We start from the raw sequence: 56,784 nt of genomic DNA on the forward strand, positions 1-56,784 counted from the left end.
GCTCATCAGGACGATGCGCGCGGGCGGCGGACCGTCCGCGCCGCCAACCACCGCGGAGAAGCTCTGGATCGACTGCATCGCCGCGAAGATGCCCTCGCCGGTGGCGGTGGACTGGGCGAGCTTCAGGTTGTCGATCGCCTTCGACACACCCGCGCGGTCCGTCGTCGGGTTGACGAGCACGGTCGCGGTTCCGGCGAACGAGATCAGGCCCAGGTTGACACCCGGCGTCATGTTCTGCGCGAACTGTTTCGCCGCGTCCTGGGCCGCCTTCAGCCGCGTCGGGGCCACGTCGGTGGCTTCCATCGACAGCGACACGTCGATCACCAGCATGACCGTCGCCCGGTTGCGCGGCACCTTCTGCTCCGCCGTCGGGCCGGCCAGCGAGACCGTCAGGAACAGCAGCGACAGCACGATCAGCACCGCGGGCACGTGCCGGATCCAGCCCTGCGCCTTGGGCGCGACCTTCTCCAGCAGCTCGAGATTCGCGAACCGCATCACCCGGCGGCGCCGCTGCCGCTGCGCCAGCACGTACGCGGCCGCCACCGCGGCGACCGCGATCAGCAGCAGGAACCACCACGGCGAACTGAATCCGGCGAGGCTCATGCCGTCGCCTCCTTACGGGTTGCCCGGGCGGTGGTCGCGTGCCTCGTGCTCATGCGGCACCTCCCGACCAGCGGCGCTTGCGGGCGACCACGAACCGCACCATGTCCGCGATCCAGTCGGAATCGGTGCGCAGCACCAGATGCGCGGCCCCGGCCCGGCGCAGACCGGCCGCCACCGCCTGCCGGTGCGCGTTCGCCGCCGCGCCGAATTCCTTGCGCAGCAACGCTGAAGCGTGCACCTCGCGTTGCCGTCCGGTCTCCGGGTCGGCCAGCACGACGGTGCCGACATCCGGCAGATCCACGTCGCGCGGGTCCACGATCTCGATCGCGATCAGCTCGTGCCTGCCGCCGAGCGCGCGCAACGGACGCTCCCAGTCCAGCGGGCCGAGGAAGTCGGAGATCGCCACCGCCAGGCCTCGCCGCCGCGGCGGACGGCGCAGCTGCTCCAGCGCACCGGCGAAATCGCCGCGGACGCCCTCGGCGGCGCGAGGCGTCTCCGCCAGCCGCCGCACGAGACCGCGTGCGTGCGGAAGTCCGCCGCGCGCCGGGAGCCGGGTGGTGGCTTCGCCGTTCGACACGAGCGCGCCGATCCGGTTTCCGCCGCCGCCGGTCAGGTGCGCGACAGCCGCGGTCGCGCAGACGACCAGGTCCCGCTTCTCGCACAGCGCGGTGCCGAAGTCGAGGCTCGCCGACATGTCCGCGACCACCCACGTCTCCAGCTCGCGGTCCGCGACCGTCTCGCGGATGTGCGGCGTCGTCGTGCGCGCGGTGACCGCCCAGTCCATCCGGCGCACGTCGTCGCCGGGCTGGTACGGCCGCGCTTCGCCGGGCTCGGAACCCGGCCCCGGGACAAGGCCGAGATGGTTGCCCTGGAGCAGTCCGTCGAGGCGGCGGCGCACTTCGAGTTCGAGGGTGCGCAGTCCCGCTTCCATCCGGTCGCCGCGCAGGATCGGCGGGGCCCAGCCGGGCCGTCCGCCCGGTTCTTTCGAGGAGGTGCCTGCCACGCCGCTACCTGACGGGCGCGCCCGCCGGCACGGGGCCGGCGCCGCCCTGCGGCCGGGCCGAAACCTGCGGCAGCGGCACTGTCTGCAGCACGCGGGTGACGATGTGGTCTACCGGGACGCCGTCGGCCAGCGCGTCGTAGGACAGCACGAGCCGGTGCCGCAGCACGTCCGGAACGACGTCGACGACGTCCTGCGGGAGCACGTAGTCGCGGCCGCGCACGAGCGCCAGCGCCCGCGCCGCGGCGATGATGCCGAGGCTCGCGCGCGGCGACGCGCCATAGGACACCCAGCCCGCGACGTCGGACAGCCCGTGGTCGTTCGGGGTGCGCGTGGTGAGCACCAGCCGCACGACGTAGTCGACCAGCGCGTGGTGCACGAACACCTGCGACGCGACGCCCTGCAGCCGCACCAGCTCCGCCGGGCTCAGCACCTCGTTCGGCTCCGGGGGCGTGACGCCCATCCGGTAGATGATCTCGCGCTCCTCCTCGGCGGAGGGGTACTCGACCAGGATCTTGAACAGGAACCGGTCGCGCTGGGCTTCCGGCAGCGGGTACACGCCCTCGTTCTCGATCGGGTTCTGCGTGGCCAGCACGAGGAACGGATCGGGCATCGGGAAGGTCTTGCCGCCGATCGACACGTGCCGCTCGGCCATCACCTCCAGCATCGCCGACTGCACCTTCGCCGGGGCGCGGTTGATCTCGTCGGCGAGCACGAAGTTCGCGACGACCGGGCCCAGTTCGACGTCGAAGCGCTCGGCGCCCTGGCGGTAGATGCGCGTGCCGAGGATGTCGGCGGGCACCAGGTCGGGGGTGAACTGCACGCGGGAGAACGAACCGCCCACCACGCGCGCGAACGTCTCGACCGCCAGCGTCTTCGCGACCCCGGGCACGCCTTCGAGCAGCAGGTGCCCCTTCGCCAGCAGCCCGACGAGCATGCGCTCCACCAGCCGGTCCTGTCCGACGATGACGCGCTTCACCTCGAACACGGTGCGTTCCAGCAACTGGGCGTCCCGCGCCGGGGTGCCGGGCTGCTGCCCGTTCGCTCCCTCGGCGAAGCCGGGCTCGGTCACTCTTCCTCCAGGGGTTTCCGCGTCTGCGTGCTCGCCCAAGACCCTAATGGGTCGAGAACTTCCCGCGACGGCAGCCAATCGCATCGCCGGTGTGACAGCTGTGAAGCCCCTGTCAGCGGTGCTTTTCCAGGTCCTCCGGCGTGTCGATGTCCTCGCTCTCGCCGGGTTCGGCGGCGACCTCGGCGATCCGCAACCCGGCGAGCGTCCGGCGCAGCGACGCGTTTTCCGGATGCTCCGGCATCGCTGCGCGCAAGGCCGCGGCGTGCCAGGCGCTCACCAGCCATTGCCGCGCCCCTGCCGCGTCCACGAGCACGGCTCCGTCGGTGTTCTCCACAGTGGACCGCAGCCGGTCCACTGTGGAGCGCCGGATGCCGGGGAGATCAGCGGCGAGCAGCACGACGATTTCCGCGTCGACCGCCTCCAGTCCGGCGGCCAGCGCCGCGACCGGCCCCGCGCCGGGAAGGTCCTCGCGGGTCCAGACGACGGTGTCGTATCCCGGCCGCCGCGGCCCGCACACGACGACCGGCTCCGCCCCGGTCAGCGCCTCGACCGCCCGGCCCAGCAAGGAGATCCCGCCGACCCGCAGCTCCGGCTTGTCCACTCCGGACAGCCGGCGCGCGGACCCGCCGGCCAGCACGATCCCCGCGAACCGGGGGCGGTGAGTCATGGCTCCAGGGTGCCCGGTGCGGAAAGCCCGGCGCGCTGGGGGTGTCGTGGGTGGCCCACGACACCCCGCGCGCACTCCGGGGCCGCCCGGGTTAAGTTGCCGACGTGCCCGACGCCGCGCGGCTGCTCGCCGCCTACGACCGCGAAGTCCGCCGAGCCGAGCTGACGCAGGCCGAACCCGGACAGCAACTCACCGTCGACGGCCCGCTCGCGCGCCTCACCGGCGGCCGCCGCGGGTTCGTCTCCGGACCGCCGGACCTCGGCGTGACCGGCGGCCCGCTCGACGAGCTGATCGCCCGCCAGCGCGCCTTCTTCGCCGCCCGCGGCGAGGAGTTCGAGTGGAAGACCCGCAGCCACGACCGTCCCGCCGAGCTGCCGGAGCGGCTGCTCGCCGCCGGATTCGCGCCGGAGGAAACCGAGACCGTGCTGGTCGCGCCGCTGGACGCGGTCGCCGCCTCGGCGCCGCCGTCGACCGACGTGGTCGTACGAGAAGCCGACAGCTGCGACGACCTGCTGCGCATCGCGACGCTGTCGGCCTCGGTGTTCGGCCACGACGAAGCCGCGGTCGCCGCGGATCTGCTCGCCCGGGCCCGCGCCGACGCCGGGACCACCACGCACGTCGTCGCCGAAGCGGACGGCCGGTTCGTCGCCGCGTCCCGCCTGGAACTCGTGCCCGGCACGCGATTCGCCGGGCTGTGGGGCGGCGCGACACTGCCCGAATGGCGCGGCCGCGGCCTCTACCGCGCGCTCGTGGCACACCGGGCCGACGCGGCACGGGCCCGCGGCGTCGCCTACCTCCAGGTCGACGCGCTGCCCACGAGCCGGCCGATCCTCGAACGGCTCGGCTTCACCGCGGTGACCGAAACGACGCCCTACGTGTGGAGCCCGCTCAGCCGATGAGGCGCGTCGCGTACGGCATGATGCCGCCGTAGCGGACCGACGTCACGCGGACGTACGAGCCCGACTGCGGGGCCTCGACCATCTGCCCGTTGCCCAGGTACAGGGCGACGTGGTGGATGCCGCCCGAACCGCCCCAGAAGAGCATGTCGCCGCGGCGCATCTGCGACAGCGGGACCCGGCGGCCGGAGGTGTACTGGTAGCCGCTGAAGTGCGGCAGGCCCTGCACGCCGGCGAAGGCGTAGATCATCAGGCCGGAGCAGTCGAAGCCGATCTTGCGGTAGTCGCCGTACCGGTCGGCCACGCCGCCGTCGCGGATGCCGCGGGTCGGGCCGCTGCCGTTGCCGCCGCCCCACGCGTACGGCATGCCCACCTTGGACAGCGCCCGCGCGATCACAGCCTCGATCGAACTGCCCGCCGCCGGGGACGGCCGGCCGCGGCTTCCGCCGCCGTTGTCGCCGCCGCCGTCGTTGTTCGCCGCGGCTGCCCGCAGGGCCGCCTGCCGCGCGCGCTCCTCGTCCTCGCGCTGCTTCTGCGCGAGCCAGTCCTGGTAGCGCTGGCGCTGCCCCTGCAGCCCGTTGACCTTCGCCTGCGCGGCGTACAGCTGCTGCTCGACGGAGTTCTTGCTGGCTTCCAGCTGCGTGTTCTGCGCGGCCTGGGCCTGCTGCGCGGACACGGCGGCCGACTGCGCGGCGTCCGCGGTGCCCTTCGCCCGGGTCGCCGCGTCCTGCTTCTGCTGCGCCAGTTCCAGCGCCTTGCGCGCGGCGGAGTCCTTGTTGGCCTTCTCCGTCTGCGCCTGCTGGAGCCGGTCCATCGCGTTGAGCCGCGAGCCGCCGATGGCGTCGAGCAGCTGGGCGCGGGCGAGCAGGTCCTTCGGGCTGTCCGAGGTCAGGTACGCCGAGATCGACCCGATCGTGCTGCCCTGCTCGAAGCTCGCGGCGGCAAACTTCTTCGCGTCCGCGCGGGCCTTTTCGATCGCGCCGACCGCCGCGTCCGCCTCCTGGCGCGCGGACTTCGCGTCGTTGTGCGCCTGGGTCGCCTCGTCCTGCGCGGTCTGCAGGTCGACCAGGGCCTTCATGGCCTGTTCCTGCTTCAGCTCGACGTCGTCCTGCAGCGCGCTGAGCTTCTGCTCGGCCTGCGCGAGCTGGTTCGTGAGCTTGCCGACCTCGCCGGCCTTCGCGTTCGCGTCGCCCTTGGCCGAGTCGATCGAGGAGTCGCTCGGGTTCGGCGGCGGCGGGGGCGCCGCGAGCCCGGTGCTCGTCGCGCCGAGCAGCGCCGCCAGGGTGACCGTCGCGATCGCCAGCCCGCGCCGGGCTCCGGCTCCGCGCACCAGCGCGCCCGCCGTCCCGGACCGTCCACGCCGGACCCTCACGCCCGCCACCTCCGCTCGCCCGCTGCCGTCCCGCGGGCACACCGCGTACCTCTGCAGTCACACCACTATCACAAGCCTCAGGAAGAACTTACACACCGCGGAGATCATTTCCCCTGTTCGGGGGACGTGGCGGGGTGGCGTGTCCGGATGGCGCACGTCACTCCGCGTGTCGTCTTGAACGAAATACAGGACACGCGTACTGTTTGGGTCGAGAAGACGAGGTGTGCCCTCCCGGTTCCGGTTCTACGGTGGGGGTGCGCAAGACTCGCCCGGGTCGGCCCGACGACCCGGATCCGACACCGAACTGACCCGGGAGGACACGCCGGTCGCGGCGTGGAATCCATGCCACTGGAGTTAGACGTGACTGCACCTAGCAAGGACAGCTTCGGCGCCAAGGACACCTTGCAGGTGGAAGAGAACTCGTACGAGATCTTCCGCCTGGACAAGGTCGACGGCTCCGCCCGGCTGCCCTACAGCCTGAAGATCCTCCTCGAGAACCTGCTGCGCACCGAGGACGGCGCGAACATCACCGCCGACCACATCCGCGCGCTCGGCGGCTGGGATCCGAACGCGGACCCGTCGATCGAGATCCAGTTCACGCCCGCCCGGGTGATCATGCAGGACTTCACCGGCGTGCCCTGCGTGGTCGACCTGGCCACCATGCGCGAGGCCGTGACCGCGCTCGGCGGCGACCCGGACAAGGTCAACCCGCTGGCCCCGGCCGAGATGGTCATCGACCACTCGGTGATCATCGACGTGTTCGGTCGCGCGGACGCCTTCGAGCGCAACGTGGAGATCGAGTACGAGCGCAACCGCGAGCGCTACCAGTTCCTGCGCTGGGGGCAGGGCGCCTTCGACGAGTTCAAGGTCGTCCCGCCGGGCACCGGCATCGTGCACCAGGTCAACATCGAGCACCTGGCCCGCACGGTCATGGCCCGGGGCGGCCAGGCCTACCCCGACTCCTGCGTCGGCACCGACTCGCACACCACCATGGTCAACGGCCTGGGCGTGCTGGGCTGGGGCGTCGGCGGCATCGAGGCCGAGGCGGCCATGCTGGGCCAGCCGGTCTCCATGCTGATCCCGCGCGTCGTCGGCTTCAAGCTGACCGGCGAGATCCCGGCGGGCGTGACCGCGACCGACGTCGTGCTCACGATCACCGAGATGCTGCGCCGCCACGGCGTGGTCGGCAAGTTCGTCGAGTTCTACGGCGAGAGCGTCGCCCAGGTGCCGCTGGCCAACCGCGCCACCATCGGCAACATGAGCCCGGAGTTCGGCTCCACCGCGGCGATCTTCCCGATCGACGACGAGACCGTCCGCTACCTCAAGCTGACCGGCCGTTCGGCCGAGCAGGTCGCGCTGGTCGAGGCGTACGCCAAGGAGCAGGGCCTCTGGCACGACCCGGCGCACGAGGCGCAGTACTCCGAGTACATCGAGCTGGACCTGTCGACGGTCGTCCCGTCGATCGCCGGCCCGAAGCGCCCGCAGGACCGCATCGAGCTGACCGACGCGAAGTCGTCGTTCCGCAAGTCGGTGCACGACTACGCCGAGGACGAGCAGCCCACCCCGCACACCAACGTCGACGAGACCGTGGAGGAGACCTTCCCGGCCTCCGACCCGGCCGCGCTGTCGTTCGCGGACGAGACCGCCGTTCCGGTGCAGTCGGCGGCCAACGGGGCCACCGGGCGGCCGAGCAAGCCGGTCAAGGTGTCCACCGCCGACCGCGGCGAGTTCGTGCTCGACCACGGCGCCGTGGTGATCGCCTCGATCACCTCGTGCACCAACACCTCCAACCCGTCGGTCATGCTGGGCGCGGCGCTGCTCGCGCGCAACGCGGTCGACAAGGGCCTCTCGGTCAAGCCGTGGGTCAAGACGTCGATGGCCCCGGGCTCGCAGGTCGTCACCGACTACTACGACAAGGCCGGCCTCTGGCCGTACCTGGAGAAGCTGGGCTACCACCTGGTCGGCTACGGCTGCACCACCTGCATCGGCAACTCGGGCCCGCTCTCGGACGAGATCTCCGCCGCGATCCAGGAGAACGACCTCACCGCGGTCTCGGTGCTCTCGGGCAACCGGAACTTCGAGGGCCGGATCAACCCGGACGTCAAGATGAACTACCTGGCGTCCCCGCCGCTGGTCATCGCCTACGCCCTGGCCGGAACGATGGACTTCGACTTCGCGACGCAGCCGCTCGGCCAGGACACCGGCGGCAACGACGTGTTCCTGAAGGACATCTGGCCGTCGCCGCAGGAGATCCAGGAGACCATCGACTCCGCGATCACCCAGGAGATGTTCACCAAGGACTACGCCGACGTGTTCGACGGCGGCGAGCGCTGGAAGTCGCTGCCGACGCCGACCGGCAAGACCTTCGAATGGGACGCCGAGTCCACCTACGTCCGGAAGCCCCCGTACTTCGACGGCATGACCGCCGAACCGGCCCCGGTGCGGGACATCTCCGGCGCCCGGGTGCTGGCTAAGCTGGGCGACTCGGTCACCACCGACCACATCTCCCCCGCCGGCGCGATCAAGGCCGACACTCCCGCCGGCCGCTACCTGACCGAGCACGGCATCGAGCGCAAGGACTTCAACTCCTACGGCTCGCGCCGCGGCAACCACGAGGTCATGATCCGCGGCACCTTCGCGAACATCCGGCTGCGCAACCAGCTGCTGGACGACGTGCAGGGCGGCTACACCCGCGACTTCACGGTCGAGGGAGCCCCGCAGGCGTTCATCTACGACGCGGCGCAGAACTACGCGGCGGCAGGCACCCCGCTGGTCGTGCTGGGCGGCAAGGAGTACGGCTCCGGTTCGTCCCGCGACTGGGCGGCCAAGGGCACCAGCCTGCTGGGCGTGCGCGCGGTGATCACCGAGTCGTTCGAGCGCATCCACCGCTCCAACCTGATCGGCATGGGCGTCATCCCGCTGCAGTTCCCGGAGGGCGAGTCGGCGTCGTCGCTGAAGCTCGACGGCACCGAGACGTTCGACATCGAGGGCATCACGAAGCTGAACGACGGCGAAACGCCGCGGACGGTCCACGTGACGGCCACGAAGGAAGACGGCTCGAAGGTCGAGTTCGACGCGGTCGTCCGCATCGACACCCCCGGCGAGGCGGACTACTACCGCAACGGCGGCATCCTGCAGTACGTGCTGCGGAAGATGACCCAGTCCTGACGGTCTGACCCCAGTTCGTGGCCCGCTCCGGTTCTTCCGGAGCGGGCCACGCCCGGTTTCCGCCCCCGCCACCCGTTCGCGAGGGAAACCTTCACGACCCGCCGCCCGCAGCAGCCAGCGACGCGGCGCCACATTGGCCCGCTACCCCACCTCTCCACCAGCGGCGAAGCACCCAACCAGCCGAGGCGCCCAGCCCCTCCCCCGCACCCCGATACGAAGCCCCCCTGCGGTTCGGGGGTGCTTGTCAAGGCATCTTTGGTCAAGTTCGGACTGACGCACCCAAAGCTCTACCGGACGTTTTTGCAGGTCAGGGCCTTAATGAGTTCAGAAAGTCGCCGCATTCACACAGTCCGTCGACCAGCAATGTCACTGTTTGTTAGTGAATGATTGCAGTATGAGACCGCGCAGTAGGGCACTCTGCTCTATGGCCTGGGCACAGCGCGATCAGACGACAGAGCCCCCTCTCCCAGCTTCGCGGCCAGGGAGGGGGCTCTCTCGTTCCAGGACTACATCGACAACCGATACCGGGCATACTCGCGTGCAGCCACGCTAAGCCGCGTCGCGCCGGGGAACGGGGTCGATGCGGCCCTATAGCTCCACAACCCGGCGACGTAACTGGCGAACGCGGTGACGCCCTTGTCCGTCCGAGCGCGCCAGGCCGGCACTGTGGCGGCCCACTCCTCGGCCGCCTCAGGTGTGTGCCCTGCCGCAACGAGCCGGATCACCAGAAACGCCGTATCGACCCACGCGGCACCGGAGGCAGGCCGACCCCAGTCGACTACTCGCACAGTCGAGCTGGCGTCGTCGATCATGAATTGGTGTTCGTGGAGGTCTGTGTGGAGCAGGCTGCTCCCGTCCACCAAATCGGCGGCCGAGCCGCTCCATTCGGTCATCTCCACAAGGTCCCAGCCTCGGACTTCGTCGGGGCGCTCGTCAGCAAACTTGGTCCACCAGTCCGCCAGGGCCCAACGCTTGGCGAGCGGCTGCAAAGGCCCGCCGGAGAACGCGCTGAGGTTGGCCACTGTCGAGCCGACGACCGGTAGGTCATCCGAGTCTGGTGTCAGGTCCGCGGGGCGGCCGTTGACGTACTCGAACCCGACGATGAACCACAACTCGTCGGCATCCGTGTCAACGACGTTCGTGCTGAACCTTTTCGCGGGCGCGAGCCCAGGGGCGAGATCCACCGCTTCGGCTTCATTCCGGAGCCACCGCATTTGCGGGCTGCGGCCCCGGACGCCCTTGAGGAAGACCGGCCCCAGGTCAGTGCGAAGCACAACCGCCAGGCTGCTGTTCTGACCTTGTTCCACGTCTCGGACTACCTCGACTGGCCCAAGGTTCTGTAGGACTTCGCTGTGCACTGCGGTTGGCAGGGCATCCCAGGAGAAACGCTCCATCACGCCGGGACCGTATCAATGCGCTCGGGGTGGTGGTGGCATCCTGTGTCGCCGTTGGAACTGGTGCACCCCTGAGAACACTGATGACAGTCATTCGTGCGGCATTTCGTGGACGCCACCCACAGAGGTAGATCGACAGCAAACCCGGCGGACCGCAGCGCCTCCACCGTTGCGGTCATCGAGTCGGCCGGAGACCGAGTGACCGGAATGGCCCCGGTGTCGGACGGCTCGTGGTGCATGAACCGGCCCGCGATGCGGTCGCAAAAAGCGGCGTACTCGCGCGTGTAGAGGATGAACGTGTGCCACCCGATATCGACGGTTTCGCTGGGCGACAGCGGCTCGGTTGCGTGAGCGCACGCGGCCAAGAACGCCAGCGCCTGGTCCATAATCCGCGCGGCGAGTTCGCGGGGCTTGCCGTGCTCCTTGGCGATCCTGTTCACCAGCCGATCAAACAGCTCCTCCCGCACCAGACCCTGGCCGGTGAGATCTTCGACAGCAACAGTCATCCCCTTGCTCCTTTCATCGGTTCCACCTGGACGACGTCATGGCGAAAACTGCGAGTTAGGCCGCTATCCCATTCTTTGCAGTCCTCTCTGAATGGAGATTAGCGCTTCGCGCATTTCCTGCCCCGCCGCAGCTGCCGCTGCGGCGCTCACTTGCATTGCCTCAATTGGGGCCTTCGCGGCTTCATACAGCGCGGTTTCCCCGACAGCCGCGCCGACTTTCTGCTTAATTTCCTCGGCAAGATTCGTGGCGTGAAGCATGACGGCTTGATAGTCTCCGCATTTCGGAAGGGCCGAGTTGATAGCCGCCAGGGTTTCTTGATGGGACGACACTGCGGTCTCCTGACGACGTTACTCGCTGATGCCTTCTGCGGAATCCTGCGAGTCGACCCTATCCTTTGTATGCTTCCAGGCCATCAAGGCGAGTCGAGCGTTGCCGCCTTCGACGCCGAAGTCTTCGGAGTGCCGATGCAGGAACTCCTCTGCTCCGGCGTGGCCCTCCTTCAGGAGAAGGCAGCTAGCTGCCTGGATTCCCGCCGGAACATCTCCCTCAGAAATCAGCGGCTCCAGGGTTGTCGTCAGCGTGCCCTTCGCCTTCATTGCATTAATGAACACGGCAAGCTCGTAAGGGAGACCCGTCTCAAGCTTTGCCTCGGGGTTCTCGCCGTCAAAAAACTCGTCTGTTTCCCTAACGAGGTCCAAGAACCTCTTCTGGTCTGCCAGCGTCGATTCGCTCGCGGCCTCTTGCTCGTCTGACAAGGCCGTTATCTCACTTTCGGGTACGGGTTTGTGTCGGACTCTCCAGGCGCACATGCAGCCCGCCGGACAGCGCTGCCTAATCCAGTCTTCGCAGGCCGCCCGCATTTCCCTTATCTCACGAGCTTCACGCGGGCTTATCGTTCTAATCGTTGTGCTCATCAGGCCATCCCGGTACTGGTAGCGCTAGTCGGCTATTGGCGTACTCCTCGAAATACAAGGACTGTCTTGCCAGGGCCACCGCGAACCCCTGTGCGACAATTGCGTCTTGCCGCTTCGGGCCGAACGTGAACACGAGTTCTTCGCCTGTTCCGTCGGTGAACCACAAGGCGGGTATTGCTCCCCGGTACGCCGGGTACGCGTGTACTCGGCATTGTGGGTTGAGCATTATTTCTACCCGGTTGTCGTTGAGTTCCATGGTTCCCTGTTCTTTCCTGGAAACCGGCAGAGCCGGGGCTCTCATGGCATCCGGCTCTGCCGGTGCTAGTGGGGCGGTACCGGGGCTTGGGGGGCGTCAGCGAGAAAGGCACCCCGGTACCGCCAGCGTGACGGGGCCCCACGGCACCCCTTGGACTTGTCGTTAGGGCTTGTCACGCTCCGTCCGACAGGATCGGCGAGAGCCGTCTGTCGGCCGGTTGATGGCTCGGCGGTCGGGCAGATGTCGGGGAATCCGCCCGGCCGCCGAGCTGTCTGAGTGCGGATTCCCACCGGGAGCCCGCAGAGACCGCCCACCGCCCGATACGGGTAGGAACAAGCCATCAGGCACCTTCTCCTGGGTTCGAGTGGGGCTATCCGCGCTGGTTACTCGCTGTGTCGCGCCCTACACACTCCCTGGGTGCGCCTGCCATCGGAACGTCGCGAGCCCTGCCTTCTCCTGCCTTCTTCTGCCTTCTTCCGTTCTCACTCGCCCGGCAACTGCCATCCGCCCTAATGTGAATGCAACCCGGCGAGGGAGAACGCATGGTTGACAGTGAGTTGCCGAGGACGCGACTGGCGCAGCTAATGGAGCAGCGTCGGATGACACAGCGTGACCTACGCGACTTGTTCCAGGAGAAAACTGGTACGGAGCTGTCCGAACGCCAGGCGTACCGATGGGTCAACGGCGAGGTCAAAAGCCTGCCTTACGCCCATGCGCAGGGCGCTCTCGAACGGATATTCGATGAACCGGCAAGCCAGTTGCTCGGCCCGCCACACGGTAGCGGCCTGGTCCGACAGCATCGTTCACTCACGCTAGGCGGCGGTGTGCTCGACCGTGAGCAGCCGGATTGGCAGCAGGTGATCGCAGTGAGCGCGCGACGAGCGCGCGATTTCCTGAGCAGGATGGAGGTATCGAACGTGGGGTCAGAGACACTGGACCAGCTCGGCGACGACGTTCGCCGCTTGGCGGTCGCCTATCAACAGGAGCCGCTGGAAGACCTACTGGAAGACATGAGCGAAACGCAGGCAGAGATCTTCCGATTGCTTGATGGTCGTCAGAAGGTAGCTCAGACGCGAGAACTCCACCTCCTGGCGGGTGTCGCGTCTGGGTTGATGGCGCGAGCGTGCCACGATAACGGCGCCTCCGATGAAGCATTGACCCATGCCCGAGTCGTGTTCTCCTCTGCTGACCATGCAGGTCACGACGGCCTCAAAGCCTGGGCACGAGGTTTGCAATCCCTCATTGCGTACTGGGCCGGGCGATATGACGCGGCGGTGGATTACGCCCGCCGGGGCGCTGAGTTCGCTGCCCTCAGCCGGAATACCTCGGCGGTATGGCTCGCGGCAGGTGAAGCACGGTCACTGGCAGCTTTGGGCAGGCAGGATGAGGCTCGGCACGCTGTTGAACGGGCCGTTGACGCCAGGGACCGCGTGCGTCGTGACGATCTTGACGAACTCGGCGGATTCTGCACCTTCAACAGTCCGCGTCAGCTCTACTACGCGGCAGAGGCCCTTTCATGGGGTGGCGAGGACGCCGCAGAAGACGCCGAACGTTATGCCGTCGAGGCGATAGAAGCCTATGGAACCGCGGACGAGACCGATCGGGCGTTCGGCGACGAGGCAGGCACTCGTTGTGCACTCGCCATCTCGCGCATCAACCGCGGAGAGATCGAGGGTGCCGCCGAGGCGCTGCAAGAAGTCGTGGCCCTGCCGATCGGACGGCGGACACACGGCGTCGTGACTGCGGTGCAGCACGTCGAACGGCACCTGGGGCTGGTGGCCGCCGAGAGCAGAGCCGCCAACGAACTGGAAGACTTGATGAACCACTTCACCGCAGAACGATTGGCCCTCCCTCAGTGACCATGAATCAGAACGGCGCAGGTACTTCTGTCTCCCTCTCCGGCGCGCTGACGAGCCTGCGAGAGTTCCGTTCTTCTGACGGCGCAGCTGCGTTCGAGATCGTTGGCGACGACCGGGTCACCCGGTTCCTTTCTTTCGACAGCAGAAGTAGAGACGCCGCTCAGGCGATGATTGACGGTGCGGTCGGTCGAGCGACGGTCCAGCCACGGAACGAGTACTACCTAGGCATGACGAGACTCGGCGACGATCAACTGATTGGGTTCTGTCGTCTCGGTCTGACCGGCGTCCGGGCCGCAAAGCTCGGATACGCTGTTGCAGCCGAATACTGGGGGCGCGGCTACGCGACTGACGCAGTGCGGACGGTGCTCGAATTCGCGTTCGGACCGCTTGACCTCCACCGCGTCACAGCGGCGATAGGTCCCGACAACGCAGCATCACAGGCGGTCGTGGAACGACTGGGGTTCGTTCGTGAGGGAGTCCTGCGCGATCACGTATTCACGAACGACGATTGGCGAGACTCCGTCCTGTACTCGGCGCTGTCGGACGAATGGCCTGCTCAGGTGCGCAGCTGAGCAGGCAGGGCCTCAAGCGAGGAGGGCGACAAGCGCGAGGTAGCCACCCCCGCCGACGACGATTCCAGCTGCCGCACCGACCGTCACCTGTGCTGCTGTGTGGTCTTTCAGTTCGACGCGCGACCAGCAAACCCACACCACAGCAAGGAAAAGCAGAGCGAGCCACGGGCCGTAGACCTTGATCAGCATCACGGTTGCGCCCGCCGCGACGATCGCGTGCATCGAGATCTTGAATTTCAGGCCGAAGGTCACTGCCAGCGCGACGACAAGGCAGGCCAGTTCGGCGGCCGCGAGCGCGATCATCTCGTTGGGTGCGTTGCCGACGAGCAGTACGACGAATCCGAGGGCGAGTGAGCCGATGCACGCGGCGAACGGCACGAGCCGACCGGCGCGGTTGGTGACGTGGTGGCCGTCCCATTTCCCACGTTTCGCGCCGCGCACGATGACTGCCATGGGGATAAGGGAGCCGGTGATTCCGACGACCAGGCCCCACAGCACGGCTTCGCCGAGGTGGTGGCCGGTGACTTGCCAGGCGACCGCGAGCGGCAGGCCGAGCACCCACACCCAGGGCGCAAGCACCTCTGTCGCGATTCGCGCGAAGCGTTGACGGGCGGTGCGCGGAGCCGCGATTTCGTCAGGCGGGGCGGATGACACGGCGGTGGGGCTCCTCATGGTTGGGTGCGATTCTGGTCAGCCGGGCGTAAGCGTTCGCGACCTGCGCGACCCAGGCCGATTCCTGGCGGTAGTCGGCCGTGTCGGCGCTGGGGAATGGTACCCGCCTGTCCGAAACGACTGGGTTCGTGCTGGTCAGCGCGGCGGCGATGGTGACGGCCTGGGCGACGGCAGGGGCAGGGATCTCGCCGTGGCCGGCGTCGTGCTCCGCCGAGGCGAGCGCCGCCTGATAGACCGCCGGGTCAAGGTAGGGCTGGAGCGGGCCGACAAGAACGTCATTGATCTCGGTCAGGCGCTGCCGGATCCGGTCGGTGATGTCGGCTCGCCGGGTGGGCTTGGCGTCGAACTTCGCCTCCGGCGCATACGTGATCAGGTCCTGCCAGAGGGGCTCAAGGTCCCGGTGGTTGCGCCGCAACTGGTTGCGCGGGCCGATCGCGGGGACGGTCACGCCAGCCATGAGCAGCAGGATTCCTGCAGTCGTCAGCGCCCTGCTGACACCGGCGTTGCCCATCTCGGCCCACGGCGGGTTGAGACCGAAGCTGACGGCGAGCGAGTAGAGAGCCTTGTGCACGACGAATGCCAGTCCGCAGATGCCTCCCCAGCGCAGCAGCCGCAGGCCGGTCCGGAGGTAGCCGCGCGGCAGATCCTTGGCGTGGCGACCGACCCAGACCACATCGAACATCGCCAGGCCGAGGTACAGCTCGAACACGGCGAGGTACGCGACGACGAACGAGTGGTCACCCTCGCTGGCGGTGATGCCCGGCAGACTGCCGCGCACCGGCCCGAGCAGGTACAGAACACCGAGCGCGAGCTGGGCGACGACGAGAATCCGCCGCCGCGATCGGATCTTTACCGGAACGGTGTCCGCCGGGTGGGCGAGGTAGAGCACGAACAGTTGCAGGAAGTACGCCGCACCCAGGGTTAGTGCGTGGACCAGGTAGTTCGGCAGCGTGGGAATGCCGAACAGCCAATCAGGCGAGCCGTAGTCCGTGCCGAGGACCAGGGCCGCGTCCAGGGCCGCCAGCGCTTTGACCATGGCGAGCAGGCCGGGAGTGCGGGAACGTTGCCAGGATCGCGCCCAGTAGAGCAGGGCCGCGGTGACGGCGAGCCAGGTCAGCAGTTGCTGCACCTCGGCTGACGAGAAGTGCACTTAGTCCTCCAGCAGGCGGTAGCGCGCCACGGCGGTATCGCCGGTCGCGGACAGGTTGGGGCGTGTCTGGCGCTCGACCAGGTACGCAAAAGTCTCGGCGGCCTGTTCCTGGTCTTCTCCGAAACCGCTGGCGCGCTTGAGAACGCCGACCGCTGCGTCCGACGCGGACCGTTCTCCGTCTGCGAGGCCCGGCGGGATCTGCTCGCCGACGTGCCTGCACGAGATGTGCCCAAGCTCGTGCAGGATGATGTGTTGTTGGTGAGACGGCGTCGTGTCTGTTCGGTAGAACACGTAATCGGCCCTCTCGTCGGCGATCCAAACCCCGTAGGGCAGCGGTTCGTCTCCGTTCAGGAACTCCGCGACGATGAAAGCCGGGTAAGGCAGGATCTTGATCGGTCGGCCGCGCAGCTCCGCCAGCTTCGTTGTCAGATGCTGCAGGGCCAGGGCTGCGGGTAGATCCATTGCGCCGACCAGTTTCCGCACCTCGTCGGGCTGCGTCACGGGATGCGTTCCGCTTGTCGGGTTCTCCGGCGGCTTCCTGCGGAACAGGTGCAGCAGGCAGCGCCGCTTGACGCGCTTGGTCATCAGTGCTTGAACCCCTTGTGTTCGAGTTCGCTCACATGCTCGGCCAGCGCCTCGATGAGAGTGCGCGCCTGGTCGGAGATGCCGGGCAAACCGGCGCGCAGGAGGACCGCTTGCCCCTGACCCTGGCGCTGTGCGGGAACCTCCGGGGGGCGGGTGCGCCGGTCGATCCGGTCGGTCCACTCGGCGTGCACTGCGGGATCGAGGAAAAAGCCCGCTGGGACACCGAAAAAGCGTGCAAGTGCACCGATCACGCTGGCGCGCGGATCGGTCTTCTTCCCGTTCCGCAGCATCCACAGGTAGCTGTGAGACGAGTCCGCCGCACCGGCCTCTTTCAACACTTGCGCGACGTCGCGGTCGCTGTACGGCTTTCCGTTCTCCCGCTTGCACCTGTCGTACAGAAAGCTGAGCGCTTCCGCGAACGACACTTCGTTTGCCCCGGCCATGGTAGGCCCCCTTGTTTACGCACGTAAGCATTTTCAATGGTGTTCTACGTTTTTGGTTGACAAACGTTGACAGATCCACGTTATTGTCAGCCTGTCAGGCTGTCAACCAGCGGGAACACTCTCGAAAATCTGTTTACGCTCATTAACATTTGCTCGATCGGACCCGGGTTCAGCGTTGAATCCTGCCCGCTCGTACTGCGCTGCCAAAGATCCACATCGGATGGACTTTGCCAGGCGTTAACCCCCACTTGGGAGCACCTACGGTGAAAGAGAACACACCTAATTCGCTTGCGCTTGCCTCTGAACAGGACATAAGGGAGCCGCTCGACTCCTTCGCGCGGTTCGTCGGGACCCTGCGCCGGATCAAGGGCAAGCAGGCGAAGCTGACCCAGCAGCGCAAGGACGTCGAGACCGTCCTGAAGGCGGCGCTTCTCAGTGCCGGTGCCACGATCGGCACCGTGAACGGCGTGCCGGTCGTCTCCTACTCCAGCTCGACGCGGATCGCGCTCGACCAGACCCGCCTGAAGCGGGAGCACCCGGACGTGGTCGAGGAGTTCAGCGACATTTCGGAGGTGTGGACGTTCCGCCTTCTGACCGCGTGACCGTGGTCCCGTTCGCCGAGCTGGTGAAGCTGGCCAAGGCGACGATCGCCGAGGCAGCCACCGCCAGCTCGGCCGGGACGGGCGAGACCGCGGCGACCATCGCCGCCTTGCTGACGGCAGAGCCGCGGAACGAGGCTCCAGTGCTGGCGATCGTGACCGTCGTCGTGCGGGACGCTCTCGCCGACCCGATGCGCGAGACGTTCGCGAACAGGTGGCGTCCGTTGCTCCCGCCCTGGGTGCAGCCGCAACTCGTCGGCGCGACAGTGAACCGGCTCCGCGCGGCCGGGCTCCTGGTCCCCACCGGCCGTTACGTCCGTTCCACCGACACGGCAGGCCGCAATGGCGGAAAGCTTCAACCGGTCTACGCCCTGGACGCCGCTGCTCTGCACGACCGCCCGCCGACCGAACAGCCGACATCCGGCTGAAACCCGCCTACCTCAGCAGCCCGCGCGGCGAACCCGCCCGTCGGGCTTGCCGCCATGCCCACCTTCTGACGTGTAGGGATTCGACTCTTGGCGCGCGACCACGCCCGTATCAACCTGAGCATCTGGCATGACGAGGAGTTCATCAACCTTTCCCTCGCCGCAAAACTTCTTTATCTGCAACTGGTTTCACAGCCGCGACTGTCCTACGCGGGAGTGCTCGACCTGGCGGCCAAACGCTGGGCGCGACCGCACCCGGACCTCAGCCTGACCGAGATCCGCGCAGCACTGTCCGAATTGGACGCTGCACGGTTCGTGGTGATCGACCAGGAGACCGAGGAGCTGCTAGTCCGCTCGTTCATCCGGAATGACGAGCTGTTCAAGCAGCCCAACGTACTTCGTGGCGCACTGCGCGTTGCGTTCGACATCGAGTCTCCGATTCTGCGCGCCGCGCTTGCGACCGAGCTTCGGCGGCTGCCCGTCGATATCACCGGTCCGGCCCCCAGCGCGACGGCCGATGCCCTGGAGGCTGGAGCGCGCGAGATGCCGCCGGAGGTCAAGGCGGCGCTGAGCGTCCGCGGCTCGGCCCGCACGTCGTCGGCTCGCCCGAAGGCCGCGCCCGCGAAGGGTTCGGCCAAGCCTTCGCCCACGGGCCCGGGAGAAGGGAGTAGGGAGCGGGAGACCGGAGAAACATCTCTTCCGTTGCGTAGCAAGAAAGTGGGGTCTCCCGCGCGCGCCGCGCGAGATGCCAGCTCACCCGAACGCGCGCAAGGTGAAACCGGTCACGACCCAGATCGTTCGGAGCGGCAGTTGCGCCGGGAGGAGGCTGAGCGCCTGGTGGACTTCTACGCCGAGTCGCTGCCTGCCCGAGTGCGCGCGCAGCTGGTGGCCGAAGTGATTCCCCTTCTGCGGGAAGGCATTTCGTCCGCCGTCGTGGGTTCGGGACTGGCGGCCTGGTCGTCCAAGACGCTGCCGGTCAGCTTCCTGGCCATGCTGGTGGGCGAGCGGATGCGCGCGGCCCGCGTCGCGGGCACCGACACGAAAAAGAGGGCTCGGGACGCCGAGATGGTGGAACGGTTCGAGGGCCTGCGCGCCTCTGCGATCGCCGAAGACGAACAGCACGGCGTCGGGCTGGCCGTCCGGCAGGCTCGGCCTCAGCACGCCGATGCCGAGCAGCTAACCGCGATCCTGGACAACGCCCTGACCTCGACAGCAAGCGAGCTGGCGGCATGACGACCATGATCTACCCCGTCATGAGCCGCAGCGACATGCGCGGCCTGCTGATGCGCCACACCGAAGCGCACGTGACCGATGCGTTGGTGACGTCGTGGCTGTCCAGCCTGGCCGGGTACAGCCTGGCCGAGTGCCACGCAGCAATGACCGCGATGGGCACCAGCGCCCGGCGAGCAACACCGTCCGACATCGCCGGAAGCTGCGACGCGGCGCGCGACCGAGCCGCAGCGCCCGGCCCGGAAACGCCGGCCTTTTCTGCACCGGCGGGAGCCTTGCCCCGGCCACGTCGCACCGCGAACGACCGCGACTACCACCGGCAAGCCGGAATGCGCGGCATCCGCGCGGCCTACGAACTGATGGGTTGGAAGCGCAACGCCGACCACGACCTTGCCCGCAGCGTGGCGTGCCCGTTCTGCAAGGCCAAGGCATGGGTCGTCTGCGGACCGCTGTCCCGCAACCGCGCCGGACAACTGGAGCCGCGGGACAAGCTCACTCGAATGCATCCGTCCCGCCTGGAGCGCGCCCGCGCAGAAGCCGCACGCCAGACAGCCAGCACTCAGCAGGACGCGAAGGAGAACACTCGATGACGACCCGCACCGACGAGGACTCAGAGGTTCGGTGCCTGCTCGGCTGCCGCACGCGCACCGGCGAGGCGTTCCGCGCCCAGCACGGCTACCGCACGTGCGATCCGTGCGCGGACGAACTGCGCGCCGACATCCAGGAACTGGCCCGCCTGTACCCGGAGCTGATCCGGGCCGCCGTACCGGGCGGCAACTCGGCCGGCGGGCGCGTATCGCCGGGCTACGGCCCCCGCTCACCGGCCCGGGACGCCGTGCTGGCCCTGACCGATCGCCGGACCCGCGCTGAGGACGAGGGAGACCCGCACTCGGTGCTGGAGATCCTCTCGAGCTGGGCCGACAACGTCCGCAAGGACACCGGCCACGGCCTGCCGGACGCAACCGCGCGACGCGAGGGGCAGCTGCTGGTCAGCTGGCTGGACTTCACCGCTCACCAGCCGTGGGCGGGCAAGCTGGACACCTCGCTGGAGCAGTTGCGCGAGGAGATCGCCGAGCAGCTCGGCCTGTCGACGCGCACCGTGCGCGGGGAATCCGCGTTCCTGGTCGAATGGTTCGACTACATCACCCGGCAATACTGGGTCGGCGACTTCGCCGACGAGGTGCGGACGCTGCTCGCGTCGGTGCGCACGGCGACCGGGACGGCCGAGTCAAGCCTGCCCGTCGGCACCTGCCCAGCCCCGGACGAGACGACCGGGCAGCCGTGCGGAACCCGCTTGCGCGTGCGCGCCGACGCGGACCGGATCATCTGTCCGCGATGCCGCACCCGGTGGCCGCGCGATCGATGGGACGAACTGAGCGACGCGCAAGGCACTCCGGTATCGGACGTCGCGGCGCTCTCGGCCTGGCTGACCGTCCCGGCCGGAACCCTTCGGCGCTGGCGCAGCGAGGACGGCTGGACCAATCACGGGTCACGGCGACGGCCGTTGTACGAGCGGAACGCGGTGTTGGAGTCCTGGCAACGTCGACGCGGCGCGCTTCTGGCCGGTTGAGAGGGTGCGGGACCGGCGACCGCCCCGAAGGGTGGCTAGAACCCGCCGGTCCCGCGTGCTCCACCGTGATCAAACGGAAGGGCACCGCCAGTATATGGGGCGGGTCACACAAGCCCCAAGACGCTTCCCATTGTCGTGAACTTCAGATAGTATTGTTCTTGTTGGGAACGGACCTAGAACCCCGCTCCCAGCGGACACGCACCGTGATCAGAATCGGAAGGAAAAACGTTGCACGACAACATGATTGAGTGGTGGGTCCTCTACCGCTTCGCCGCGCTGGGCAACTTTCTGGACGGCTACCCCGAGGGCACGCTGCCCCGCGTCCCCGCCGACGACGCGCCCTCGCTGTGGGAACCGACGATTGTCCGGCTGATGGCGAATTTCGCCACGGACGACGAACCGTGCGCACTGTGCTGGGAGCGAAAGCAGGAAACGTGCCCCGGGATGAAGCTGCACGTTGCGATCGAGCGCGACCGGGCCGAACTGGAGGCCGGTGCGCTGGTGTCCACGGCCGTCGTCGCGCTTCCCGCCGGACTGGGCTGGGATGTCGCCATGCTCGCGGTCAAGCGCATGATCGCTGACCGGAAGGTCATCCCCCAGCAGTAGCCGGACCCCTGCCCGCGCGGGGCGGCGGAACTCGTTTCGCCGCCCCGCTTTTCCAGACTTCGCCCGACAATACGCCGGGCAAGGTCTCCGGCCGTCGGGCCCGAATCTTTGCCCGAAGGGAACTCGCGCCATGATCGACCACAATGGACAGACAGGCGGCACGCGCGTATGGGCCGTCTACTGCCTGACCGCTCCGCCCAGTGCGCACGTCCTCGTGCTCTACACCATTCCGGACCGCATTGCCGACAATGAGCCGTGCCGCTGGTGCGTCCGGCTCGGAATCGGGGGCCCGTGCCCCGGAGGCCGTGCGCACGCCTTGGCGCACCACGCGCGCCTGAGCCTGCTCACGCGCTTTGAGCCGCTGAAGGTCGACGTTTTCGAGCTGCCCCCGCACGAATCGGTCCGATCCTGCGCAACCAACCTGTATCGGCAGATCCTCGAACGGGCCGAGCGCACCGGCCCCGCGACGGCGGAGGAGTAGAAAACAGCCCTACGCCGCAACCCATCCAGTGGTGACCCGTCCGGGAACGTGGGGCGGGTCACCACTGGACCCCCTTCCCTGTGTCGCTAAGTTCGGATAGTATTTTTCTTGTCGGGAACGGACCTAGAACCCCGCTCCCGACACCACAACCCACCGTGATCAACCGAAAGGATCACCACCGTGGCTACCAATGCCAACATCACCGAGCGAGTCCAGAAGCTGCTGGCCAAGGCCGAAGACTCGGCCGCCACGCCGGAGGAAGCGCAGATCTTCGCGGCGAAGGCCGCCGAGCTGATCGCCAAGCACAACCTCGACGCGGCCACCGTCCGCCACCGCGAGGGCAAGCGTCCGGAACAGATCCGGTTGCTTGAGTTCGAGGTCTCCGGCCAGGGCTGGCACGGCAAGGCGCGCGCCTCGCTGGTCTACTCGGTGGCCGAGGCGCACGGCTGCTCCGTGTGCACCATGGGAAACCTGATGAACGGCAAGCCGCGCTGGGTGCTGATCATGGGCCCGGCCGCGACGCTCAAGGCGCTTGAGCTGCTGCTGCCCTCGATCCTGCTTCAGGCCGAGACTCAGGGCATGGCCGCCGCCCGTGCGCACATGGATGAGCGGAAGGGCAAGTTCGACACCCCTGCCAACGCCAACATTGAGCGCCGCACGTTCTTCCGGTCCTACCTGCCCGCCTACGGTGCGGGCGTGGCGGAGAAGATCGTCCGGTCGCGCGAAGCCATGGCGGAGAAGGTCAAGGGCAAGGCCGGGGAACTGGTCCTGGTCACCGACGCCGAACGCACTAAGGCGGCGTTCGAGAAGCGTTACCCTGACCTGAAGTTCGGCCGCGAGGACAAGCACAACATTGCCGGGGCGGTAGCTGGCCGCCGCGACGGACGGAACGCCGACACCGGGCAGGCCAAGGTCGGCAAGGACAGCCGGACCGCCGTCGAAAACTAGTCGGTGATCCGCTGCCCCGGTTCCAGACAGGAACCGGGGCAGCGGACTATTCTCGCCACCGGCATGAGAACGCGTCGAGACGGAAACGGGGGAGCACTGTGATACCGGCGGGCCGCACGCTGATCACTCAAGAGGACATTGCCGCCCTGCACGGCATGAGCCTGCGCACCGCGCAACGTGCCAACCCCGCCCCGTGGGAACGGCCGGGACATCCGGCACCGGTGAATCCGGCGCGGGGCAAGACGCACCGCAAGCTGTGGGACGAGGCGCAGGCAGCCGCGTTCGCGCGCGGGGAGCCTGTGCCCGAGCTGCCCGCGCTCGGCAATCCTCGAGATCTGCTCGACCGGCCGGAGGCCGCGCAAGAGGCGGGCATGAGCACCGCCACCTGGACGCGGTATGAAAGCATGGAACGGCAACGGACCCGCACCGAAGGGGAACGCCCGCTGGTGCCCCCGGCCGACCGGGAATTCGGTGGCGTGCCGTTCTGGTACCGCGCCACAGTCGAGGCATACCGTGCCAGCCGGGCCGATCCCGAGCGAAAGCGCGGCGGCGGACGTCCGGCCGGAAGCACCGAAAGCGTTCCCCGCACAGAGCTGTCCGCGCGCGTGGCCGAGCTGCTGAACGAACAGACCGACGACGGAAAACCACTGTCCACTCCGGACATCGCTCAGCGTCTCGGCATCAACTACCGGACCGCGCTACGGCACGTCACTGCCGCCCGCGAACAGAACCCGGTTGCGCCTGACCAGGACCGAACGCTAGATTGATCATGTTGGATACGTGTATTTGCACGGCAGTCCCCTACACTTTCGGTTGAGAGCCCCGGTTACCCCCTCCCCCTCGGTAACCGGGGCTCTCCCGTATCCGCCTCCCGCACGCGCGCGGTCTCCGTTCGACGCTGGCGAGGCGGTGAACCCTGCCCGCTTGGTTCGGCAGCGACCGCGCCGCCCGGCTTCCCCCCGACTGGCCGCGCAGGCGTGCCCGCGTCCTGCGCCGCGACCCCATCTGTCAGGTATGCCAGCTGGCGCCCGCGACCGAGGTAGACCACATCAACCCTGGCGACGACCATTCAGACGCGAACCTGCAAGGGATCTGCGGACCGTGCCACGCCACCAAGAGCGGTCGCGAAGGCGGCCGGGCCGCTGCCTCCCGACGCCCGTCCGCGCGTCGGCCCGCCGATCCGCACCCCGGACTGATCGAGAGGTGAACACGTGCGCATCCTGCTGCTGCGCTCACTTGGCGGACATCCCGCCCGCACCGTCATAGACCACGACCACGCGGCCGCCGAGTGGCTGCTGTCCACCGGCTTGGCCGTCGCCGCGCCTGACGCGCAGGCCGAGCCGACCGGCCCGGCGAGGGTCGAGCCCGAGACGACCACTCACGATGACGCCGTGACCAGCCCGACCACGCGCAGCAACCGCCAGTCATCACGCACCGCCACCCCTGGGGGGTGACCCCTCGCCGCCCCGGACGCCGCACCGGTTAGGCATAGCACCTCGCGGTCTGTACGAAACTCCGGCGATTTCGCCACCCCGGTCCGTTGCCGGCCGTGGCGGTCCGGCCGCGCCACCTCTGACCTGCTGGGAGGTGACGCCGCTCTGGCCGCCACCTCACCCCGTCCCCGGACCAAGGATGCCCGCGAACCCGACTTCCGCCCGCTCATCAGCGTTCCCCGCCTCGACCAGCTCTCTGCCCGCACGCTCGCCCGCCGATGCCGCGGAGCTGCCCCCGCCGGGCGGACCGCACGCTGACCCGGCCGTCCCTCTGCTGGTCGCCCCCTGCTCATGGCACGCGGCCCAGTACGCCGTGCTGCGCTGGCACTACTCGCAGAAGATGCCGCGAAGCAAGATCGCTCCCTTCGGAGTCTGGGAACACGGCGAGTTCTCCGGCGTCGTCATGTTCGGCCGATCCGCCACCGCCGCGCTCGGCCACCCCTACGGCCTGGACCAGACCGAGTGCGTCGAGCTGCTGCGCGTCGCACTGCGACCGCACGAGCACCCGGTGACTCAGATGGTCGCGGCCAGCCTGCGCCAGCTCCGCGCCGCCTGCCCCGGCCTGCGGCTGATCGTGTCCTACGCCGACACCGCCCAAGGCCACCGCGGCGGGATCTACCAGGCCGGGAACTGGATCTACACCGGCACCACCAGCGCCGCGAACGTCTCCTACGTCGTTCACGGGCAGCTGGTGCACGGCCGGACGCTGCGCCACCTGGCGGTCCACAGGCCGGCGGGCGAGACCGCCGAGGAGTTCGTGCGGCGCACCCTGGACCCGCACGTGCGCCGGGTCTCCGAAGCCGCGGTAAAGCACCGCTACCTGTACCCACTCGACCGCGCGATGCGCCGCCAGGTCGCCCCGCTGGCGAAGCCGTATCCGGCTGCCGCCTGATTCGAGGGGGTGACCGTTGGCGATCACCGGACGGCCGCCCTCGGCCAACTCGCGCAACCGCAACCCCAAGGCTTACGACTGGACGACCGTCGAGGCGGTCCCGTTCGACGGCGAGTCACCGGAGCTGCCGCGCAACGGCCGCAAGAAGTGGCATCCGGAAACCCTCGCGTGGTGGGACGCGGTCCGGCACATGCCGCACTGCCGCCTCTGGACCGACACCGACTGGCGTTTCGCGATGGAAACCGCGGTGCTGGTCGACGCGTTCTGGCGCGGAGAGGCCAACCGCGCCGCCGAGCTTCGGCTGCGCGCGGCCAAACTCGGCCTCACCCACGAGGACCGGCTGAAGCTGCGCATCCGCTACACGAGTCCGGACGGGGACGCCGACGCTCCGCCAGTTCCGGACGCGGCCGCGGTGACCCGGCTCGACGAGCGCCGCCGGAGGCTGTCCGGTGGCGCGTGAGCTGGTCTACGCCCCCGGTCACGACCGGGCCCGCTCGCTGGGCTGGCTCGGCTCAGCCTGGGTCGAGCACTTCACCGTGCACGGCCCCGGCGACGTCCAGGGCGACGACGTCGACCTGGACGACGAGTTCGCCGGGTTCCTGGTCGACGCCTACGCCCTCGACGGCCACGGCCGCCGCCAGTACAGCCGGGCCGTGCTCTCCCGAGCGAAAGGCCGCGCCAAGTCGGAGATCGCGGGATTCGTCGGGCTGTTCGAGGCGTTCGGCCCGTGCCGGTTCTGCGGATGGGCCACCGGCGGCGAGACCTACCGGTGGCGGGACTTCACCTACACCTACGAGCCCGGCGAACCCATGGGCCAGCAGCTCACGTATCCGTACATCCGTTGCCTGGCAACGGAAGAGAGCCAGACCGGCAACACCTACGACGTCATTCACTACAACCTCACCGAAGGCCCGCTCGGCGAGGATCTGCCGAAGGACGCCGCCGGGCTGACCCGGGTCCTGCTGCCCGGCGGCGGGGAAATCGTCCCGTCCACCGCCAGCTCTTCGGCGAAGGACGGCGGCAAGGAATCGCTGGCGATCTTTGACGAACCGCACCTGTACATCACGCCCGAGCTGCGGCGGATGTTCAAGACGGTGGATCGGAACCTGCGCAAGCGCAAGGCCGCTCAGCCGTGGGGGCTGCTGACGTCCACGATGTACCAGGCCGGGGAAGACTCGATCCTGGAGGCGCTCGACCGGCAAGCGAAAGCCATCCGTGAGGGCCGCACCCGCTCGGCCCGGCTGCTGTGGGACCACCGCGAAGCCCCGGCCGACGTCGAGCTGACCGACCTGGACGCGATGGTGGCGGCGTTGAGGGAGGTTTACGGTCCGGCAGCGGACTGGATGGACCTGCCCGGCATTGTCGAGAACGAGTTCTGGGATCTGACCAAAGCGCCGGAGGAATCCCGCCGGTACTTCTTCAACCAGCGCTCCTCGGCCGCCACCGCGTGGACCACCGCGCCGGAGTGGACGGCTTGCCACGATCCCGAGCGGCCCCCGCTGCTCGACGGCGACACGGTGGTCATGTTCTTTGACGGCAGCAAGAACGACGACGCCACCGGCCTGGTAGCCGTGCGGATGTCCGACGGGCACGCCGCCGTCCTGCACTGTCAGGAGAAGCCCGAAGGCCCCGCCGGTGCCGGCTGGGAAGTCGAGCGGGCGGCCGCCGACCTGGCGGTGCGCACCGCGTTCGACCGGTTCGACGTGGTCGGGTTCTTCGCTGACGTCCGCGAGTTCGAGTCCTACGTGGACGCGTGGGCGTTCGAGTTCGGGGACCGGCTGCTGGTCGACGCGACCCCCGGGCGCAGCCGCTCGGCCGTCGCGTTCGACATGCGTGCCAAGGTCCCGGAGTTCGTCCCGGCCGTGGAACGCACGCTGGCCGAGATCAAGCAGAAGGCCCTGACCCACGACGGGGACTCGCGGCTCACCCGGCACGTGCTCAACGCCCGCCGCCAGCCGACCCGCTACGGAGTACTCATCCGGAAAGAGGCGCGGGACTCGCCACACAAGATCGACCTTGCCGTGTGCCTGATCGGCGCACGGCACGTCCGCCGACTAGTACTCGCGTCTCCCGAGTGGACTCGACGCGGAAGGCGCCGCACCGGTCGGCTGCGTGTATTCACGTGACGAGTCTTCCGGAATATTACCCTTGTAAGAAACGGAAAACCATATGAGCAGGAGCGAGAGAGGGTAGAAAGCTCCGAGCGCATTAATCGCAAGATTGGTCCACAGTGCAGTCCAGGCAAGCGGTCGTGCCACTGAATCCCCGGCTTGCAGCCAGGCAAAACCGAATGCAATTACCCCCAGGCTGACGCATATTCCAAGCGTCACAAAGAATCCGGCACCCTGCACGGCAACGAGAAAGAATACCCAAGCCGCCTGCGCAGCGGAACTCTGAATTGGAACCGTGGGCGCGGCACTTAGATTGAAGAGCATCCCGGCAATCACTGCGGCACCGATGAACAAGGCCAGATGGCGCGGCTCGGCGGACCATGACGTCACTGGTGTCAGCTTATCCGCAGCACGAGAAAGGCCAAGATAGTCTCCGACATATCCAGCTATGTCGATCGGCGACGTGATCCTGGCACCCGCCGCGAAGCCTATCCAGATAGTAGAACAAATTCCCACGATCACAGAAAATACCTTCTGCAAGATATTTTCGCTGACGGTCTTCGCCGCGAGCGTTTCAGCGATTCCCACAGACCCCCCTCAAGGTCGAAACGTGCACCACATTGTAGCCAAAGCATGTGGTGAAGGGAGGTGGTCGTGACCCTGCTGCCTTCTCAGGCTTCGGATATCGCTCACCGGATTGAGGCTGTCTGGCCAGACCAGGCCCGCAACGACCGGATTCACCGCTACGTCCAGGGTGATCACGATCTGCCGTTCGCACCCCGCTCGGCCCGCCGGGCGTACCGCTGGCTGCTCGACCGGTCCCGCACGAACTGGTGCCGCCTGCTGATGCAACTCCTCGCGCAAAACCTGTTCGTGGACGGCTACCGCGCGCTCGGCGACGACCAGGCCGACGAACCACTCGGCTGGACGCACTGGAACCAAAACGGCATGGCCCGCCGCCAGGCCGCGGTGCACCGCGCCACGCTGAAGTACGGCTGGGCGTACACCACGGTTCTACCCGGCGACACGGCCCCGGTCATCCGGGGCGTGTCCCCGCGCAACATGACCGCCGTCTACGCCGACGACGCGGACCCGTGGCCGATCTACGCCCTGCACCGGAAGACGTCCTGGACCCCGGAGGGACCGCGCCAGGTCTACCGGCTGTTCGACGACCAGGCGGTCTACACCCTGTCCGAAGACGAGCCCGGCCGTGGGCCGTCCTACCTCGACCACGCGGAACACGGACTTGGCATCTGCCCGGTAGTCCGGTTCCTCGATGAAGAGGACCTGGACGCCGACAGCCCCGGCGTGGTCGCCCCGGTCCTCGACATCCAGGACCGGCTGAACTACCAGACGTTCCTGCTCATGACCACCGGCGAGCACGGCGCGCACCGGCAGCGCTGGGCCGCCGGGCTGGAGCTGGACGACGACGAGGAACCGCCGATCGGCCCGGATCGGCTGCTGCACTCCGATTCGCCCGAGACGCGTTTCGGCACGTTCGACTCCACCGACATGTCCGGCTACGTCGCCGTGCTGGAGCAGATTCTGCGGCACCTCGCCGCGATCACTCAGACCCCCGCGTGGGCGCTGCACGGTTCGCTGTCCAACCTCGCGGCCGACACGATCGCCGCCGCCGACGCCGGACTGCAACGTCGGGTCGGCGAGCGGAAGACCTCCTACGGCGAGTCGTGGCAGCAGACGCTGCGGCTGTCCTGCCTCGCGGCCGGGGACGAGGCCGGATGGCTCGACACGACCTCGGTCGCGCGCTGGCGCGACACCTCGACCAGTCCGCTGTCGGCCGTCGTGGACGCCTGGGGGAAGGCCGTGCAGATGCTCGACGTGCCCGCACGCGCAGCCTGGGAACGCCTGCCCGGAGTCACCGACCAGGACGTGCGCCGCTGGGAGCAGATGCCTCAGTCGGTCGACGGGCACGCTCTGCTGGCCGACACCTTGGCCCGCGCCACCGCCGACCCGAACGGGCGGTGAAGCCATGGCCAGCACCAGGGCCGGACGCGCGGTCACCACCGCGCACCGGCTTGCCCAAGGTCGTCTCTCCGCGCGGGTCGTGGCCGAAGTCCTCGCCGTCTGGCGGTCGCTGGACCCGCTGCGACTGACCGATGCCGGGTGGGCCGGGCAAATCCTGTCCGTGTTGGCGCGGCACCGCGACGACTCGGCCGAGCTGGCGGCGGCCTACTACCGCGAGTTCCGGCGGGCCGAGGTCCCCGCGGCTGCGGCGTTCACGCCGCGCGCCCGTCCGGCCGGCACGTCAGCGCCGTGGCGAGACCGCGCGCTGACTTCGCTGCGGGTCACCGGCACTCGCACGGTGGTCCGGCTCGTCTTCGGCGGCTGGGACCCCGCGCGTGCGCTGGACCGGGCCGGGCCGGGTGTCGCTGCGGCCAGCTCTCGCCACGTACTCGAGGCGGGCCGTGCGACCGTTCGGACCGCAGTGCGGGACGACCGGGCAGCACGGGGCTGGATGCGCGTCACCGACGAAAACCCGTGCGCGTTCTGCGCGATGCTCGCCAGTCGGGGAGCCATCGGCAAAGCCGTGCTCTACCGCTCCGAACGATCCGCCACGACCGCAGCCGCGACCGGGGAGGAGTACCACGACGGTTGCAACTGCCAGGCCGAACCCGTCTTCGGCCCCGTCGTGCTCCCCGAAGCGTCCCAACGGTTCGCCGCACTGTGGGAGACCGCGACAGCAGGTCTGTCCGGCAAGGACGCCCGCAACGCTTTCCGCCGCGCTCACGCCGTCGCCCGTCGCGGCTGAGCGCCATCAGACCGGCCACCCGCCCGGATTCCCACGACAGCCCGAAAACAGCCGTCTCCCCGCTGTCGCGCATGAGGAAACCGGGCGGGTGGCCTTCCACCCTGCCCTGCTCACCGACCCTTTGGAGTACTCGCAATGCCCGAAGCCCCTGCCGCCGAGCCAGCCCAGGCCGCCGCCGTTCCCGCCGACCCGGCAACCCCGGTGCCGCCGGTTGCCGCGCAACCGGAACCGGCGGCCGAGCCGCCCGCCGAGCCTGCCGAGCTGGCGACGCTGCGCGAACAGGCCGAGCAGCTGACCGAGCAGGCCGCCGCCGCGAAGCAGCGCGCCGAAGCCGCGGAACTCGACCTGGCCCGGCTGACCGTCATCCGGACGGCACAGCTGCCGGACGCGCTCGCCGCCCGGCTCAACGGCGCGACGGCCGAAGAGCTTACGGCCGACGCCGCCGAGCTGGCCGGGGTCATCTCGGCATTGGTCACGACTGCCGCACCGCCTGCCCGCACCGCCACCGGGCGGCCTCCGGTGGAAGCACTGCGCCCGGCGGCCAGCGCTCCGGCCGAACCGGTCGAGGACACACCCGAGCAGATCAGCCGCCTGGTCTGGGGCAAGTAGCCCACCCCGTTCCCGCCCGCCTTCCAACCTCAGGAGAACAGCACCCGCCTATGGCCAACAAGTTCCTCACGCCCAAGCAGATCGCGTCCGCCTCGATCGCGGCACTCACCCAGCAGACCGTGCTGGCCGGTACCGCGTGGCGCGACGCCGAAGCCGATTTCACCGGCAAGCAGGGCGACACCGTCACCGTCCGGACTGACACCGTCGTCGGCCCGGCTCGCACGTTCAACCGGTCCGAGAACAAGCCCATCGTGATCGACGACGCCGAGGAAAAGTCGGTGGACGTCAAGCTGGATACCTACCTGTACAAGGGAATCAACCTTCCCGACGAGCAGTTGACCTTGCAGGTCAAGGACTTCACCAAGCAGGTTGCCACTCCGCAGGCCAAGAGCGTGGCTATCGGGGTGGAAAGCATGGTCGCCGGGCAGATGAACGCCCTGTCCTCGACCATCACCGTCAAGGCCGACGGGACTGACCTGCACACCCAGCTCATTCACGCCCGCGCGCTGCTGAACAAGGCGGGCGTGCCGTTCGATCAGCGCTGGTTCGCCGTGTCGTCCGAGCTGGAATCGATGCTGCTCAACGACCCGCAGAAACGGCTGGTCCCGGTGGACGCGTCCGGCTCGCCGCAGGCACTGCGCGACGCGATCATCGGCCGCCTGTACGGGTTCACCGTCTTGCCGAGCAACTACCTGGCGGACGGCTCCGGCGTCGCTTACCACACCACGGCGTTCCCGCTGGTGACTCGGGCGCTGGAGGTTCCGGCCGGAGCGACGTTCGGCCAAGCGACGACCTACGGCGGGTTCGCCATGCGCCTGGTCCGCGATTACGACCCGGGGTACCAGCAGGACCGGTCCGTGGTCTCGACGCTGGCCGGAGCCAGCACCACGACCGATGACGGCTCGGTCAAGCGCGCCGTGCGATTCACCACCGCGCCTGCCGCGTGACCGAACCCGCGGAGCCGGAACCCCTGGCGACTCTCGCGCAGCTCAAAGCCCGGCCAGGGGTCAACCTCACCACTCCCGACGCGGAGGCCCGCGCTCTGACCGCGCTGGTCGACGCGTCGAACCTGGTGCGCGCCGAGCTGCCGCCCGCGCTGCTCACACCGACCGTCCCGCCCGCCGTCGTGACCATCGTGTGCCAGGCGGCGGGCCGAGCAGTGCGCAACCCCGAGGGCTACAGCTCCGAAACCGCAGGCCAGTACACCTACCGCTACGGCGACGACGCCACCTCTGGGGTTTACCTCACCGACCACGACCACAAGGTTCTGCGACGGCTGGCCCGCCGCAGCGGCCTGCGTTCCGTCCGGACGCCCTATGCGGCCGAGCCGGACGACGGCGGCCCGTACACGCTGCCGGTCCCCGGGCCGGACGGCCAACTGGCCGAGCCGTTCCCATGGGAGGAGCCGCCGCCCTGAACCTGCCGCACCAACTCACCGTCATCAGCCCTCGCGAAACCCCCGACGCCTACGACAACCCGACCCCGGCGCTCGACTACGGCCCGGACGCGCCACGGCGTCCCGTCGCCGGCCTTTTGCTGCCGCGCGACACCGCCCGCACCGGCGGCACCGAACCGTCCCCGGGACGGGTTGCGGTCACCGGGGCCTGGTGGCTGCTGACCGCCGAGCCGATCCACGCGCGCGAGCGCATCACCTACGACGGCCGCACGTTCATGGTGGAAGGAGAACCCGCCCGGTTCGAGCCCCGGCCGGGTTTCCTCCACTACGAAACCGTTCTGACTCATACGGAGGGCTGAGCCCTGGCGCTGCCAAGCATTTTCGGAATCACGATCGATTCGGACGGCGCGCGGGAGCTGCTGAACTCACCGGAAGTCGCCGAGGCCGTGCGCGCGGCTGCACGACAGGTGGCCGATACCGCCAGCGCGCAGGGCCACCGCGTCACCAGCGGTGAAGCGCTTCCGGTGGAGGTCATCACCGAGGCCGCCACCGACCGGACTTCAGCCACCGTCGCCATCCGGCATCCGGCTGGTGTCGGCATGGAAGCGCGCTACGGGCTGCTCAAGCGCGCGGCTGAGGCGAACGGGTTCGAGGTCACCGGATTGGGTGAAGGTGAGAACGAATAGTCAGACACGGACTTACCTTCTGGAACCTCGGTGACTGGCAGGTCGTGCAGGCCGACTATCCGGAGCGTCCTGCTCACATCACGCCTGGCGAGGACATCAAATCGGGTATGGAGCGCAGCACAACGGTCCCGCGTCTCGATAAGCAGCCGCAGACCGGCAACAGCGCAGAACCTCAACCCGGTCAGATCCAGTACAAGGTGCAACGGCTGCACTGCGAGTACGTCTCCAACGCAAGTTGCCATCTTGAGCTGCGTTGAAAGATCAAGCTCGCCACGAGCGGACACCCGCCATGCGCCGGGGGTTACCTCTCCGGACGTGAGGGCTAGCGTATCCAACTCAATCACCGCTTCCGTGTCTCGCCTAGTGATGTAGCCGCCTGATTGACCTCCACACAGTCCTACGCCCAGGAATACCCTGCAACCCCGCTGGTCAACCGAGGTGACATTGTCATGTCAAATGTCACAGCTCTAAAGAGAGGCGCGTAAGCCCCTGTTCCCACCGATTCCGCTCGACGTAGCCGAACTGGTTGTCCGACAGTTGCGCAGTCTGCTCATGACCGTGGCTGATCCGGCTGTCAAAGGCGTGAAGGTCTCGACCGAGACCGGCCGTGGACACGACGGAGGCCCGCCGTCGATTCCATGGCTGCTCGTTGCCGAGGACGGGCACCGGTGGGATTGGCCTGCTGTGCAGCGTGCCGTGATCCGGCTGAACTGCTGGCACTGCGACATCCACAGCGCCAAGCGGCTTGCCGGTATCGCGTTGGGTCTGCTGTGCGCACCGCAGCCGACTGGAGCGCTGCTGCGCGGAGCACCCGTCAGTGCCCCGATTGCAGGTATCGACCCCTTCACTGCGACACCGTTAGCAACGGCCAGTTTGACCGCATACGCCCGGACACCGACCCGGGCCTGACTTGGCTTGGAGGATTCTCCTTATATGGCAATGAACAGTGCGCTCGTGCGCGTGCCTGGCACCGGTGAGGTGTCGCTAGCTCCGCCGGATACTCCGGAACCTGCCGACGCAACCAGCCCACTGGCGGCACCCTGGACCGGCTTGGGCCTGTCCACACCGGACGGCACCACGCTGGCGCGCAAGGTGGAGAAGGAAGGCACTGAGCACTGGCAGCAGCTCACCCCAGCCCGCTACATCTACAAATCCCAGGAACTGACGGTCGCTTCGGTGTTCCAGGAGACCAAGGGCGAGGTGCTTTCCGCCTATTTCGGCGGGATGAAGTTCGCTGCCGTCGGCACCGGCGCACCGAAGAACTACCGGGCCGAGATCAGTTCCATTCCGAAAAGCGATGTCCGCGCGCTCTGCGTCGACTGGACGGACGTGGTTTCTGACGAGGAGATCTACAGTCACCGGCTCTACCTGCCGCGCGCGGAAGTCTCCGAAACCGAGGACGCCCAGTTTTCGCGGACGCAGGAAGCCCGATGGGGCTTGACGTTCTCCGCTCTCGCACCGCCGAAGGGCAAGACCTACATCGCCGTGTGGCTTACCAATGACCCGGCGGTGCTCTTCGGTGCCCCGGCCGTGGCAACCGGTGCGCTCGACGTGATCGCCGAGGACCGGCCGCCCGGGAAGTGAAGTTCAGGCCAGCTCGACCAACGCTGCGCGCAGCTCGGCTAGGGAGCTGTATTCCAGCTCGACCGATGGGTGCAACGCCCACGGCTTGTGAGAACCGAACGCGATCACCGGCCCGTACAAACGAACGAGGCCATCGGCCTGCTCGACACGCCACGTGCCCGCAGGTGCCGGGTTTTCCCGCATGAACTCGACATAGCTGGGGTTCGCGATGACTTGGTCGAGCGCGGCGCGCACCTTGCTCGCGTCTTCGGCCGGAATCGCGAACGCCACGGCCCGCACGATCTCGTCCGGGGCTTCGGCCCGGCCGAACGGTTCCTCTTCGTCCCACAGGACGCGCGGGACGTGATGAGGCTCTGGACCGCCGTCGAAGGCGAGTTCGTTGTAGCCCGAGCCGGTCAGGTAGGCCGACTCCCGCCGGACTTCCACCGACCATTCGCCCATCTCGGGTGTGGCCTCCAGTATCGCGCCCACGTGCGTCTCCCTCGTCCGTCCTCGCTGGCGATCTCAGTATCCATGTCGCACCGACAGTGCCTCGTACAACACACCTCATCCAAAGGAGCACACCTACCTGATGGCAACTCGGCAACGCACAGAAGCAATCGGCAAGCCTGCGGCATCAGGCCGGGACCTGGCCGTGACCTGGCGGGGCAAACGCTTCTCCCTGCCCAGTCCTGAGAAGTTCCCCCTTGAAGCGCTCGAAATGGAGGAAGAGGGCAAGCACCTCACCGCGCTGAAACTCATCCTCGGCGCGGACCAGTACGCGACCTGGCGCGGTTTGGCCGCCACGGCCGCAGACGCCGAGGACTTCTCGGCCGTTGTGATGAAGGAGCTGGGGCGGGGAAACCCGTAACGGTCGCCCTGCTGCTCGCGGACGAGGCGACCGCCGAAGCTTTGGAAACGGACCTGCTCCGGTACGGGGTCGACATGCTCGACCTGTACCGGGGCGGCTTGTCCTACCGGCGCGTGTGCGCGCTGGTGACCTATCTGCCCGACGACGCGGCCGTCTGGCGCGTGCTGAATCCGCGGGGAGCCTGGACCCGCGCCGACCTGCTGGCCTCGGTCACCGAGCGGCGGATCACCGCCCTGTGGGCGACTGTCGCCAGCGCACTGGGCCAGGAGATCACCGACGCTCAGCTTGCCGACCCGATCGAGGCGTTCACCGCCACCGCCACCGCTTCGCCCGCCCGCACGGCTCCGGCCGGCACCGGCGATCCGGAACTGAAGTCTCTGCGCGAGATCGCGGTGTGGATGCGTAACGGGTAGCACCCCCGGAACCGGGCGGGGGTGAGCGCCTGGTGGCAACGGTCGGTCACGCCTATTTCAAGCTCCTGCCCAGCCTGCAAGGGCTCGGCAGGGAGATCCGGGACCAGGTCCGGCAGAACGAGCGTGACGCGCCCGCCATCACCCTGACTGCGCAGGTTCAGACGGCTCTGCTCAAAGAGCAGATCCGTGCGGCGGCCCGCGAGGGCAACGACAGCGCCGTGCGGCTGCTGGCCGAGCTGGACGCGCTCCCGGCCGAAACCCGGTTCCAGCGCCTGGTCCGGGAACTGTCGGGCAAGTCCGTGGTCATCAAGGCCGTTGCGGACAAGTCGATCGGCTCGACCGTGCGCGGCCTCGGTGAGCTGGACGACGGCCTGAGCCGAACGACTGTCCAGTTCACGCGCATGACGCTGAACGTCGGGGCGTCGGTGCTGAAGTACGCGGCGCTGGCCGCCGCAGCGGGCCAGGTTGTAAGCGTGCTCGGCGGGCTCGGCTCCGCCGCAGCCACCGCGTCCGGCTCGCTGCTGCTGGTGCCCGCGGCTGGGCTTGCCGCCGCTGCGGCGGTCAGCACGCTCAAGCTCGGTGTTGCCGGTTTTTCCGACGCGGTCAAGGAGTCCGACCCGGCGAAGTACGCCGAGGCGATCAAAGACTTTGCGCCGTCGATGGGGGCGGCCGCGAACGCCGCGCGCGCACTGCGGCCGGAGCTGACCGGCCTGCGTCAGACCGTGCAGCAACGTCTGTTCGCCGGGCTCGCGGGCGAGATCACCGGCCTGGCCGGAACGTATCTGCCGCTGCTGCGGACCGAGCTGGGCCGGGTTGCCGCAGGGCTGAACGCGGGCGCACTCGGGTTCACGGCATTTGCCCGCGAAGGCCGGACCGTCCGGGACGTCCGCACGATCCTCGACAACACCTCCGAGTCCTTGAGCGCGGCGGCGGCCGGTGTCCGTCCGCTGCTGCAAGCGTTTCGGGACATCGCGACGGTAGGAGCGGACTTCCTGCCAGGGTTCGGCTCCGGCTTGGCCGACGGCGCGGAGAAGTTCGCCGCGTTCATCTCCCAGGCCCGTCAGTCCGGCCAGCTGCGCCAGTGGCTCTCGGCCGGACTGTCAGCGGTGGGCGACCTGGTGACCGTCGTCGGCAACCTGGCCAAGACTGTGGGTGCGGTTTTCTCTGCTGCCAACGCATCCGGCGGCGGACTTCTGTCCACTTTGGTCGAGGTGACCGGTCAGGTTCTCGCGTTCGTCCGGTCTGCCGAAGGCGCGGGCGCGCTGAGGCAGATCTTTGCCGGACTGCACGCGATCATCGTCGGTTTGCTGCCCGTTCTGACGGCGATCGGGCAGGTCGTCGTTTCGTCGGTCGCGCCTGCAATCGGGCAACTCGGGCCGATGATCGGGCAGGCATTCGCCGCTCTGGCTCCAGCGATCGCACCGCTGGGCCAGATGCTCACGGCTCTGGCCCCCGTGCTCGGCGCGGCGGCGCAGGCTCTCGTGTCCGTCCTGGTTCCGGCTATGGCTGCGTTGGCACCGATCGTGTCTGCCCTGGCTCCGGCGATCGGGACGATTGTCGGGCAGCTCGGCGGTGCGCTCGGGGCAGCCATCGCTACGATCACGCCCGCTCTGGTGCAGCTCGCGCAAACCCTCGCGCCGCTGATCGAGCAGTTCGGCGGCCTCCTGGTGCAGGCTCTGCAACTCGCCGCCCCGGCAGTGGCGCAGCTGGTGTCCGCGCTAGCGCCGTTCGTCGCACAGATCGGCGGCGCGCTGCTGCAAGCGCTGACCGCAGTGATGCCGGTGATTTCCGCGCTCTCCGGCGTCTTCACCTCGGTTTTGCTCGCGGCGCTGAATGCGCTCATGCCGGTGCTGCCAGTGGTCGTGTCCGTGATCCAGCAACTGGCCACCATCATCGCCAATGCGCTGGCTGCGGCGGCTCCCGTGCTGACTCAGGTGAGCGGGCTGCTGGGACAGATCGCCGGGCAGGTTCTCTCCGCACTCCTGCCGATCCTGCCGCCACTGGCGGAAGCGTTCCTGTCGATCGTGACCGCGCTGCTGCCGATCATCCCGCCGCTTTTGCAGATTGTGTCCGCGCTGCTGCCGCCGCTGCTGGACCTGGTGACTGCGCTGCTGCCGATCATCACCGAAGGGGCTTCGCTGTTCGCCGAGTTGGTGAGCGCGATCGCGCCAGTCGTGCAGATCATCGCGGATCTGCTCATGCCGATCATTCAGTCGCTGTTCGATCTGGTGCAGCCGATCTTCTCCGCGATCGTGGACGTCATCTCGGGTGCCATGCGCACGGTCAAGGGCGTGATCGAGTTCGTCATGGGCTTGCTCTCGGGCGACTGGGACAAGGCGTGGCAAGGGATCAAGGACATGGCCGGTGGCATCTGGGACGCGATCAAGGGTGTCGTCTCCGACGGAATCGGCGGCATTCTCGACTGGATCAAATCGTTGCCAGGCAAGATCCTTGATCTGCTGGGCGATCTGGGAAGCCTGCTGGTCGACGCGGGAAAGAACATCATCAAGGGACTGATCAAAGGTCTGACCGCCGGATTCACCTGGGTGAAAGACAAGCTGGGCGAACTCACCGACTGGATCACCAGTTGGAAGGGTCCGCCGTCCCGGGACAAAATCCTGCTCACCGCAAACGGCCGCTTGATCATGGGCGGCCTGCTCGCCGGTCTGGAGGACGGCGAACCGCAGATCCGCGACTACCTGACCGGCCTGACCGACGCGTTGCCGCTGGACGTGTCCGGCACGGTCACTGGAGCCGCTGCCACGCAGGCATCCGGCGCGGTCTCCCCGCAGGCTCGCCCAGAGCAAGCCGCGGCCGCGTCCGGCGGCCCCGGCGGCACCCGAGACGACGGGGTGACCGTCGTGATCGACGCGTCCGGTTTGGACAGACACCTGACCGCATGGCTGCGCAGCGCCGTCCACGCCCAAGGCGGCGGGAACGTGCAGCTTGCGTTCGGCTACTGAGCCTGACGAAACCTGGAGGTGAGGCTAAGCGTGGACGACCTGGTGGACGCCCGGGTGGAAATGGCGTTCCGGGCGGATCTCAACGCCAATCCGGCCGAGTGGATCTGGTCCGACGTGACCGACGACCTGATGCCTGAGCCGATCTCGATCACCCGGGGGCGGCAGGACGAGGCTGCGCACGACGCGCCCTCGTCCTGCCGGTTCGCGCTGGACAACCAGAATTCCGACTACACCCCGAACCACCCGGCCTCACGGTGGTACCCGAACCTGACGCTGGGGACCCCGGTCCGGGTGAGCGTCGCGGACGAGCGGACGTTCTTCACTGCCCGGCGAAACGGTGTTGCCTCGACACCTGATCCGGCGGCAGCCGCCGTCACGGGAAGTCTGGACGTCCGGTTCGAGGCGGTCCTCGACGATTGGGCCGGTATCCCGCTGGTGGGGAAGTGGGGCGACGAGGACGGCACGCGTTCGTGGCTGGTGAGCACGACAGCAGACGAGCAGTTGGTGTTCACTTGGAGCCCGGACGGCGTCAACCCGTATCCGTTCGGGTCCGGCGTGCCGATGCCGTCGCGTCGTCACCGGGCCGTGCGCGTCATGTTCGTGGCAGACACCGGCGCGAACGGTTTGTTGATCACCCTGTACACGGCCGACACGTTGGCAGGCCCGTGGACAGTCTTGGGGGATCCGATCGCGGCACCGATCACCACGTCGATTTACGCCAGCGACCAGCCGATCCGCATCGGCCGGATTCTCGACGACCAGGACGCTGCGCTGGACGAAGTGGTCCGGGCGGAGATCCGGCGAACTGCCGCGGGCCCGCTCGTCGCCGCGCCGGATTTCACGCGGCCGGCACCCGGCGCAACCTCGTTCGCCGACGAGACCAACCGGAAGTGGACCGTCTCCGGAGTCGCCACGGGAATCACGAACCGCCGGACCCGGTTCTCCGGGTTCGTGGTCGAGTGGGTCCCTGACTGGCCCTACGGTGATCTGTCCACCCCGGACGGATACCCCGGCGAATCCCGGACAGCGGTCACCGCGGCCGGTGTACTGCGCCGCCTCGACCAGAACCGCGTCACCCCGCCCTCGGCTGCGCGGGCTGAGCTGACGAAGCCGGGCCGCGTCGCTCCGGTGGCGTATTGGCCATGCGAGGAACCCGCCGGGTCAGCGACGTTCGCGCCCGCCGTCGACGGGCCCGCGCTGACCGTGGCGGGCGACGTCGCTGGAGGCGGTGTCAACGATGTTCCGTCCAGTGCGGGGATGCCCGCGTTCAAGTCCGGGCAGGCATCGGGATTCTTCCGCAGCTACACCGACACGGGGGCATTCAGCGCGGTGTTCCTGCTGCGCCTGCCGAACAACGGCGTCAAGGCGGCGGACACGCCGCTGGTCACGCTCTACGGCACCGGCTTGGGCATCGCTGCGTACTACTCGCTGGAAGCCCAACCGGACGGCCGACTGGCCATCAGGACCCGCAGCGCGCTCGGCGGCGGGCTGGAAGTAGCACAGTTCCCGGCGTTGCCGTTTCCGCTCAACGGCACCGTTCAGCTTGCGCGGTTCTCAGTGACCCGCGTCGGCTCGACCACCACGGCAAGCATCGGCTTCGTCAATGACCAATACCCCTACGGCACCGGCGGGTCTGCGGGGTTCAAGTCGTTGTACAACCCGCCGCAGGGAATCGTCATCGGCGGCGGCTGGTGGGTCGGCCAACCGGACGGATTCGCCGACCTGAACGGAACCGGCATCGCTCACGTCTACTGCGACCGCACCACGACCGAACTCGACCCGGCGATGACCAGCGCTGCCCGAGCGTGGACAGGCGAGCAGTCCGGAGACAGGCTGCGCCGCCTCTGCGCCGAGAACCGCATCCCGTTCGTGCTGACCGGGTCGAGCGTGAACACGGAACCGATGGGGCCGCAACGATCCAGCTCGACCCTGCCGGACCTGCTGCGAGAGTGCGCGACCGCAGACGGCGGGATCCTCGCCGAACGCCGGACGCTGCCCGGCCTCGCGTACCGCACCCGCATGTCCCTCTACACCCAACCGCCCGCGCTCGTCCTGGACGGCCGGGCCGGGCCGGGCGACATCAAGCCGGGATTCGCTCCAGCCCTGGACGACCGCAACGCGCACAACGACGTCACTGCGACCCGAACCACCGGCGGCGTCACCCGCGCCACCGACGCCGAGCATGTCCGAAGCCACAACCGCTATGACGCCCAACTGGACGTCAATGTCGCCAGCGAAACGCAACTGCCCGACATCGCTTGGTGGCAAGTACACCTCGGCACCTCACCGGACATGCGCTACCCGCAGGTGTCACCCAACATCATGGCCAATCCCGCCCTCCTGAGCCCGTGGCTGAGCGCAGAAGTCGGCGACCGGGTAGAAGTCACCGGTCTGCCTCCGCAACACCCGCCGGGCACGGTCGGACTGCTGATGCAGGGCTACACCGAAACCCTGCGCCCGTACCGAATCGACACTGATGTGAACGCGTCGCCCGGACGACCATGGCAGGTCGCCGTCACCGGCCCTACCGCGCCGGACGGCGGGCCGTGGCGGGCCGACACCGACGGCTCGGACACGACCGCGCGACTCGGAACCGCTGAGACAAGCTTCGGAGTCCGCACTATTCAAGGTCCCTTATGGATCACCACCGCGACCCATCCCGACCAATTCCCGTTCCTCGTCAAGGTCAACGGCGAAACGATGCGGGTCAGAGCAGTCACCGGCACCAGCTCGCCGCAGACATTCACGGTCGTGCGCGGCGTCGAGGGATTGACACGCAGCCACGAACGAGGCAGCCGGGTCAACCTCGCATTCCCCGCCGCCGTCGCGCGCTGACCGGCTTCACGCAACGGAGGCCAACCGATACCCCTCACGCCATGGCGGGCGGGTGAAGCGATCACCGCGGCTCGCCTCAACCAGATGAACGTCAAGATGTACAGCACGGGAACCATCGCCGGTGCCGACGTGGCCCAGTACTCAGCAGGCATGATCCTGTCCACAATAGAGTTTCCCGACCCGGGATACGCCTACCAGCTGAGTTTCTTCGGTCAGGTTTGGGTTGCTCCCGGCAGTTCGACGGGGGTGGACGTCACGATCAAGGACGGCACGAGCCTCGCCGGAAAGATCCTTTCCGGGATCACCTCCATTGACGGCGGGATGGTCGGCAACCAAGGCGGCCGAATCCCTCGCCCTGTCAGCGGAACCAGTCCGACGCTCACCGGTGGCCGTTCCGTGTCCCTCGCGATCGCCAAGTGGAAGGGCGGCAACCTCGACGGCTGGCAGCACGGGAACGAGCAGTTCACCCGTGTGACAGCGTTCCTGACCGCCGCGTAGAGGCTGGATCTCATGACGCCCGAATGGCTCGCCGCGCTGGCCGCGTTCCTCGGCCCCGCCACCGGTGCACTGACCGGGCTGCTGACCGCACGGCGAGCCGTTCGGACCTCGCGGGCCAGCGCCGACCAGCAAGCTCTGACAGCCCTGCACGCCGGTTACCAAGCCCTGCTCAACGACCGGGCCGACCACACCCGCGACGTTCTCACGGAGCTGAACGCGGTGAAAGCGGAACTGATCGCCGTGCGCCAGGAGAACGCACGGCTCCTCATCGAAGTTGGCGCGCTGCGCGCCCAGATCGGCCAATCGCAACGGCCGGAAACCTCTGTCTAGCAAGGATATTTCTCTGACTCAGTACGGTATCGACGTCTCGCATTGGAACCCGGTCAACGACTGGAACGCGGTGCGCGGCAACGGGATCGAGTTCGCCTCGTTCAAGCTCACCGAGGACACCACCTATACCGACACCACCAGTGCGAGCCGCGTGCCCGCCGCCCGCAAAGCCGGGGTCGTCCCGGGCGGCTACCACTTCGCGCACCCCGGCAACGTCGGCGGCCAGGCCGAGCACTTCGCCGCGAACCTCCGTGCGGCGGGCCTTCTCGACGGCGGCGCACTCGCCCCGATGCTGGACATGGAAGCCGCGGCTCTGCGGTCCGGCGCGAACGGGTTCGTTGGCGAGTTCATCCGGCGTCTGCGGGAAACAACCGGAATCCGCCGCGTGCTCGTGTACGCCAACCTCGATTGGTACCGCAACGTCTTGAGCCCGGACGAGTGGGCCGACGCCGACGTGTTGCTCTGGATCGCCCGCTACAACGGGGATCCGGGACAGCCCGGATGGGAACACCCTCAGCTGGCGTTGCACCAGCACACTCAGAAGGGCACAGTCCCGGGGATTTCCGGCAACGTCGATCGCGACGCAACCGTAGGAAGCTACACCCTGGCGCAGCTCACACTCAGCGGCTCCGCGCCGACACTGCCACCCACTCCGACTCCTCCGCCCGCCGCCGGAGGCACATACACCGTGCGGCCTGGTGACACGCTTTCCGGGATCGCCGTTCGGTTCGGCACGACCGTGTCCGCGCTGGCCGCGCTCAACGCGATCAGCAATCCGAACCTGATCCGTGTCGGGCAAGTGCTCCGGCTGACCGGCTCGCCCGCGAGCGGAGACCGCCGGTACCAGGTCCGTTACGGCGACACCCTTTCCGCTATCGCGCTCCGCTTCGGCACCACCGTGGCCGCGTTGAGCGCCCGCAACGGAATCGCCAACCCGAACAAGATCCAAGCGGGCCAGTGGCTCTCGCTGCCCTAGCCGCCGCGCCCGAGAACGCCGGCACTGGCGGGCAGCTTGTGCTGCTGGTCCTCGTGGGCTACGCCGCGTGGAAGATCGCCCGCTTGTTCGCGCGCGTGTACGACACGCTCGACCGCCTTCCGCCCAAACCCGTTAGAGAAGAAGGAGAACAACGCATGTCCCGTTACCCGCTCCGCATCGCCGGATCGGTCCTCGGTGCCCTCACCGCGGCCGTGTCCGGGCTCGTCGGCTCCGGCCTGTTCACCGCAGACCAGGGCAACGCCGTGACCGGAGTCATCACCGGAGTCCTCACCCTGCTGGCGACCTTCGGCGTGGTCGTCTCCGCAGAGAAGCGGGTCACTCCGCTGATCGACCCGCGAAACCAGGCCGGTGAGCCGCTGGCCCCCGTCTCGGTCCCCGAGCAGCGCAAGCCGCTGGACGCGGAGCAGCGCTCTGCCTGACGCAACAACCAGCCCGGTTGCGCTGGAAGTGGGCTCCGCGCTGACCCCGGCTGAACTCGCCGCCGTCCACGCTGCGGCCGACGCCGAAGACAATCTCCCGCTCACCGACTCCCAGCGGGACCGGCTCCGCCAGATCTTCAGACCGGCCGTGCGCCGGATGCAAACCCAGACCTAAGACAGACGACAAGCGGCCCCCGGCACTCGCTCCGAGTGCCGGGGGCCGCATTCTGTCGTTACGGGAGTCACGCCGCAGCGTCGTCCTCCACCTCGTAATCCACACCAGGTATCTGCGCAGGCTGTCCAAGCCACGACATGCGGACGTGGTCGGGGTTGAACGGGGCCGCGCCTCCCGTCGTGGGCAGCAGCCGGGGCCGGACCAGCGCCCGGATTACCTCGCGCTTCTGCCGGACAGACAGCGTCTCCCACACTGCGGCGGCATCCGGCCCGACCAGCTTCGCCACCGCAGGAGCCACGCCGATCTGGCGGGCGCGCGCCTCGGCCTCCTTGATCCTCGGCACAAGCTTCTGCTCGATCCGTGCAAGCCGCTCCGGCGAGAGTTCGCCCTCTGCTGCCTTGTCGGTAAACCCATCCAGCCGGGCCCGGAGATCTTGAGCAAGCTGAATTGCTGCGGTCAGTTCCTTGGCCTGCCCCTCGTACTGGAACAGCTCCTGGTCCGCCTCCGAGGACAACCGCCGCAACACCCGCTCGACCACGACCGAGTCCGTCTTCGCCATGTTCCGCACCACATGCCCCGTATTGCAGCGGTACGTCATCTTGCCTTTACGCAGGGAAGTGGAAACCCCGGTGTCGCACTTGCCGCACAGCAGGATCCCCGTCAGCAGATACTTGACCCGGTCGCCGTCCTTGACGTTTTCCCGGTTGGGATTGCCCAGCGCCGCGACCACGTTGTCATGCTCTTCCTCGGTGATGATCGCGTCCCACGTGCCCTTCCCGATCACCTTGCCCCGGAAGACCCGCAGACCGGCCAATGCAGGGTTCAGGCCGATATTTCGCACCTTCCCCGCGCTCCATCTGCCCGGCAACGGGTGGGCCCAGTGGCCCTTGTTCATGTCCTTGGCGACCTGGGACGCCGACTCGGTGCGCAGCCGCACCAGCGCCTCATAGGCTGAGTCGACCTGTTCCGGTTCCAAGCTCGCGATGAACTTGGCCCAGCCTTCCGCGTCCTGGGACAACGCATAGAGCTTTTTCACATGGTCAGCGCGCCACTGCGTTGCCCTTGCGCAGGGGATGCCCCGCCGCTCCAGGTCTTTCGCCAGCGCTGATTCGTTGCGCGTTTCGGTCAGCGTGAGAACGATCTCCCTGGCGTGCAGATACGTGCTCTCATCAATCTCCCGCTGAGCGTCGCCAGTGTCCTGGTCGTAAACGACCCGGTATCCGTAGGACAGCGGCCCTGCCCAGAGCCCCGACATAGCGCGAGCTTCGACACCGCGAAGGACCCGTTTGCGCAGCTTTTCGGACTCGCGTTCCGCGTCAACCGCGTCCTCGGTGACGGCTATCCGGTCGTCCGCGTCGGTTAAGTCGTAAACCCGCTCGTCGTAAGCCCAGTAGCCCCCCAACTCCTCCAAGAGCCCGCGCAACCGCATGAACACTTTCATGTCACGCTGAGCCCGACTGTTCTCCCAGGTCCACAGACAGTTCGCCTGACCGGTGGCAAGCAGCCTCAGCGCCTCTTCATAGTCGCCGCGCGTCTCGGTCGCATACCGCGACGCGGACAGGTCGTTGTCCACCAAAACCGCCACGACCGTGGCCCCGACCTGCTCACACCACTTGCGCCCGATCTCGATCTGCGATGCTACCGAGATCTTGCGGCCCTTGCTGTCGCTCGACGCACGCGCATAGATCACCACTTGCAACCGCGTAGCCTCTTCGACGCTCCTAAAACGCCGACGAGGGTATGCCTCACCACCCACGGAAACCCCCAGCAACTAGCCGGGTGTCGGTCACCATTGGACCCTGTATTGACGTTGCCATCCTAACCAGAAACCGGCAGGTCAGAGCTCGGACCAACGGCTGAGGACCGTTCTCCGGCCCACAGGGGGTGCTCTCCCGGCCATCTCGCTTAATGGGGTTAGCCTGATCCCGTGAACCCGCAGGTCCAGGCCGTTTTCTCCTTGATGCTGTGCTCATGGCTAGGGAACGTAAGTTGCACGACAGCCTTCCCGCCTTGACAAGCACCCCCGAACCGTCAGCACACTCAAGCTTCGGGGTGCCCCCCGCCAACGACCGGGCGCAATGTCGCCCCCAGGCGACGAGCCGACCCCCGAACCGCAGCGAGCCCCCCTACCCCACCACCGCCCCCGTCTTCGGATCCAGCTTCAGCACCTTCGCCTTCGGGTGCGAAAAGTCGAACATCCCCGTCAACGGCGCCGCCAGCACATCGAACGACCCCCCGCCGATCCGCCCCAAATGCCAGTTGTCCTCGATAAACCGCAACACCGAAGTCTGATCCGTCATCGTGTGATCAACATGATTGACCTTGCTGTACGGCGAAATCACCAGCAACGGCAGCCGCGGCCCATACCCGCACCGATCCGCGAACCCGCCCAGTTTCACCGGCTTCGACGAACAAACCGGAGCATCCTGCGCCGAATCGTGCGAACCATTCACCACCTTCGACGCGACATGGTCGTACCACCCGTCCGAATCGTCATAGGCCAGCACGATCGCCGTGTTCTTCCACTGCGGCGAAGCCTGGATCCGGTTGACCTCCTCGGCCACAAAAGCCTGCTCGTCCAACGGATCCGAGTAACCAGCGTGCCCGTCCTGATACTCCGGAGCCTTCAGGAAGCTCACCGCAGGCATGGTCCCCGCAGCGAGAGCGTCATGGAAGTCCCGGACGTCGTACTGATGGTTCGCCTGGTCCTGCTGCCCCACCGCGTGCAACGACGACGGCGGCACATGCTTCCGATTGGCCGTCGACTGGTAATACTGGAACGGCTCGTGATGCGGGCTGTAGTCGACCGAAGCCTGCCCACCCACATTCGGATGCTCAGTCCCGCAGACGGCGTATCCGTTCGCCTCGCCGGTAGGCCGGAACCCGCCCTCGAACCACCCCCACGTCACGCCGCGAGCGTTCAGCAGATCGCCGACATTCCGTCCCTGAAACGCCCCGAGATTGTCCGTGGCGGTGTGGTTCTTGTCCGAGCAGTCGTCGAACGCCGGGTCCGGGTCGGTGATCATGGTGCCGACCCCGTGCGCGTCCGGCGAGGCCGCGGTGTGCGGGTCGACCTCAGGCTCGCCGGTGACCGAATCGACCGGCTGCAGTCCGTGCGTCTGGCCGGACACGAGGTCGATCGCGCCGGGGCTGGAGGGGCCGAAGACGGTGTTGAAGGAGTTGTCGTTCAGCGCATAGTGCTGGGCGTAGTTCCACATCGCGGTGACGGTGTTGCCGTCGAAGTAGTTCATCACCAGTCCGGGCTCGCCGAACAGCACGGGCTGCCCGGTGCACTTGTCCTTCTCGGTGTACTCGACGAACTTGTCCATCTTGCCGCCGTTGAACGCGGCCTGTTCCTTCTTGTAGTCGTGCGCCTGGTCGCAGGTGAGCGCCTGGTCCGGGCTCAGCCGCTTCGGGTTGTAGGCGTTCGGGTTGTGCTGCAGCAGCTCCGGGGTGAGCCCGTTGACCTTCGGGGTGCCGGGCGCGGCGTGGAACGGGGTGCCGTTTTCGTTGGTGGCGTTCGGATAGGTGCCGAAGTAATGGTCGAAGGAGATGTTCTCGCCGAAGATCACCACGACGTGCTTGATCGGCGTCGACGTCGTGAACGTCTCGGCGGCGATCGCGTGCGCCGGGGCCGAGGGCGACGCCGCGCTGCTCGCGCACGCCGCGGCCAGCGCCGCGGTCGCCGCCAGCGCGGCCGCCGCGGTGGCCCGCTTCCTGGTCCGCCTCACTGCAGAACTCCTTCCGCTCAGCCCAGCACTGCCCGGCCGTAGTGGTCGGCCGGGTCCCTCACGCCCGGGAACAGATGGAAATACCCGCCCCCGAACGGCGAGACGTAGTCGGTGAGCGGCTCCCCGGCGAGCCGCTTCTGCACGGCCTCGAACTGCTGCTCAAGATCGCGCTGGTAACAGGTGAAGACGAGGCCCATGTCGAGGTTGCCGTTGGAATCCACGCCGCGGTCGTAGTTGACCGCGCGGCGCAGGATCCGCTGCCGGTCCGTCTGCGGCGTGCGCGGGTTCGCCAGCCGGATGTGGCTGGTCAGCGGGATGACCGTGCCGATCGGGTCCTCGGCGTAGCGCGGCACGTCCTGCTCGGCCGCGCCGTCGAGCGGCGCACCGGTGTCGCGGCGGCGGCCGATCATGTTCTCCTGCTCCGACAGCGACACCCGGTCCCAGAACTCGACCAGCATCCGGATCAGCCGGATGACCTGGTAGCTGCCGCCGTCGTCCGTCCACACAAGACTGTCCGCTTCGGACGGTCCGGGGTTCGCGGTGCCGTCCTTGAACCCGAGCAGGTTGCGCGGCGTCCCCGCCGGACGCGGCGGCGAGCTGAACCCGTCGATCTTCCAGCGCAGCTGCATGCCGCCCCGGGTCGCGCGGGCGATGTCGCGCAGCGCGTGCAGCACGGTGTCCGGTTCGGCGGCGTTGAGCACAAGGGACAGATCGCCGTGGCACCACCGCGGATCGAGCGCGTCGTCCGGGAACATCGGCATCTGCTTGAGCTTCGGCGGTTTGCGCGCGGCGAGCCCGTACCGGTCGTCGAACAGCGACGCACCGGCGCCGACGAGCACCGACAGCTGGTCTTTCGGGACTTCCGGGCCGAGCACGCCGGAATCCGCGGGCGGCCCGGTGATCCCGACTGACGCGGGCGCGCCGCCGCCGGTCAGGAACCGCGCGCGGTCGGTGATTTCCTTGAGCAGGCTGGCGAGTTCGGCACGGTTCTCGGCGACGACGTCGAACGCCGCGACGATCGAATGCCTCGCCGGTTCCGCCAGCACGGCTGCCTGACGGGGACCGTGGAACGGCACCGCTTCCCCGGCGGCCGTCGCGCTTCCGGACAGGCCGGCCAGGCCCGCACCCGCTCCGGCGGCTGCCGCTCCGCGCAAGAACGCGCGGCGTCCGAAGGTCACGAGACCCTCCTCGGCTCCGCGATCGCCGCGACCGGGGCCAGGCGTTCGGTCAGCTCGGCGACGTCGGCGTTGATCCGCTGCCGTTGTTTCCGGTCGAGGGCAGCGAGGGGTTTCCCGGCGACCGCCTGGAGATCGTGGCCGGTGCGGGCGATCCAGGCGTCGAGGTCTTTCAACCCGGGGAATCTCGTGGTCAGCAGCGGACGCAACACGTCGAGCACCGCCCGGGTCCCGGCGAGGTTCGCGCCCGCGGTCGCGAGGTTCGAGCCGCTGCCGTAGCCGGTGCGGCCGGTCAGCTCGAAGTGGAGGGTGTTCTCCATGATCTCNCATGATCTCGTGCGCGCGCAGGCCGAGATCGTTCTGGTCGATCTGGGCGTCGGCGAACGACGTGCGCAACTGCTGGACCGCTTCGTCGAGCTGATCGGCGACCGGGCTCAGCGCGGGCATCGCTTCGTTGTGCCACAGGCCGTTTTCGAGCCGGTGGAAGCCGGTGAAACCCGGATCGGCCGCGCCGGCGGGCAGCCCGGCGGTGGTGCCGTTGATCGCCCCGTCCGAATCGCCGAAGGCATCGTAGGCGGCGCCGAGCCGTTCGTAGGTGAGGTGCGCGGTGAGCCAAGCCCGGCGCGCCGCCTCCCGGTTTCCCGAGCGGACGGCTTGCGCCAGCGCGGCGGTCTGGCCGGTGAGCGTGCCGAGGCCCTCGGCGACATAAGCGTGGTACTGCTTGAGCGGCCCGAGCAAATCCGCGTTGGTCACCGGAACTACTGCCGGCCCCGGACGGTCCGCGCCGCCGGTGACCTGCACGGCCGGTCCGACGAACGGCGTGCCGTCCTCGGGCGCGCAGCGCAGGGCGTAGGCGCCGTTGCCGAAGTTCACCGGCAACGCGCGCGTCGTGCCGGGACCGACGCCTTCCAGTTCCCCGAAGACCGTGCCGGTGGCCGGGTCGACGAGGTCGATCTCCATCGTGACGGCGGCGTTGTTGCGGACCTGGAGGGTCTGCGGCCCGGCCCGCGGCGCGGTCCAGCCGTCGCCGCAGGCCGAGCGCGAAACCTGAATCGGACCGGGCTGGGCGGGCGAGCCGGAACAACCGGCGAGCGCCGCGGTCCCGGCGAGGACCGCGGCCGCGCCGAACCCGCCCGCCCAGCGCCGCACGTCAACTCCCCTCAGGTGAACTTCTGGCGGACACTTTCACCGATCCGCCGGGCGCTGACAAGAGGGTTGTGCCGATATGCCCGGTTCCGGCGGAAGATCGGCCCCTAGATCAACCGATCAGCCCTTCGCGGGCGTCGTGAACGGCTGCTGGTCCGGCTGGAACACCTGGCCGTCGGCCGGCACCTTCAGGTCGATCAGGTACGCGGCTGTCGCGTCGTCCACGCCGCGCGCCTTGCCCAGGACGCAGTGGCCGAACGCGTCGACCGACAGCAGCCGCGAGTTGCCGAGCTCCTCGGCCATGCGCTGGCCGAAGCGGTACCGGGTGGCCGGGTCGTAGAAGTTGCTGACCACCAGAACCGGCGTCGCGGTGTTCGCGCGCCACGGCCCGCGGTACGGGTCGGACGTCTTCGCGGCGGGCCACACCGGGCACGCGGCGATGTCGGAGAACACCTGGTAGCGGCCGAAGGTCGGCGATTCCCGGTCCGCCTTGCCCGCGATGCCCGGCACCTGCTCCTGCGGGATCCGCATCGGCTTGTCCGCGCAGTTCACCGCGAAGTACGAGTCGTCGCCGGTGTACGGGCTGTCCGGGGCGAGATCGAGCAGACCGCCGCGACCGGCGGACAAGGTGCCCTTCCGCGCGGACTGCGCCTGCAGCGACGGGTGCAGCACCGAGTACGCCTCCTGCAAGCCTTCCGCCAGCTCGCCGAACGAGGCAGGCGAGTACAGCGCGCTCGACACCGATCCGGTCAGCGTGCCCAGGTCCACTTTCTGACCGCCGGGCAGCGTGATCGGGTCGGTACGCACGTGCTCGCGCAGCTCGTCGAACTTCGCGCGCGGGTCGCCCGCGCTGAACGCGCATTTGTCGCCGGCCTGGGCGCATCGCTCAAGGAAACCGTCGAGCGCGATCTCGAAGCCCTGCGCTCGCGCGAGGTCGTAGGTGACGCCTTCATTGGTGCGCAGCTGCGGGTCGACATTTCCGTCGATCACGATCGCCCGCGTCTGTTTCGGGAACATCGCCGCGTAGGTGGAGCCGACGAGGGTGCCGTAGGAGAACCCGGTGTAGGTGAGCTGCTTGTCGCCGACGGCGGCGCGCAGCTGGTCGAGGTCGCGCACGACGTCGCGGGTGGACATGTGGTCCAGCAGCGCGCCCGCGTTGCGGCGGCAGAACTGGCCGTAGTCGCGGTACGCGGCGAGCGTGCCGGAAATTTCCTTGCGCGACACCGGAACCGCGACCATCTGGTTCTGCACGTCCGCGGCGTCCTCGGCGGTGGTGAAGCAGCGCAGCGGATTGCTGGCCCCGACGCCGCGCGGGTCGAACCCGACGAGGTCGAAGCGGTCCATCACCTGCGGACGGAAGTACCGGTCGCCGGAGATCGGCATCCGCAGCCCGGACCCGCCCGGCCCGCCCGGGTTGAGGAACAGCGACCCGATCCGCTGCCCGGGAACCTTGGCGGCGCGCTTCATCAGCGCGAGGTCGATGCTGCCGAGCGACGCGTCGTCGTGATCGACCGGCACGCGGTAGAGCGCGCAGCTGTACAGCTTCACCTGGTCTGCCGGGACCCCGCGCAGCTGTTCTTTGGTGCAGTCCTCCCACTTGACCGGCGCGGTACGCGCGATCTCCGCGGGTTTGGCCGGTGCCGCCGGGCTGGCAGGCGCCGCGACGGCAGTGCCCGCCAGCCCGGTCAGCGCGGTCGCGATCGCCGCGACCAGTGCTCCGGTTCGTGCTCTTTTCGCTCCGCGCACGTGGAATCTCCCCTGGTTGCGCACCCGTCTGATTACGGGGCGTCACCGAGACTGGCATAATCCGGCCAAGCCGGGCACCGGCCAAAAGGAGGATGTGCGCGTTCCCGGGAGCGGCAACCGACGGTCAGGGGCCTCGACGACCGGCTGGAGCGGCGAGGGGAACGGATCGAGCCGGACCGTGATCTCGCCGCGTGCCATGGCCCTGACCCGGTAGCCGTACGGCCAGTGCCACTCGCTCGGCACTTCGTCCCGCTCGTACGAGACGCCGTCCGAGCCGGGGAAGCACCCGGGCGCTGTACTCCAGCAGTTCGGTCAGTTCGGCCAGCTCGATCAGCTCGATCAGCTCGGCCAGCTCGGCCAGCTCGATCAGCTCGGCCAGCTCGATCACCTCGGCCAGCTCGGTTCGGTGGACCCCGGTGCGATTCGGCGTGCCGTTCGCCCACAGGACGTCCCTGCCGTTGATGACCTTGAGCCGCGCCTCGCCGGACGTCCGCGATCAGCTCGCCGGGCTTCTCCTCGCCCCAAGGCGGCTCGGCCGGGGATTCCGCGAGGTCGAACCAGCCGCGGAACTTGCCCGTCCGGCTCCCCGGAAACGTTCAGCGACGGGTCAGCACGAAGATCGGCAGCTCCCGCCCCGCCGCGTCGCGTTCCATTGCGTAGCCCGGCCAGAATTCGAGCAGTTCCGCCCACATCCGGTCGTACTCCGCGCCTTCCAGCTCCCGCGCCTTGACCTCGATCTCGCGGCCGCGCAGCGCGACCGTCGCCTCCGGGTTGTCGCGCAGGTTGTGCGTCCACGCCGGGTTCTTCGGGCGGCCCCAGTTGGAGCCGGTGAGCACGAACTCGCTGCCGTGGGGGTAGTACAGCAAGTTCGTGCTCCGCGGGAGGCCGCTGCGGCGTCCGGTGGTGGTGAGCCGCAGCGACGGCAGCCCGGCCAGGCCGACCAGGCTGATCCGGCCGCCGAACCACCGGTGCAGCTGCCGGTCGGTCGCGATGATGGCGCGCGAGGCGCCCATCAGCCGGGGCTGGGTGCCGAGCTTGCGGGCTAGTGCCGCGAGAGGGTTACGCACGCACCGATCTTGCCAAACTCACCCCGAACCGCTGCGGTGAGTCTGTCCACCATCGTTCCAGCGCGAACCCGGCGGCGTTCAGTTCCGCCTCGACGCCGTCGGTGCGGAACTTCGCCGACACCTCGGTGCGGATGTGCTCGCCCTCGGCGAACGGCACGATCAGGTCCGCGCCGGGGATGCGCACCTCTGTCCGGCGCCGGGCGCGCAGCCGCATTTCGATCCACTCGTGGCCGGGGTCCCAGTAGGCGACGTGGTCGAACTCCTCCGGGTCGAAGTCCGCGCCCAGTTCGGCGTTGATCACGCGCAGCACGTTGCGGTTGAACGCCGCGGTGACGCCCGCCGCGTCGTCGTAGGCCCGTTCCAGCGTTTCCCGGTCTTTCACCAGGTCAGTGCCGAGCAGCAGCCACTCCCCTTCGCCGAGCACGTCGCGCACCGAGCGCAGGAACTCGGCCCGCTCGGCAGGCAGGAAGTTGCCGATCGTGCCGCCGAGGAAGGCGACGACCCGCGGCGCGGTGCCGGGCAGCAGCCGCAGGTGCTGGGTGAAGTCGCCGACCACCCCGCGCACTTCGAGCTTGGGATAGTCCGCGGTGATCGCTGAGGCGGCCTCGGCGAGCGCGGTTTCCGACACGTCCATCGGCACGAACGCCTCCAGCGTGCCGTGCGCGGTGAGCGCGTCCAGCAGCAGCCGGGTCTTCTCGCTCGACCCCGATCCCAGCTCGACGAGCGTGTGCGCGCCGGTGCGTTCCGCGATCTCGGCCGCCCGCTGCGCGAGCACCTCGCGCTCGCTGCGGGTCGGGTAGTACTCCGGCAGCGCGGTGATCTTCTCGAACAGCTTGCTGCCTTCGGCGTCGTAGAACCACTTGGGCGGCAACCACTTCTGGTCGGCCGTGAGCCCCGCGCGCACGTCCGCGCGCAGTTCGGCGGTCACGTCGCGGCGATGGCTCTCCAGGTCCGCTTCGGTCATCGGGCGGTGCTCCGTTCCAGGGTCAGGGGAAGAACGTCGACGCCGGCCGCGGTGACGCGCACGGCGTGGCGGTCGGGCACGGCGGTCCAGGCCGGGTCCGGATCGCACGGCTCGGACGCCAGCACCACGCCGGTTTCGGTGCGGCGCACGGACAACGCGTGCGTCCACGCGGTGCCGACGAGCAGTTCGCCGTCGGTGAGCAGAAGGTTCAGCCGGGAGCCCGGGGCGACCGCCTCGACCTCCCGCACGAGGCCGGTCACCGCTTCGAGCGGCTCCTCCCCCGCGCGCAGCCGGGCACGCAGCAACGCCCACAGCAGTGCGGAATCCGTCGGCGCTTCGAGCGTGAACAGCTCGGCGACGTCCAGCCGCCCGGCCAGCCCGCGCATCGAACCAGGCCAGCCGCGCACGACTCCGTTGTGGCTGAACAGCCAGCGGCCCTCCGTGAACGGCGCGGCGGCCGCCTCGGTGACCGGCATTCCGGTGGTGCCGTTGCGCACGGCCGCGACGAACGCCGTGGTACGCACCGACGCGGCCAGCGCGGGCAGCGTCTGGTCGGTCCACAACGGTTCGCGGCGGCGGTAGCGCTGCGGCGGCGCACCCGGTTCCGGGTACCAGCCGAGGCCGAAGCCGTCGGCGTTCACCGAACCGCCGCCGCGCATGTCGAGCGGCGCGTACGACTGCACGAGCAGCGCGTGCGGCGCGGCGAACATCAGCTCCGCCGGGGACACCGGCGCGCCGAGATAGGCGAGATGACGGCACATCCGGCTAGCCTGCCTCGCCCGGGCGCGGATCGCGCGCGCACCGGAAGCCGGAGAAGATCTGCCGCCGGATCGGGTAGTCCCAGTTGCGGAACGTGCCCCGGATCGCCGCCGCGTCGGTGCCGAACGACCCGCCGCGCAGGATCTTGTACTCCGGTCCGAAGAACACCTCCGAGTACTCCCGGTACGGGAACGCCGCGAATCCCGGGTAGCCGTGAAAGCCGGTGCTCGTCCACTCCCAGACGTCGCCGATCAGCTGGTGCACGCCCAGCGGCGACGCGCCGGCCGGGTACGCGCCCGCCTCGGCCGCGCGCAGGTGGCGCTGTCCGAGGTTGGCGTGCTCGGCGGTCGGTTCCTCGTCGCCCCACGGGAAGCGCCGCGACCGTCCGCTCTCCGGATCGTGCCGGGCGGCCTTCTCCCACTCCGCTTCGGTGGGCAGCCGCTTGCCCGCCCAGCGCGTGTACGCCTCCGCCTCGTAATACGAAACGTGCACGACCGGCTCGTTCTCCGGGACGCGCTCGCGCACCCCGAAGCGGGTGCGCCACCAGCCGTCCGGTTCGCGGCGCCAGAACCGGGGCGCGGTGATGTCGTGCTCCTGGCGGTACGCCCAGCCGGGCTCGCTCCAGAACCGCTGGTCGTGGTAGCCGCCGGATTCCAGGAACTCGACGTACGCCCCGCACGTGACCGGCGCGGTGTCGAGGACGAACGCGGGCACGTCGACCTCGTGCGCCGGGCGTTCGTTGTCCAGCGCCCACGGTTCGGCGGTGGTGCCCATGGTGAACCGGCCGCCGGGCACGAGGACCTCGGCGGGCAGCTTCCGGGCGGGCGCGCGCGGCGGCTCCGGGGCGTGCAGCACCGGTTCGCCCTTGCGCAGCTGGTGGGTGGCCAGCATGGTCTCGTCGTGCTGCTGTTCGTGCTGGGTGATCATGCCGAACGCGAACGCGCTCTCGGTGAGCCGCCGCCCCTCCATCGGGGCGGTTTCCAAGACGTCGAACGCCTTTTCGCGGACTTCCCGCACATACGCCCGGGCCTCGGCCGGGCCGAGCAGCGGCAGCGCCGGACGGTCCGCGCGGGCGTGCTGGAAGGCGTCGTAGAGGTCGTCGATGTCCGGCCGCAGCGGCTCCCGGCCGCCGACGTCGCGGACCAGCCACAGTTCTTCCTGGCTGCCGATGTGCGCGAGGTCCCACACGAGCGGCGACATCAGTTTCGAATGCTGCCGCACGAGGTCTTCGTCGTCGACCGCGTCGGTGAGGGCCACGCTGCGCTCGCGCGCCCGGGTGAGGGCGGCGGCCGCGTGCGCCCGCAGGTCTTGCGGGCTCAGCTCCAGCAACGGGTTCTGTTCGGGGATGGTGCTCATGGCTCCTGACTCCTCGAGTCCGGTTCGCCGGGCTCCCGGCCCGGCGGTGTGCTCGGTCCTGCTTGCCGGTCCTGGCGCGGCACTCCGGCGGCCCGCGCCCGCAGCCCGGCGGCCAGCCCGGCGACGGTGCCGTCGGGAAGGCCCGTGGCGGGCAGCTCGGCGATGCCCAGCTCCACCAGCTCCCTGGCGACCGCCGCCAGCCGCGCGTCGGCCGTCCCGCACCGGGCGGCGTCGCCCCAGCGGCCCGCCGCGGGCGCGCACACCTCGCGCACTTTGTCCACAGTGGACTTATTCGCCAGCAGCGCGGCGACCAGCGCCACCGGCGGCAGCCATTCCCCCGGCGGCTGCCCGTCCAGGTACCTCAGCTCCAGGTAGCCCTGCGGCCGCACCGGGGTGAACATCGTGGTGAGGTGGTAGTCGAGGTCCGCGGCCGTCGGGCGGCGCAGCACGGCGGCCGCGCCCCGGCCGCCGATCCATTCGGCGAAGGTCAGTCCCTCCGGCGCGTCCCACGGCCGTTCGCCGCGCGGGAACACCATCAGCGGCGTGTCCATCATCCGATGGGCCCATTCGCGCGCCGGGTCTTCCCCGGGCTCGGGCGACTGGGTGCGGACCGGTTCGGTTTCCATCACCGCGAGCCAGCGCGCCGACGCGAATCCGGTGTCGGATCCCGCGTGCACACGGGAATTCGCGAACAGCGCCAGCAACGGCGGACCCATCGCGTGCGCGGCCGCCCAGCGCGCGGCGACCTCGTGCGCTTCGCCCGCGTCGACGCAGATCTGCAGGCCCGCGGTACTGCACATCATGGTGATGCCGCCCGCCCCGATCGGGGC

The 56,784-nt window shown here is 68.6% G+C and carries 62 protein-coding genes and 1 pseudogene (1 of these 63 cut by a window edge); 35 read left to right on the plus strand and 28 right to left on the minus strand.

From position 1 onward, the window contains the following. From A4R44_RS51520 to A4R44_RS41790, 4 genes are all read right to left on the minus strand, one after another. On the minus strand, window positions 1–603 hold a 603-nt coding region (locus A4R44_RS51520; protein WP_232792016.1), incomplete at its 3' end, for a VWA domain-containing protein. A 49-nt stretch (window positions 604–652) separates the two neighbouring features. Further along, the gene (locus A4R44_RS41780) at window positions 653–1,534 is read right to left on the minus strand and encodes a DUF58 domain-containing protein (RefSeq protein WP_232792023.1); all 882 of its coding nucleotides are present in this window, start codon (window positions 1,532–1,534) and stop codon (window positions 653–655) included. A gap of 76 nt (window positions 1,535–1,610) precedes the next feature. After that, entirely contained in the window at window positions 1,611–2,675 is a 1,065-nt protein-coding gene (locus A4R44_RS41785) for a MoxR family ATPase (protein WP_067594212.1), read from the minus strand. Between the two features lie 112 nt (window positions 2,676–2,787). Next, window positions 2,788–3,342, minus strand: coding sequence for a molybdenum cofactor guanylyltransferase (locus A4R44_RS41790; protein ID WP_067594216.1), 555 nt, complete (start codon window positions 3,340–3,342; stop codon window positions 2,788–2,790). A 104-nt stretch (window positions 3,343–3,446) separates the two neighbouring features. Between A4R44_RS41790 and A4R44_RS41795 the strand changes: the two genes are divergently transcribed. Then, window positions 3,447–4,241 carry a GNAT family N-acetyltransferase gene (locus tag A4R44_RS41795; RefSeq protein WP_067594219.1) on the plus strand — a complete coding sequence of 265 codons (795 nt, stop codon included), beginning with the start codon at window positions 3,447–3,449 and terminating at the stop codon, window positions 4,239–4,241. Here the strand turns inward: A4R44_RS41795 and A4R44_RS41800 are convergent. Continuing rightward, window positions 4,231–5,610 carry an NlpC/P60 family protein gene (locus A4R44_RS41800; RefSeq protein WP_067594220.1) on the minus strand — a complete coding sequence of 460 codons (1,380 nt, stop codon included), beginning with the start codon at window positions 5,608–5,610 and terminating at the stop codon, window positions 4,231–4,233. The two genes, A4R44_RS41795 and A4R44_RS41800, sit on opposite strands and share 11 nt — an antisense overlap. 342 nt (window positions 5,611–5,952) lie before the next feature. Here A4R44_RS41800 and acnA point away from each other — a divergent pair, with 342 nt between their 5' ends. Then, the gene (gene acnA / locus A4R44_RS41805; RefSeq protein ID WP_202507642.1) at window positions 5,953–8,778 is read left to right on the plus strand and encodes an aconitate hydratase AcnA; all 2,826 of its coding nucleotides are present in this window, start codon (window positions 5,953–5,955) and stop codon (window positions 8,776–8,778) included. A 506-nt stretch (window positions 8,779–9,284) separates the two neighbouring features. Here acnA and A4R44_RS41810 read toward each other — a convergent pair. The 4 genes from A4R44_RS41810 to A4R44_RS41820 form a co-directional block, all read right to left on the minus strand. Further along, window positions 9,285–10,172 carry a phosphotransferase gene (locus A4R44_RS41810; RefSeq protein ID WP_067594365.1) on the minus strand — a complete coding sequence of 296 codons (888 nt, stop codon included), beginning with the start codon at window positions 10,170–10,172 and terminating at the stop codon, window positions 9,285–9,287. After that, a complete protein-coding gene (locus A4R44_RS41815) occupies window positions 10,172–10,678 on the minus strand; it encodes a hypothetical protein (protein WP_067594224.1) in 507 nt (168 codons plus the stop codon). Before A4R44_RS41815 ends, A4R44_RS41810 begins: the two co-directional genes overlap by 1 nt. Before the next feature lie 63 nt (window positions 10,679–10,741). Continuing rightward, window positions 10,742–11,008, minus strand: a complete 267-nt coding sequence (locus tag A4R44_RS48655; protein ID WP_157905132.1) for a hypothetical protein — start codon at window positions 11,006–11,008, stop codon at window positions 10,742–10,744. A gap of 18 nt (window positions 11,009–11,026) precedes the next feature. Beyond that, complete coding sequence (locus A4R44_RS41820; protein ID WP_157905133.1) at window positions 11,027–11,593, minus strand: hypothetical protein; 567 nt, start codon at window positions 11,591–11,593, stop codon at window positions 11,027–11,029. Between the two features lie 798 nt (window positions 11,594–12,391). On the opposite strand from A4R44_RS41820, the gene A4R44_RS47630 reads away from it, so the two are divergent. Further along, window positions 12,392–13,708 carry a helix-turn-helix transcriptional regulator gene (locus tag A4R44_RS47630; RefSeq protein ID WP_161269720.1) on the plus strand — a complete coding sequence of 439 codons (1,317 nt, stop codon included), beginning with the start codon at window positions 12,392–12,394 and terminating at the stop codon, window positions 13,706–13,708. 2 nt (window positions 13,709–13,710) lie between these two features. Beyond that, window positions 13,711–14,280, plus strand: a complete 570-nt coding sequence (locus A4R44_RS41830) for a GNAT family N-acetyltransferase (RefSeq protein WP_067594228.1) — start codon at window positions 13,711–13,713, stop codon at window positions 14,278–14,280. Window positions 14,281–14,292: 12 nt separating this feature from the next. On the opposite strand, the gene A4R44_RS41835 is transcribed toward A4R44_RS41830, so the two are convergent. The 4 genes from A4R44_RS41835 to A4R44_RS41850 are packed head-to-tail and all read right to left on the minus strand — an operon-like array spanning window position 14,293 to window position 17,130. Next, window positions 14,293–14,952 carry a hypothetical protein gene (locus tag A4R44_RS41835; protein ID WP_067594229.1) on the minus strand — a complete coding sequence of 220 codons (660 nt, stop codon included), beginning with the start codon at window positions 14,950–14,952 and terminating at the stop codon, window positions 14,293–14,295. Then, window positions 14,915–16,081, minus strand: coding sequence for an MAB_1171c family putative transporter (locus A4R44_RS41840; RefSeq protein ID WP_157905134.1), 1,167 nt, complete (start codon window positions 16,079–16,081; stop codon window positions 14,915–14,917). Before A4R44_RS41840 ends, A4R44_RS41835 begins: the two co-directional genes overlap by 38 nt. A gap of 21 nt (window positions 16,082–16,102) precedes the next feature. Further along, complete coding sequence (locus A4R44_RS41845) at window positions 16,103–16,687, minus strand: hypothetical protein (protein ID WP_067594240.1); 585 nt, start codon at window positions 16,685–16,687, stop codon at window positions 16,103–16,105. Further along, on the minus strand, window positions 16,687–17,130 hold the full coding sequence (locus A4R44_RS41850) for a hypothetical protein (RefSeq protein WP_067594243.1): 444 nt from the start codon (window positions 17,128–17,130) through the stop codon (window positions 16,687–16,689). Before A4R44_RS41850 ends, A4R44_RS41845 begins: the two co-directional genes overlap by 1 nt. Window positions 17,131–17,393: 263 nt before the next feature. Here A4R44_RS41850 and A4R44_RS41855 point away from each other — a divergent pair, with 263 nt between their 5' ends. From A4R44_RS41855 to A4R44_RS41915, 14 genes are all read left to right on the plus strand, one after another. Beyond that, window positions 17,394–17,732 carry a hypothetical protein gene (locus tag A4R44_RS41855; protein WP_067594245.1) on the plus strand — a complete coding sequence of 113 codons (339 nt, stop codon included), beginning with the start codon at window positions 17,394–17,396 and terminating at the stop codon, window positions 17,730–17,732. Further along, window positions 17,729–18,157, plus strand: coding sequence for a hypothetical protein (locus tag A4R44_RS41860; protein WP_067594247.1), 429 nt, complete (start codon window positions 17,729–17,731; stop codon window positions 18,155–18,157). Before A4R44_RS41855 ends, A4R44_RS41860 begins: the two co-directional genes overlap by 4 nt. Before the next feature lie 87 nt (window positions 18,158–18,244). Continuing rightward, window positions 18,245–19,387, plus strand: coding sequence for a hypothetical protein (locus A4R44_RS41865; RefSeq protein ID WP_067594250.1), 1,143 nt, complete (start codon window positions 18,245–18,247; stop codon window positions 19,385–19,387). Then, entirely contained in the window at window positions 19,384–19,974 is a 591-nt protein-coding gene (locus A4R44_RS41870; RefSeq protein ID WP_067594252.1) for a hypothetical protein, read from the plus strand. The genes A4R44_RS41865 and A4R44_RS41870 overlap by 4 nt, the downstream gene beginning before the upstream one ends. After that, complete coding sequence (locus tag A4R44_RS41875; RefSeq protein WP_067594254.1) at window positions 19,971–20,954, plus strand: hypothetical protein; 984 nt, start codon at window positions 19,971–19,973, stop codon at window positions 20,952–20,954. Before A4R44_RS41870 ends, A4R44_RS41875 begins: the two co-directional genes overlap by 4 nt. A gap of 228 nt (window positions 20,955–21,182) precedes the next feature. Then, window positions 21,183–21,560, plus strand: a complete 378-nt coding sequence (locus tag A4R44_RS41880) for a hypothetical protein (protein ID WP_067594256.1) — start codon at window positions 21,183–21,185, stop codon at window positions 21,558–21,560. Window positions 21,561–21,690: 130 nt separating this feature from the next. Then, window positions 21,691–22,041, plus strand: a complete 351-nt coding sequence (locus A4R44_RS41885; RefSeq protein ID WP_067594276.1) for a hypothetical protein — start codon at window positions 21,691–21,693, stop codon at window positions 22,039–22,041. Window positions 22,042–22,221: 180 nt separating this feature from the next. Continuing rightward, window positions 22,222–22,989, plus strand: coding sequence for a DUF2786 domain-containing protein (locus tag A4R44_RS41890; protein ID WP_067594278.1), 768 nt, complete (start codon window positions 22,222–22,224; stop codon window positions 22,987–22,989). 98 nt (window positions 22,990–23,087) lie between these two features. Continuing rightward, window positions 23,088–23,756 (plus strand): hypothetical protein, encoded by a 669-nt coding sequence (locus A4R44_RS41895; RefSeq protein WP_067594280.1) that lies wholly within the window; start codon window positions 23,088–23,090, stop codon window positions 23,754–23,756. Window positions 23,757–23,992: 236 nt separating this feature from the next. Then, the gene (locus tag A4R44_RS51525) at window positions 23,993–24,196 is read left to right on the plus strand and encodes an HNH endonuclease (RefSeq protein ID WP_255366229.1); all 204 of its coding nucleotides are present in this window, start codon (window positions 23,993–23,995) and stop codon (window positions 24,194–24,196) included. A 4-nt stretch (window positions 24,197–24,200) separates the two neighbouring features. Then, a complete protein-coding gene (locus A4R44_RS41900) occupies window positions 24,201–24,443 on the plus strand; it encodes a hypothetical protein (protein WP_067594282.1) in 243 nt (80 codons plus the stop codon). Window positions 24,444–24,621: 178 nt separating this feature from the next. Beyond that, the gene (locus A4R44_RS41905) at window positions 24,622–25,374 is read left to right on the plus strand and encodes a protein Mom (RefSeq protein WP_157905135.1); all 753 of its coding nucleotides are present in this window, start codon (window positions 24,622–24,624) and stop codon (window positions 25,372–25,374) included. Window positions 25,375–25,390: 16 nt separating this feature from the next. Continuing rightward, window positions 25,391–25,834, plus strand: coding sequence for a hypothetical protein (locus tag A4R44_RS41910; protein WP_067594285.1), 444 nt, complete (start codon window positions 25,391–25,393; stop codon window positions 25,832–25,834). Beyond that, window positions 25,824–27,500 (plus strand): Terminase, encoded by a 1,677-nt coding sequence (locus A4R44_RS41915; protein ID WP_067594287.1) that lies wholly within the window; start codon window positions 25,824–25,826, stop codon window positions 27,498–27,500. Before A4R44_RS41910 ends, A4R44_RS41915 begins: the two co-directional genes overlap by 11 nt. Here A4R44_RS41915 and A4R44_RS48660 read toward each other — a convergent pair. Next, window positions 27,429–28,073, minus strand: coding sequence for a hypothetical protein (locus tag A4R44_RS48660; protein WP_157905136.1), 645 nt, complete (start codon window positions 28,071–28,073; stop codon window positions 27,429–27,431). The two genes, A4R44_RS41915 and A4R44_RS48660, sit on opposite strands and share 72 nt — an antisense overlap. A 66-nt stretch (window positions 28,074–28,139) precedes the next feature. Here A4R44_RS48660 and A4R44_RS41920 point away from each other — a divergent pair, with 66 nt between their 5' ends. The 7 genes from A4R44_RS41920 (at window position 28,140) to A4R44_RS41950 (ending at window position 32,946) form a co-directional block, all read left to right on the plus strand. Next, entirely contained in the window at window positions 28,140–29,471 is a 1,332-nt protein-coding gene (locus A4R44_RS41920; RefSeq protein WP_157905137.1) for a phage portal protein, read from the plus strand. A gap of 4 nt (window positions 29,472–29,475) precedes the next feature. Next, window positions 29,476–30,255, plus strand: a complete 780-nt coding sequence (locus A4R44_RS41925; RefSeq protein ID WP_067594292.1) for a hypothetical protein — start codon at window positions 29,476–29,478, stop codon at window positions 30,253–30,255. Between the two features lie 135 nt (window positions 30,256–30,390). Continuing rightward, complete coding sequence (locus A4R44_RS47635) at window positions 30,391–30,864, plus strand: hypothetical protein (protein WP_067594293.1); 474 nt, start codon at window positions 30,391–30,393, stop codon at window positions 30,862–30,864. Window positions 30,865–30,914: 50 nt separating this feature from the next. Further along, a complete protein-coding gene (locus A4R44_RS47640; protein WP_067594295.1) occupies window positions 30,915–31,811 on the plus strand; it encodes a P22 phage major capsid protein family protein in 897 nt (298 codons plus the stop codon). Next, entirely contained in the window at window positions 31,808–32,281 is a 474-nt protein-coding gene (locus A4R44_RS41940; RefSeq protein WP_067594297.1) for a hypothetical protein, read from the plus strand. The genes A4R44_RS47640 and A4R44_RS41940 overlap by 4 nt, the downstream gene beginning before the upstream one ends. Continuing rightward, window positions 32,260–32,619: a hypothetical protein gene (locus A4R44_RS41945; RefSeq protein ID WP_067594307.1), complete on the plus strand. Its 360-nt coding sequence runs from the start codon at window positions 32,260–32,262 to the stop codon at window positions 32,617–32,619. The genes A4R44_RS41940 and A4R44_RS41945 overlap by 22 nt, the downstream gene beginning before the upstream one ends. Window positions 32,620–32,706: 87 nt before the next feature. Next, complete coding sequence (locus tag A4R44_RS41950) at window positions 32,707–32,946, plus strand: hypothetical protein (protein ID WP_157905138.1); 240 nt, start codon at window positions 32,707–32,709, stop codon at window positions 32,944–32,946. On the opposite strand, the gene A4R44_RS52885 is transcribed toward A4R44_RS41950, so the two are convergent. Beyond that, window positions 32,871–33,290, minus strand: coding sequence for an STAS domain-containing protein (locus A4R44_RS52885; RefSeq protein WP_369806061.1), 420 nt, complete (start codon window positions 33,288–33,290; stop codon window positions 32,871–32,873). The genes A4R44_RS41950 and A4R44_RS52885 overlap by 76 nt on opposite strands. A gap of 208 nt (window positions 33,291–33,498) precedes the next feature. On the opposite strand from A4R44_RS52885, the gene A4R44_RS48670 reads away from it, so the two are divergent. Beyond that, window positions 33,499–33,855 carry a hypothetical protein gene (locus A4R44_RS48670; RefSeq protein ID WP_157905140.1) on the plus strand — a complete coding sequence of 119 codons (357 nt, stop codon included), beginning with the start codon at window positions 33,499–33,501 and terminating at the stop codon, window positions 33,853–33,855. Window positions 33,856–33,996: 141 nt separating this feature from the next. Then, window positions 33,997–34,530 (plus strand): hypothetical protein, encoded by a 534-nt coding sequence (locus A4R44_RS41955; protein ID WP_157905141.1) that lies wholly within the window; start codon window positions 33,997–33,999, stop codon window positions 34,528–34,530. A gap of 3 nt (window positions 34,531–34,533) precedes the next feature. On the opposite strand, the gene A4R44_RS41960 is transcribed toward A4R44_RS41955, so the two are convergent. After that, window positions 34,534–35,001 (minus strand): hypothetical protein, encoded by a 468-nt coding sequence (locus A4R44_RS41960; protein ID WP_157905142.1) that lies wholly within the window; start codon window positions 34,999–35,001, stop codon window positions 34,534–34,536. Between the two features lie 100 nt (window positions 35,002–35,101). Between A4R44_RS41960 and A4R44_RS41965 the strand changes: the two genes are divergently transcribed. From A4R44_RS41965 to A4R44_RS51535, 8 genes are all read left to right on the plus strand, one after another. Next, window positions 35,102–35,380, plus strand: a complete 279-nt coding sequence (locus A4R44_RS41965) for a hypothetical protein (RefSeq protein ID WP_067594318.1) — start codon at window positions 35,102–35,104, stop codon at window positions 35,378–35,380. A 41-nt stretch (window positions 35,381–35,421) separates the two neighbouring features. Next, window positions 35,422–35,793: a hypothetical protein gene (locus tag A4R44_RS41970; RefSeq protein WP_232792017.1), complete on the plus strand. Its 372-nt coding sequence runs from the start codon at window positions 35,422–35,424 to the stop codon at window positions 35,791–35,793. 32 nt (window positions 35,794–35,825) lie between these two features. After that, window positions 35,826–38,756, plus strand: a complete 2,931-nt coding sequence (locus A4R44_RS51530) for a hypothetical protein (RefSeq protein ID WP_232792018.1) — start codon at window positions 35,826–35,828, stop codon at window positions 38,754–38,756. Between the two features lie 30 nt (window positions 38,757–38,786). Then, window positions 38,787–41,591 carry a hypothetical protein gene (locus tag A4R44_RS41980; protein WP_067594320.1) on the plus strand — a complete coding sequence of 935 codons (2,805 nt, stop codon included), beginning with the start codon at window positions 38,787–38,789 and terminating at the stop codon, window positions 41,589–41,591. Window positions 41,592–41,675: 84 nt separating this feature from the next. Beyond that, window positions 41,676–42,089 (plus strand): hypothetical protein, encoded by a 414-nt coding sequence (locus tag A4R44_RS41985; RefSeq protein WP_067594323.1) that lies wholly within the window; start codon window positions 41,676–41,678, stop codon window positions 42,087–42,089. A gap of 12 nt (window positions 42,090–42,101) precedes the next feature. Further along, window positions 42,102–42,419, plus strand: coding sequence for a hypothetical protein (locus A4R44_RS41990; RefSeq protein ID WP_067594326.1), 318 nt, complete (start codon window positions 42,102–42,104; stop codon window positions 42,417–42,419). Then, window positions 42,364–43,395, plus strand: a complete 1,032-nt coding sequence (locus A4R44_RS41995; protein ID WP_095213958.1) for a LysM peptidoglycan-binding domain-containing protein — start codon at window positions 42,364–42,366, stop codon at window positions 43,393–43,395. The genes A4R44_RS41990 and A4R44_RS41995 overlap by 56 nt, the downstream gene beginning before the upstream one ends. Beyond that, complete coding sequence (locus A4R44_RS51535) at window positions 43,377–43,835, plus strand: hypothetical protein (RefSeq protein ID WP_232792020.1); 459 nt, start codon at window positions 43,377–43,379, stop codon at window positions 43,833–43,835. The genes A4R44_RS41995 and A4R44_RS51535 overlap by 19 nt, the downstream gene beginning before the upstream one ends. 242 nt (window positions 43,836–44,077) lie before the next feature. Here the strand turns inward: A4R44_RS51535 and A4R44_RS42005 are convergent, their stop codons facing one another. The 12 genes and pseudogenes from A4R44_RS42005 to A4R44_RS42050 all read right to left on the minus strand — a co-directional run. Beyond that, window positions 44,078–45,703 (minus strand): recombinase family protein, encoded by a 1,626-nt coding sequence (locus tag A4R44_RS42005; RefSeq protein ID WP_067594329.1) that lies wholly within the window; start codon window positions 45,701–45,703, stop codon window positions 44,078–44,080. A gap of 433 nt (window positions 45,704–46,136) precedes the next feature. Then, window positions 46,137–47,741 carry a phospholipase C gene (locus A4R44_RS42010; RefSeq protein WP_067594332.1) on the minus strand — a complete coding sequence of 535 codons (1,605 nt, stop codon included), beginning with the start codon at window positions 47,739–47,741 and terminating at the stop codon, window positions 46,137–46,139. Between the two features lie 17 nt (window positions 47,742–47,758). After that, the gene (locus tag A4R44_RS42015; protein ID WP_067594380.1) at window positions 47,759–48,919 is read right to left on the minus strand and encodes a Dyp-type peroxidase; all 1,161 of its coding nucleotides are present in this window, start codon (window positions 48,917–48,919) and stop codon (window positions 47,759–47,761) included. Continuing rightward, entirely contained in the window at window positions 48,916–49,236 is a 321-nt protein-coding gene (locus A4R44_RS51540; protein WP_232792025.1) for a hypothetical protein, read from the minus strand. The genes A4R44_RS42015 and A4R44_RS51540 overlap by 4 nt, the downstream gene beginning before the upstream one ends. Window positions 49,237–49,345: 109 nt before the next feature. Beyond that, window positions 49,346–49,876: pseudogene (locus A4R44_RS51545) on the minus strand (imelysin family protein); the annotation flags it as partial. Between the two features lie 306 nt (window positions 49,877–50,182). Beyond that, entirely contained in the window at window positions 50,183–51,808 is a 1,626-nt protein-coding gene (locus A4R44_RS42020; RefSeq protein WP_067594335.1) for an alpha/beta hydrolase, read from the minus strand. A 42-nt stretch (window positions 51,809–51,850) separates the two neighbouring features. Beyond that, a complete protein-coding gene (locus A4R44_RS51550; protein ID WP_232792021.1) occupies window positions 51,851–52,051 on the minus strand; it encodes a hypothetical protein in 201 nt (66 codons plus the stop codon). Window positions 52,052–52,404: 353 nt separating this feature from the next. Continuing rightward, window positions 52,405–52,875 carry a nitroreductase family deazaflavin-dependent oxidoreductase gene (locus A4R44_RS42030; protein WP_198545656.1) on the minus strand — a complete coding sequence of 157 codons (471 nt, stop codon included), beginning with the start codon at window positions 52,873–52,875 and terminating at the stop codon, window positions 52,405–52,407. Next, a complete protein-coding gene (egtD, locus tag A4R44_RS42035; RefSeq protein ID WP_067594344.1) occupies window positions 52,868–53,839 on the minus strand; it encodes an L-histidine N(alpha)-methyltransferase in 972 nt (323 codons plus the stop codon). Before egtD ends, A4R44_RS42030 begins: the two co-directional genes overlap by 8 nt. Beyond that, window positions 53,836–54,600: an ergothioneine biosynthesis protein EgtC gene (gene egtC / locus A4R44_RS42040; RefSeq protein WP_067594347.1), complete on the minus strand. Its 765-nt coding sequence runs from the start codon at window positions 54,598–54,600 to the stop codon at window positions 53,836–53,838. The genes egtD and egtC overlap by 4 nt, the downstream gene beginning before the upstream one ends. 4 nt (window positions 54,601–54,604) lie before the next feature. Continuing rightward, window positions 54,605–55,954, minus strand: a complete 1,350-nt coding sequence (gene egtB, locus A4R44_RS42045) for an ergothioneine biosynthesis protein EgtB (RefSeq protein WP_067594350.1) — start codon at window positions 55,952–55,954, stop codon at window positions 54,605–54,607. Further along, window positions 55,951–56,784 carry the 3' portion of a glutamate-cysteine ligase family protein gene (locus A4R44_RS42050; RefSeq protein WP_232792022.1) on the minus strand. 495 nt of this gene lie beyond the right edge of the window, so the window shows 834 of its 1,329 coding nt (coding positions 496–1,329); the start codon falls outside the window, past its right edge; it ends in the stop codon at window positions 55,951–55,953. The genes egtB and A4R44_RS42050 overlap by 4 nt, the downstream gene beginning before the upstream one ends.

The sequence above is a fragment of the Amycolatopsis sp. M39 genome (assembly GCF_001651785.1).
GTDB lineage: Bacteria > Actinomycetota > Actinomycetes > Mycobacteriales > Pseudonocardiaceae > Amycolatopsis > Amycolatopsis rubida.

Bases quoted from the DNA above. Each gene is read 5' to 3' on its own strand.
- A4R44_RS41945 (WP_067594307.1), top strand. From the start codon at position 32,260: ATGGGAGGAGCCGCCGCCCTGAACCTGCCGCACCAACTCACCGTCATC.
- A4R44_RS41780 (WP_232792023.1), bottom strand. From the start codon at position 1,534: ATGGAAGCGGGACTGCGCACCCTCGAACTCGAAGTGCGCCGCCGCCTC.
- A4R44_RS41870 (WP_067594252.1), top strand. From the start codon at position 19,384: ATGACGACCATGATCTACCCCGTCATGAGCCGCAGCGACATGCGCGGC.
- A4R44_RS51540 (WP_232792025.1), bottom strand. From the start codon at position 49,236: ATGGAGAACACCCTCCACTTCGAGCTGACCGGCCGCACCGGCTACGGC.
- A4R44_RS41965 (WP_067594318.1), top strand. From the start codon at position 35,102: ATGGCAACTCGGCAACGCACAGAAGCAATCGGCAAGCCTGCGGCATCA.
- A4R44_RS41875 (WP_067594254.1), top strand. From the start codon at position 19,971: ATGACGACCCGCACCGACGAGGACTCAGAGGTTCGGTGCCTGCTCGGC.
- acnA (WP_202507642.1), top strand. From the start codon at position 5,953: ATGCCACTGGAGTTAGACGTGACTGCACCTAGCAAGGACAGCTTCGGC.
- A4R44_RS41815 (WP_067594224.1), bottom strand. From the start codon at position 10,678: ATGACTGTTGCTGTCGAAGATCTCACCGGCCAGGGTCTGGTGCGGGAG.
- A4R44_RS41830 (WP_067594228.1), top strand. From the start codon at position 13,711: ATGAATCAGAACGGCGCAGGTACTTCTGTCTCCCTCTCCGGCGCGCTG.
- A4R44_RS41925 (WP_067594292.1), top strand. From the start codon at position 29,476: ATGGCCAGCACCAGGGCCGGACGCGCGGTCACCACCGCGCACCGGCTT.
- egtB (WP_067594350.1), bottom strand. From the start codon at position 55,954: ATGAGCACCATCCCCGAACAGAACCCGTTGCTGGAGCTGAGCCCGCAA.
- A4R44_RS41810 (WP_067594365.1), bottom strand. From the start codon at position 10,172: ATGGAGCGTTTCTCCTGGGATGCCCTGCCAACCGCAGTGCACAGCGAA.
- A4R44_RS41990 (WP_067594326.1), top strand. From the start codon at position 42,102: ATGACGCCCGAATGGCTCGCCGCGCTGGCCGCGTTCCTCGGCCCCGCC.
- A4R44_RS48670 (WP_157905140.1), top strand. From the start codon at position 33,499: ATGACCGTGGCTGATCCGGCTGTCAAAGGCGTGAAGGTCTCGACCGAG.
- A4R44_RS41820 (WP_157905133.1), bottom strand. From the start codon at position 11,593: ATGAGCACAACGATTAGAACGATAAGCCCGCGTGAAGCTCGTGAGATA.
- A4R44_RS41850 (WP_067594243.1), bottom strand. From the start codon at position 17,130: ATGGCCGGGGCAAACGAAGTGTCGTTCGCGGAAGCGCTCAGCTTTCTG.
- A4R44_RS41905 (WP_157905135.1), top strand. From the start codon at position 24,622: ATGCCCGCGAACCCGACTTCCGCCCGCTCATCAGCGTTCCCCGCCTCG.
- A4R44_RS47635 (WP_067594293.1), top strand. From the start codon at position 30,391: ATGCCCGAAGCCCCTGCCGCCGAGCCAGCCCAGGCCGCCGCCGTTCCC.
- A4R44_RS41845 (WP_067594240.1), bottom strand. From the start codon at position 16,687: ATGACCAAGCGCGTCAAGCGGCGCTGCCTGCTGCACCTGTTCCGCAGG.
- A4R44_RS41835 (WP_067594229.1), bottom strand. From the start codon at position 14,952: ATGAGGAGCCCCACCGCCGTGTCATCCGCCCCGCCTGACGAAATCGCG.
- egtD (WP_067594344.1), bottom strand. From the start codon at position 53,839: ATGACCGAAGCGGACCTGGAGAGCCATCGCCGCGACGTGACCGCCGAA.
- A4R44_RS47640 (WP_067594295.1), top strand. From the start codon at position 30,915: ATGGCCAACAAGTTCCTCACGCCCAAGCAGATCGCGTCCGCCTCGATC.
- egtC (WP_067594347.1), bottom strand. From the start codon at position 54,600: ATGTGCCGTCATCTCGCCTATCTCGGCGCGCCGGTGTCCCCGGCGGAG.
- A4R44_RS41790 (WP_067594216.1), bottom strand. From the start codon at position 3,342: ATGACTCACCGCCCCCGGTTCGCGGGGATCGTGCTGGCCGGCGGGTCC.
- A4R44_RS47630 (WP_161269720.1), top strand. From the start codon at position 12,392: ATGGTTGACAGTGAGTTGCCGAGGACGCGACTGGCGCAGCTAATGGAG.
- A4R44_RS41985 (WP_067594323.1), top strand. From the start codon at position 41,676: ATGAACGTCAAGATGTACAGCACGGGAACCATCGCCGGTGCCGACGTG.
- A4R44_RS41885 (WP_067594276.1), top strand. From the start codon at position 21,691: ATGATCGACCACAATGGACAGACAGGCGGCACGCGCGTATGGGCCGTC.